The organism is Rhodococcus oxybenzonivorans (assembly GCF_003130705.1).
GTDB lineage: Bacteria > Actinomycetota > Actinomycetes > Mycobacteriales > Mycobacteriaceae > Rhodococcus_F > Rhodococcus_F oxybenzonivorans.
In genome coordinates this window covers 57,672-115,056 of record NZ_CP021357.1, presented here as the reverse complement: position 1 = coordinate 115,056, position 57,385 = coordinate 57,672, and the positions used below count along the sequence as shown (strand labels likewise).

51 protein-coding genes and 4 pseudogenes (1 of these 55 running past the window's edge) are annotated in these 57,385 nt (G+C 64.1%); 16 read left to right on the top strand and 39 right to left on the bottom strand.

The annotated features are described in order from the left end of the window. Positions 1–902: the final stretch of a MobF family relaxase gene (gene mobF / locus CBI38_RS37655; protein WP_109336465.1), read on the top strand. Its footprint begins 3,799 nt before the window's first position; the window shows 902 of its 4,701 coding nt (coding positions 3,800–4,701); its start codon lies beyond the left edge, outside the window; the stop codon is at positions 900–902. A gap of 534 nt (positions 903–1,436) precedes the next feature. Here the strand turns inward: mobF and CBI38_RS37645 are convergent. From CBI38_RS37645 to CBI38_RS37540, 22 genes are all read right to left on the bottom strand, one after another. Next, positions 1,437–2,117, bottom strand: a complete 681-nt coding sequence (locus CBI38_RS37645) for a DUF6338 family protein (RefSeq protein ID WP_162603442.1) — start codon at positions 2,115–2,117, stop codon at positions 1,437–1,439. 290 nt (positions 2,118–2,407) lie between these two features. Continuing rightward, the gene (locus CBI38_RS37640; RefSeq protein ID WP_109336462.1) at positions 2,408–2,776 is read right to left on the bottom strand and encodes a DUF732 domain-containing protein; all 369 of its coding nucleotides are present in this window, start codon (positions 2,774–2,776) and stop codon (positions 2,408–2,410) included. A gap of 232 nt (positions 2,777–3,008) precedes the next feature. Continuing rightward, a complete protein-coding gene (locus CBI38_RS37635) occupies positions 3,009–3,206 on the bottom strand; it encodes a hypothetical protein (protein ID WP_162603441.1) in 198 nt (65 codons plus the stop codon). Between the two features lie 104 nt (positions 3,207–3,310). Beyond that, positions 3,311–3,745 carry a hypothetical protein gene (locus CBI38_RS37630; protein WP_109336460.1) on the bottom strand — a complete coding sequence of 145 codons (435 nt, stop codon included), beginning with the start codon at positions 3,743–3,745 and terminating at the stop codon, positions 3,311–3,313. Beyond that, the gene (locus CBI38_RS37625; RefSeq protein ID WP_109336459.1) at positions 3,738–4,544 is read right to left on the bottom strand and encodes a hypothetical protein; all 807 of its coding nucleotides are present in this window, start codon (positions 4,542–4,544) and stop codon (positions 3,738–3,740) included. The genes CBI38_RS37630 and CBI38_RS37625 overlap by 8 nt, the downstream gene beginning before the upstream one ends. Beyond that, the gene (locus tag CBI38_RS37620; RefSeq protein ID WP_109336458.1) at positions 4,544–5,311 is read right to left on the bottom strand and encodes a hypothetical protein; all 768 of its coding nucleotides are present in this window, start codon (positions 5,309–5,311) and stop codon (positions 4,544–4,546) included. Before CBI38_RS37620 ends, CBI38_RS37625 begins: the two co-directional genes overlap by 1 nt. 52 nt (positions 5,312–5,363) lie before the next feature. After that, on the bottom strand, positions 5,364–7,172 hold the full coding sequence (locus CBI38_RS37615; protein WP_109336457.1) for a type IV secretory system conjugative DNA transfer family protein: 1,809 nt from the start codon (positions 7,170–7,172) through the stop codon (positions 5,364–5,366). 63 nt (positions 7,173–7,235) lie between these two features. Then, complete coding sequence (locus CBI38_RS37610; RefSeq protein ID WP_109336456.1) at positions 7,236–7,817, bottom strand: hypothetical protein; 582 nt, start codon at positions 7,815–7,817, stop codon at positions 7,236–7,238. Between the two features lie 10 nt (positions 7,818–7,827). Next, positions 7,828–9,468: a VldE C-terminal domain-containing protein gene (locus CBI38_RS37605; RefSeq protein ID WP_109336455.1), complete on the bottom strand. Its 1,641-nt coding sequence runs from the start codon at positions 9,466–9,468 to the stop codon at positions 7,828–7,830. Further along, positions 9,465–9,764: a transposase gene (locus CBI38_RS37600; protein ID WP_109336454.1), complete on the bottom strand. Its 300-nt coding sequence runs from the start codon at positions 9,762–9,764 to the stop codon at positions 9,465–9,467. The genes CBI38_RS37605 and CBI38_RS37600 overlap by 4 nt, the downstream gene beginning before the upstream one ends. Then, positions 9,761–11,587, bottom strand: coding sequence for a P-loop NTPase family protein (locus CBI38_RS37595; protein ID WP_109336453.1), 1,827 nt, complete (start codon positions 11,585–11,587; stop codon positions 9,761–9,763). The genes CBI38_RS37600 and CBI38_RS37595 overlap by 4 nt, the downstream gene beginning before the upstream one ends. A gap of 16 nt (positions 11,588–11,603) precedes the next feature. After that, positions 11,604–13,103: an SCO6880 family protein gene (locus CBI38_RS37590; RefSeq protein ID WP_109336452.1), complete on the bottom strand. Its 1,500-nt coding sequence runs from the start codon at positions 13,101–13,103 to the stop codon at positions 11,604–11,606. Beyond that, positions 13,100–13,843, bottom strand: a complete 744-nt coding sequence (locus CBI38_RS37585; protein ID WP_109336451.1) for a hypothetical protein — start codon at positions 13,841–13,843, stop codon at positions 13,100–13,102. Before CBI38_RS37585 ends, CBI38_RS37590 begins: the two co-directional genes overlap by 4 nt. 54 nt (positions 13,844–13,897) lie before the next feature. Beyond that, entirely contained in the window at positions 13,898–15,442 is a 1,545-nt protein-coding gene (locus CBI38_RS37580; protein WP_162603440.1) for a hypothetical protein, read from the bottom strand. After that, a complete protein-coding gene (locus tag CBI38_RS37575; RefSeq protein ID WP_109336449.1) occupies positions 15,439–16,251 on the bottom strand; it encodes a DUF8175 domain-containg protein in 813 nt (270 codons plus the stop codon). Before CBI38_RS37575 ends, CBI38_RS37580 begins: the two co-directional genes overlap by 4 nt. 1 nt (position 16,252) lies before the next feature. Further along, positions 16,253–16,891 (bottom strand): DUF8175 domain-containg protein, encoded by a 639-nt coding sequence (locus tag CBI38_RS37570; protein ID WP_109336448.1) that lies wholly within the window; start codon positions 16,889–16,891, stop codon positions 16,253–16,255. 17 nt (positions 16,892–16,908) lie between these two features. Continuing rightward, a complete protein-coding gene (locus tag CBI38_RS37565; protein WP_162603439.1) occupies positions 16,909–17,178 on the bottom strand; it encodes a hypothetical protein in 270 nt (89 codons plus the stop codon). Positions 17,179–17,183: 5 nt separating this feature from the next. Then, a complete protein-coding gene (locus CBI38_RS37560) occupies positions 17,184–17,489 on the bottom strand; it encodes a hypothetical protein (RefSeq protein ID WP_109336446.1) in 306 nt (101 codons plus the stop codon). A 46-nt stretch (positions 17,490–17,535) separates the two neighbouring features. Further along, complete coding sequence (locus CBI38_RS37555) at positions 17,536–18,195, bottom strand: hypothetical protein (protein WP_109336445.1); 660 nt, start codon at positions 18,193–18,195, stop codon at positions 17,536–17,538. 91 nt (positions 18,196–18,286) lie between these two features. Then, the gene (locus tag CBI38_RS37550; protein ID WP_109336444.1) at positions 18,287–19,987 is read right to left on the bottom strand and encodes a cutinase family protein; all 1,701 of its coding nucleotides are present in this window, start codon (positions 19,985–19,987) and stop codon (positions 18,287–18,289) included. 70 nt (positions 19,988–20,057) lie between these two features. Further along, positions 20,058–21,071, bottom strand: coding sequence for a DUF8176 domain-containing protein (locus CBI38_RS37545; protein WP_109336443.1), 1,014 nt, complete (start codon positions 21,069–21,071; stop codon positions 20,058–20,060). 56 nt (positions 21,072–21,127) lie between these two features. Further along, positions 21,128–22,462 carry a hypothetical protein gene (locus tag CBI38_RS37540; RefSeq protein ID WP_204165072.1) on the bottom strand — a complete coding sequence of 445 codons (1,335 nt, stop codon included), beginning with the start codon at positions 22,460–22,462 and terminating at the stop codon, positions 21,128–21,130. A gap of 327 nt (positions 22,463–22,789) precedes the next feature. Between CBI38_RS37540 and CBI38_RS38300 the strand changes: the two genes are divergently transcribed. The 3 genes from CBI38_RS38300 (at position 22,790) to CBI38_RS37520 (ending at position 25,613) form a co-directional block, all read left to right on the top strand. Beyond that, a complete protein-coding gene (locus CBI38_RS38300) occupies positions 22,790–23,557 on the top strand; it encodes a helix-turn-helix domain-containing protein (RefSeq protein ID WP_204165071.1) in 768 nt (255 codons plus the stop codon). A gap of 6 nt (positions 23,558–23,563) precedes the next feature. Continuing rightward, complete coding sequence (locus CBI38_RS37530) at positions 23,564–23,998, top strand: hypothetical protein (protein ID WP_109336441.1); 435 nt, start codon at positions 23,564–23,566, stop codon at positions 23,996–23,998. A gap of 571 nt (positions 23,999–24,569) precedes the next feature. Next, complete coding sequence (locus CBI38_RS37520; RefSeq protein ID WP_109336439.1) at positions 24,570–25,613, top strand: hypothetical protein; 1,044 nt, start codon at positions 24,570–24,572, stop codon at positions 25,611–25,613. Here the strand turns inward: CBI38_RS37520 and CBI38_RS37515 are convergent. Further along, positions 25,532–26,383: a class I SAM-dependent methyltransferase gene (locus tag CBI38_RS37515; protein WP_109336438.1), complete on the bottom strand. Its 852-nt coding sequence runs from the start codon at positions 26,381–26,383 to the stop codon at positions 25,532–25,534. The two genes, CBI38_RS37520 and CBI38_RS37515, sit on opposite strands and share 82 nt — an antisense overlap. 717 nt (positions 26,384–27,100) lie before the next feature. On the opposite strand from CBI38_RS37515, the gene CBI38_RS37510 reads away from it, so the two are divergent. The 6 genes from CBI38_RS37510 to CBI38_RS37485 all read left to right on the top strand — a co-directional run bounded on the left by CBI38_RS37510 (position 27,101) and on the right by CBI38_RS37485 (position 33,798). Beyond that, the gene (locus CBI38_RS37510) at positions 27,101–28,843 is read left to right on the top strand and encodes a helix-turn-helix domain-containing protein (protein ID WP_109336437.1); all 1,743 of its coding nucleotides are present in this window, start codon (positions 27,101–27,103) and stop codon (positions 28,841–28,843) included. A 175-nt stretch (positions 28,844–29,018) separates the two neighbouring features. Beyond that, on the top strand, positions 29,019–29,699 hold the full coding sequence (locus CBI38_RS37505) for an MBL fold metallo-hydrolase (RefSeq protein WP_109336436.1): 681 nt from the start codon (positions 29,019–29,021) through the stop codon (positions 29,697–29,699). Between the two features lie 481 nt (positions 29,700–30,180). Next, positions 30,181–30,969 carry a ParA family protein gene (locus tag CBI38_RS37500; protein WP_162603436.1) on the top strand — a complete coding sequence of 263 codons (789 nt, stop codon included), beginning with the start codon at positions 30,181–30,183 and terminating at the stop codon, positions 30,967–30,969. Further along, a complete protein-coding gene (locus CBI38_RS38295; RefSeq protein WP_230990489.1) occupies positions 30,969–31,403 on the top strand; it encodes a hypothetical protein in 435 nt (144 codons plus the stop codon). The genes CBI38_RS37500 and CBI38_RS38295 overlap by 1 nt, the downstream gene beginning before the upstream one ends. Positions 31,404–31,610: 207 nt before the next feature. Then, positions 31,611–32,807, top strand: a complete 1,197-nt coding sequence (locus CBI38_RS37490) for a DUF2637 domain-containing protein (RefSeq protein ID WP_109336434.1) — start codon at positions 31,611–31,613, stop codon at positions 32,805–32,807. A 367-nt stretch (positions 32,808–33,174) separates the two neighbouring features. After that, on the top strand, positions 33,175–33,798 hold the full coding sequence (locus CBI38_RS37485) for a hypothetical protein (RefSeq protein WP_109336433.1): 624 nt from the start codon (positions 33,175–33,177) through the stop codon (positions 33,796–33,798). A gap of 13 nt (positions 33,799–33,811) precedes the next feature. On the opposite strand, the gene CBI38_RS37480 is transcribed toward CBI38_RS37485, so the two are convergent. The 8 genes and pseudogenes from CBI38_RS37480 to CBI38_RS37445 form a co-directional block, all read right to left on the bottom strand. Continuing rightward, positions 33,812–34,012, bottom strand: coding sequence for a hypothetical protein (locus CBI38_RS37480; RefSeq protein ID WP_109336432.1), 201 nt, complete (start codon positions 34,010–34,012; stop codon positions 33,812–33,814). Between the two features lie 146 nt (positions 34,013–34,158). Beyond that, positions 34,159–35,475, bottom strand: a complete 1,317-nt coding sequence (locus CBI38_RS37475; RefSeq protein ID WP_230990488.1) for a tyrosine-type recombinase/integrase — start codon at positions 35,473–35,475, stop codon at positions 34,159–34,161. A 781-nt stretch (positions 35,476–36,256) separates the two neighbouring features. Then, on the bottom strand, positions 36,257–36,688 hold the full coding sequence (locus tag CBI38_RS39985) for a tyrosine-type recombinase/integrase (protein ID WP_230990494.1): 432 nt from the start codon (positions 36,686–36,688) through the stop codon (positions 36,257–36,259). Further along, positions 36,592–37,380, bottom strand: a complete 789-nt coding sequence (locus tag CBI38_RS37465; protein WP_109336431.1) for a tyrosine-type recombinase/integrase — start codon at positions 37,378–37,380, stop codon at positions 36,592–36,594. The genes CBI38_RS39985 and CBI38_RS37465 overlap by 97 nt, the downstream gene beginning before the upstream one ends. Before the next feature lie 30 nt (positions 37,381–37,410). After that, positions 37,411–37,875, bottom strand: coding sequence for a recombinase family protein (locus CBI38_RS37460; RefSeq protein ID WP_230990487.1), 465 nt, complete (start codon positions 37,873–37,875; stop codon positions 37,411–37,413). Positions 37,876–39,063: 1,188 nt separating this feature from the next. Next, the gene (locus CBI38_RS37455) at positions 39,064–39,927 is read right to left on the bottom strand and encodes a ParB/RepB/Spo0J family partition protein (RefSeq protein WP_109336430.1); all 864 of its coding nucleotides are present in this window, start codon (positions 39,925–39,927) and stop codon (positions 39,064–39,066) included. Then, on the bottom strand, positions 39,927–40,640 hold the full coding sequence (locus CBI38_RS37450) for a ParA family protein (protein ID WP_109336429.1): 714 nt from the start codon (positions 40,638–40,640) through the stop codon (positions 39,927–39,929). Before CBI38_RS37450 ends, CBI38_RS37455 begins: the two co-directional genes overlap by 1 nt. Positions 40,641–40,839: 199 nt before the next feature. Beyond that, positions 40,840–42,716 (bottom strand): annotated as a pseudogene (locus tag CBI38_RS37445) (RNB domain-containing ribonuclease). A gap of 272 nt (positions 42,717–42,988) precedes the next feature. Here CBI38_RS37445 and CBI38_RS37440 point away from each other — a divergent pair. From CBI38_RS37440 to CBI38_RS38290, 4 genes are all read left to right on the top strand, one after another. After that, positions 42,989–43,261 carry a hypothetical protein gene (locus CBI38_RS37440; protein ID WP_109336472.1) on the top strand — a complete coding sequence of 91 codons (273 nt, stop codon included), beginning with the start codon at positions 42,989–42,991 and terminating at the stop codon, positions 43,259–43,261. Between the two features lie 139 nt (positions 43,262–43,400). Continuing rightward, a complete protein-coding gene (locus tag CBI38_RS37435; protein WP_109336428.1) occupies positions 43,401–44,117 on the top strand; it encodes an HNH endonuclease family protein in 717 nt (238 codons plus the stop codon). A 668-nt stretch (positions 44,118–44,785) separates the two neighbouring features. Next, positions 44,786–47,542, top strand: a complete 2,757-nt coding sequence (locus CBI38_RS37430) for a DEAD/DEAH box helicase (protein ID WP_109336427.1) — start codon at positions 44,786–44,788, stop codon at positions 47,540–47,542. A gap of 969 nt (positions 47,543–48,511) precedes the next feature. Continuing rightward, positions 48,512–48,775, top strand: coding sequence for a hypothetical protein (locus tag CBI38_RS38290; RefSeq protein ID WP_162603432.1), 264 nt, complete (start codon positions 48,512–48,514; stop codon positions 48,773–48,775). Here CBI38_RS38290 and CBI38_RS39980 read toward each other — a convergent pair. After that, positions 48,761–48,958, bottom strand: a pseudogene (locus tag CBI38_RS39980) (peptide transporter); the annotation flags it as partial. The gene CBI38_RS38290 and the pseudogene CBI38_RS39980 overlap by 15 nt on opposite strands. On the opposite strand from CBI38_RS39980, the pseudogene CBI38_RS37410 reads away from it, so the two are divergent. Then, positions 48,947–49,450 (top strand): annotated as a pseudogene (locus CBI38_RS37410) (transposase); the annotation flags it as partial. The pseudogenes CBI38_RS39980 and CBI38_RS37410 overlap by 12 nt on opposite strands. Before the next feature lie 87 nt (positions 49,451–49,537). On the opposite strand, the gene CBI38_RS37405 reads toward CBI38_RS37410, so the two are convergent. The 7 genes and pseudogenes from CBI38_RS37405 to CBI38_RS37370 form a co-directional block, all read right to left on the bottom strand. Next, the gene (locus CBI38_RS37405) at positions 49,538–50,065 is read right to left on the bottom strand and encodes a PaaI family thioesterase (RefSeq protein ID WP_109336426.1); all 528 of its coding nucleotides are present in this window, start codon (positions 50,063–50,065) and stop codon (positions 49,538–49,540) included. A 313-nt stretch (positions 50,066–50,378) separates the two neighbouring features. Continuing rightward, entirely contained in the window at positions 50,379–51,440 is a 1,062-nt protein-coding gene (locus tag CBI38_RS37400) for a BtrH N-terminal domain-containing protein (RefSeq protein ID WP_109336425.1), read from the bottom strand. Between the two features lie 245 nt (positions 51,441–51,685). Next, positions 51,686–52,286 (bottom strand): annotated as a pseudogene (locus tag CBI38_RS40480) (aldehyde dehydrogenase family protein); the annotation flags it as partial. Further along, positions 52,283–53,008, bottom strand: coding sequence for a transglutaminase-like domain-containing protein (locus CBI38_RS37385; protein ID WP_109336471.1), 726 nt, complete (start codon positions 53,006–53,008; stop codon positions 52,283–52,285). The gene CBI38_RS37385 and the pseudogene CBI38_RS40480, both read right to left, overlap by 4 nt. A gap of 233 nt (positions 53,009–53,241) precedes the next feature. Then, the gene (locus CBI38_RS37380) at positions 53,242–54,450 is read right to left on the bottom strand and encodes an NAD(P)/FAD-dependent oxidoreductase (RefSeq protein WP_109336424.1); all 1,209 of its coding nucleotides are present in this window, start codon (positions 54,448–54,450) and stop codon (positions 53,242–53,244) included. Then, complete coding sequence (locus tag CBI38_RS37375; RefSeq protein WP_109336423.1) at positions 54,447–55,835, bottom strand: cytochrome P450; 1,389 nt, start codon at positions 55,833–55,835, stop codon at positions 54,447–54,449. Before CBI38_RS37375 ends, CBI38_RS37380 begins: the two co-directional genes overlap by 4 nt. Positions 55,836–55,857: 22 nt before the next feature. Beyond that, complete coding sequence (locus CBI38_RS37370) at positions 55,858–56,178, bottom strand: 2Fe-2S iron-sulfur cluster-binding protein (RefSeq protein ID WP_109336470.1); 321 nt, start codon at positions 56,176–56,178, stop codon at positions 55,858–55,860. Between the two features lie 151 nt (positions 56,179–56,329). On the opposite strand from CBI38_RS37370, the gene CBI38_RS37365 reads away from it, so the two are divergent. Then, positions 56,330–57,340: a helix-turn-helix domain-containing protein gene (locus CBI38_RS37365; protein WP_109336422.1), complete on the top strand. Its 1,011-nt coding sequence runs from the start codon at positions 56,330–56,332 to the stop codon at positions 57,338–57,340. The last annotated feature ends 45 nt before the right edge of the window (positions 57,341–57,385 follow it).

The window sequence follows — 57,385 nt, the reverse complement described above, 5'->3', positions numbered from 1 at the left end:
CCCAACCCCGCCCCGTCGAGACCGCACCCATCACCCGACGCGGAAAGACGCGCGCCGCACCGGCGCAGCGCGACCACGAGACCGAACCCACCACGACCCGGGAACCGCGCACCGCAGCGCCGCACCAACTCACCGGCCTACGCGCACTCAGCGGAGCCAAACTCGTCGCCGCCCGCCGCCATATCGCCGCGAAACAACGCCACCTCGAACAGCTCCGCACCCTCACCACAGCGACCCGCGCAGCAGCAATCGCGCGCAGCCGCACCGAGAACGTGCGCCGCGAACACAACCGCATCACCGCACCCGCACACGCACTCGACCAAGCCCGCGCGGCGATCGAAACCCGCACCGAAGCAGTGCGCCGCGTCGACACCGCAATCGACCGCGCCCGCACCGAACTCGCCGGCACCGGACGCCTCGCCCGCAGCAAACGAGCCGAACTCGAAGCGAAGATCGGCGCTCTCGCCGCCGAACGTGCAGCCGCAGTCGAGCAGCTCAAAATCGCCCGCACCAACGCCGAAGCGATCGCACCCGCTCACCAATGGGACCAGGTCGCCGCCGCCGCCGCCGAAGCGGACAAGCAGCTGCCCGCGGCGCTCCGCGAAGCCGAAGAACACGACCGCCAGGCCCTCAACACCGCCGACAAAGCCCTCGAACGGATCGACACCCAGCAACAGCAACTCGCCGGGCAGGACACCGCTATCACCGCCGAACAAGAACGCCGACGTGACCTCACTCCCGAGCAGACTGCGGCCGAGATCTCCCAGCGCGAACAGATCGCCGAGAAGGACACGACCCGGCCGCATCAGGCGAAGGAACGCAACAACCGCGCCATGATGCTCGCCCGCCAACGCGAGCAAGCCGAGCAGCAGAAGCAACGCGGCCGCGGACTGGAACGCTGACCTCCAGACGAAGTAAGACCCCGAACGATGTTCTGTTCGGGGTCTTACTTGTGTCTACTTAGGTTTCTGGCTCACGCCACCGCCGCCAGGAGGTGGAGTATGTGGAGGCGGTGGTGGAGGAGGTTGCCGCCGGCGCCTGGGACTGGATCCGCCTCGTTTCTCCGTCCCGTCACCTCGATCGACCATTCGCGTGATGGGCTGCGCACCGAACGTTCCATCAGGCACCCGGATGCTCGAAGTTCTCCTTCATCGCGACCGGTCATCTCGGTTTTTCCGATGGATGTTTCCGACACCGCCACCACCTTTGGGTGGAACTGCGCGCACCGTCGTCTTCGCTGCTCCCGCACGGATCGGGACCGAGCCACTCTTTCGCTCAGGGACGTACCCACCCGTGCGTGGCGGCAGCCAGCCCTCGCTTTTCTTGGTCTCACTCACCGAGATTCCTCCTCGAGGCCGTCGACATCTGGCCTGACGTCGAGTATCCACGGAAAGCCGCAGTTCCGCACCCCGCTACCCGAGCGTTCCAGTGCACGATCACGTTGGCGGGACTGGCCTGAGGAACTGCACGAGCTGCGCATCATCACACCGGACCCACATTCCAGCCGAAGCGGAGATCGGCTCCTTGAACTCGCCGTCGTTGTCGATTACCCATGCTTCTTCGACGAACACTTCCCGACTCTCCGGGTAACTAGTGAAGAACGACTGCTCACCGGCATAGCCCCCGATCCAGAGCCCCTCCTTGGTCAGGACCCTCACGAAACCCGGCTCAAGCCGGGTATTGGCGAAGTCCCACGCGGTGGGCACAGGGTTGTAGACGCGGAAGAACTTGCTCCAGTGGACCCCGGGAGACTGCCTCCTACTGCTCCACAGATGGACGATCAACGCGGCGAGGAACGGAATGGCGAAAACCATGAGGAAGGCCCACAACGCCGACCAATGCGGGTTATCGAGATACTTCACCGGATCGGAGAGCTTCGACGTCAAACTTGAGCCAAGAACGCCCACGTACAGAAGGGCGAAGATCCCCGACAACGCCAAAGCTCGCAGAATGCGAACACCGATCTCGCGTTCATCCGGCGTCGGACCCCGAAAATGTGCACGTGCACCTTGATACACAAATCCCGGAATTACCGTGAGCAACACAGTCAACGCCTGCTGCCAACCACTCAACAACATGAGACCAACACTAAGGTCTACAAGCAGAACTGCGAGCAATTGGAGTTATCCACAGATCACGTTGATTTTGGCCGGAGGTCCAGGCTTCACTGTGGCGCATGATGCCAGGGATAAAGATCATTGTCTGCGTACTCATCGCTGCTGCTGCTCTGATGGCCTCGATGCTCGTCCGGGGTCGCCGGGATAGTCCGGGTGTGCTCGACTGGTGCGTAGGGGTCTTAGCTGCCTTCATCGCCGACCTTGCTATGTGACCTCGGACCTTGATCCAGGGGCCGAAGGCATCACTGCCCTGAAAGGCCATCTGGCCTTGATCGACGGCCGTGGTTAGTTCATTTCTGGAACCCCGCTTTGTATTCCGGGCAGTAGGCCTCGACACTCGCTACGACCAACATGGACGCATCCTCCACACTCAGGTCGGTCTTGATAGCCGCGCTCTGGACGATCCGGTAGACCTCGAACGGGTCCACGTTCTCCGGGTTGTCGGTGCTGTTGGCGAAGTCCTCACAGATGTTATGTGCCGTCTTGACGGCGTCCTTCGCCTTGATGGGCACGTTCTCCCGCTCCAGGACGGACTCGAAGCGCTTGTCGTCTGCCCGTGTCTCGATACGACCGGGGCCTGTCCCGCCGTTGTTGCTGCCGCAGCCGGTGACCACAGCAAGTGCTGCAGCCGCCACCGCCACGGCGATCTTGGTTCTCATCTCAGTTCTCTCAGCTTCAGAATGGCCTCAGGCTTGACTCGCTCGTACCCGTGTACCTGCTTGAATGGAAATAGTTGGCAGATGGCCCAGCCTGCGTCCGACGAGATGAACCGTGCCGTGGCCGCCTCAGCCCCGGTGACGTCCAGTGCGTCAACTCGGTGCGGCATCTCCCCTCAGGGATATCGGGCTTCCGATTGGAACGAACTGTGAAGTTGTCGCAGGCAACGGACGATCAGAGCTCGAGCTCCTGGCGGAACGCCGCCAACTCTTGCTCCGGCGTGCTCACACCCCGCGCGACGCGGCGTGCAGCTGCCTTGTCGGCCTCGGTGACGGTGCCGCTGGCGAGACGAACCCCCGCGGCGGCGAACTGAATCGACTCTTCGACACCGCGTGATGCGGTGCGTGTGGTGACCTTATGCGCAGTGGTCATGGGGCCCCAGCCCTCCCGTGCGATACGTTCGATCGCTTCCATCACTTTACAGGGAAACACCAAGTATATATGCAGCTCAACGGCAGTTTTCGTGACGCAGAAAGTCATCGCCGGGCGGCGATGTCGTCGCTAACCCACTCCCCCAAACCATGGTCATCGACCACCTCCGGCGCGTTGAACGAGCACTTCGAGTCCGAGCACCGCTTGTATCCGGCCCGGACCGGGAGATCGCGCAACGTCGGCCAGAGCCACTGCACATGGAACGCTGCAAGCTCCGATCCCGGCTCGTCGAGGGTGTAGGCGCTCTGGTGCGCGACCATCAGCGCCGTCAACTCCTCGACCGCCACGGGATGGCGGAACCAGCACGGCGGAATCACCGCATCCGAGCCGGTCACGGCATACCGGCGCCGGAACCACCCCACCCACGCGATCAGCTCCGCCCACAGCTCCGCCGCCTGCTCCCCATCGAGATCGACCCACCGGTACACCCGCGCAGGGACATCGTCCTCGAGCTGCTCGTCGTCGAATTCGTCATCCACCGTCTCGACTCACTTTCCGTTGCAGGGTCGCCGGTACACACCCGACCTGGCGTATACGGGCATCATCTTGTGCCGCAACAATATCCGTTCTCTTGCTCATCGGTCCGGTGCAGCGGTGATACTCCCGGGTCTGGTGCTCACACCGACCCTCGGTCGCGGCGATGCTCCGCCGTGGCACCCAGAACGCGGAGTCGACTCTCTCCCAGAACGCGATCCGCAGATCCATGTCGATCTCGTGCGCGTACGACTCGGCGGTCAGCTCGGGGCCGAGATCGGCCGAGATAAGGCCGGCTGCGAGCAGGTTGCCTGCCCGCAATCCGGCCTTCGAACGGGTCGGCACCAGCATCTTGTACGCGTCCGTGTGGACGTCCTGCACCAACTGTGTGAGCTGCGCGGACTCACCAAGAGGCGAAGACGAGGCGGCCAATGGATCGGCCGAGTCGTACGGCCGTCGACGATCGCGAGCGGCAGCTTCCATCACCTCTTTCCCCGATGTCAGCGCGGCGTCGTACTTGCGCAGGAGCGCAGGCCGCTTCAACACATCCTGGGTATGCACTTCGGGAAGATCGCGAAGCACTTGCGCGCAGTCCGTTTGACCGAGCAGGGTGAGGGCAAGCACCGGACCGGTCCGCAGAAACCAGTCCAATAGCTGCCCGATGCTGCGTTCCCAGTCCTCGGCGTCGACGATCGGATCGTGTGTGGCGAGCATTTGCACACGCTCGGTCGTGTGCCCCACGCGGTAGTCGACGAGCCCGCTCGGGTAGAACATCGTGGGCTCGTGACCGGTGGCGGCCTCCATCACTGACCACCTGCCCCGTCTTCGTCGGTGTCGTCGATGGTGTCTGACTCGTCCTGACCGGTGTCTTCCCCTGTGTCGGTGTCGGTGTCGCGGGCGAGGAGGCGTTCGAGTTTCGTTTCCCGCCAGGACTTCGATCCCGGTTCGCGGCACCAGTCCAGCGCGGTGGTGTCGTCGTCGACGTCGATCTCCACCACCACTCCCGCGCCGAGAGCTGCCCGCATGAGGTCCTCACTGCGAACGTGATGGTTGAGAACGTGAATCCGCACGGTCAGTGCGTCGACCTCGAGTTCTTCGCGGACCTTGCCTGCCAGGAACACCGCTTTGCCGGCGGCCGAGAGGTCCGCCGAGTTCTGATCGCCTTCCTTGCGGATCTTGTCGTCCTCGAAGAACTCTCCGTACCAGGCCACGAATCCGTCCGGCCCGCACACCGCATACGAGGAGACTTCGTCGTCACCGGCCGCCCACAGTTCCACCAACCGACCGTCTACGGCGGCTGCTTCGATCTGGGCGAAGCGTTCACGCTGTGCGATCGACCGCAGCTCGTCGTAATCGATGTCGAGCCGCTTGTTCAGCTCGGTCTTGAACTTCGGGAACATCGACGCGGTCGCGAACTTGTGTTCCTTCGCCCACTGGTAGAGCTGTGAGTGGGTGGTCAACGCACGCAATTCGTCCGCGCCGGCCTTGACTGCTTTACCGACTTCGTCCCACTGCTGTGACGACGAGGACGAACTGCGTGACTTCGTGCTGCTGCGACGACCTTGAACCATGAGCACAACTCCTTCTTCGGCTAGGGAATTCGATGGGCAAGCGAGACATTGTTCAGCTGAGCGGGGTGACTTCGATCGGGGCGGAGGTGGACACGAAACCCTGCTCGATGACGACGGCCGCCTGCCTTTCCGACGCGGCGACGACCTCATTGATCTGTGGGTCCTCCCAGAAACCGGGAAGGTCGAGCATGACGGCTTTGTTGTTGCGGCGAATCATCAACGCCGTGCCCTCTTCGAGTTCGCGGATCGCCGATTCCTCCATCACCTGGCGGCGGTGCAGGCTTCCGCCCCGCGCAGCGCCCATTCCCCGTCCACGCGGCGTCGGCGCCGAGAGCACGAACTCTTCGATGGAGCCGAGTAGCGTCGAGACTTCCTTGAGTGTCGCGGTGTCGAGCAGACCGGGCAGGATCAGCCGAATATTGGCGCTACCAGCGAGTTCCTTCGCGCCTTCGCGGCCCCACCGACGTTCGGTCTGCGAGAAGTTGTGGGTGAACGCGACCAACTGGATTCCGCGGCCCCCCGAGTCCGACATCTTGGCGGGCAGTTCCGGAATCGGCGCAACGTTATTGAGTTCGTCCAAGACCAGACGCAGCGACGGGTCCAGCTTGCGGCCGGCTCGGCGTTGCGAGAGCTTGTTCGCCACGAAGAACACCTCCGCAGCCAGCGCGGCCGCGAACGGTGCCACCGACCCGTTACCGCCTTCGGAGAGGACATACATGGTGCCGGTGCCCTTATCGACGAAGTCCCGCACGTCGAACGACTCCGCGGCCGGGCAATCGACCGCCGCCAGCAACGACGGCGAGGCCAACGGCTCCATCACCGAGGTCAGCACCATCAGAATGCTCGACGTCGTCTTCTCCGACTTCGCATCCAGGATCTCGGCGAGGGTGCGTGCCCACTCCGGATGACGCTCGTCGAGGATTGCCCGGGCATCCTCCGCGTCCGTGGACTCGCACCACTGCACCACGTCCGAGAGGCGCATGCCCCCGAGCGCGGCCGCGTGCAAATAGCACCGCAGCAGGGTCGCTGCCTTCTGATCGAAGAAATCCCCGTCCCCGCTCGACTTCGCGGTCTTCGGCTTCGCCGCCACCAAAGCGGCAGCGCGGCGGATCGCCACGTCCGCGTCCTCACACCCGGCGATCACCGACCATGTGATCCGATCCGGCCACCCGGAAATGTCCTCCGGATCGAACACGACGACCTCACCGCGCAAAAACCGCGGCAGCCAAGTCTGATGCAAGACATCGACCTTCGTCGACGTGATCAGGCAACCACCGGGAGCCGAGAGCACCATCGGAACCGCCAAACGGGACGACTTACCCTGCTGTGCTGCACCCTCGACGTAGATCGCGTCCTTCGTCGACACCCACACCGGGTGCTTGGAGTTGTGCAGGAAACCCAGGCGCAACGCCAGCTCCGCGGTCTCGATGTCCTTGTCCGAGATGCCCTCGAGTGAGGGGCGCAGGAACCGGCCCTCCTTACGCGCCGAGGCTTCGTCGAGCTTGGCGACCCGCAGGTCTTTCAACGTCGCCAACCCGGCCGGCGTCTTGCTGCGGCGCTTGGACCTATGGTCCGCCCACCACCACGAGCACACGCCGATGACAACGAACACGACCACCGCCACGGCGGCGGCCATCACGGTTGCCTGCACTGGCCAGATCAGTTTGCCGTTCATCACGGCAAACCCGGCGTCGATCGGATTTCCCGGCACCTGCTGGTCGATACCGGCCCAGGACGATCCCACCCGCACCGAGATTCCGATCACCGAGACCGCGGCGACCGCGACCCCGACGAGCCCGCCGACGAGGTAGATGCCGAGATCCGACTTGTGGGGATCGCGGGTGTGCAATTTCTCAGCCATGAGTCACTTCCTGTGTGCATCGAGGGCAAGTGGGTGAATTAGGTGCAGCTACAGCGGCATTCGTCATCTGGTTTCTTCGATCCGGTAGTTCGCGGCCCGCCAGGTCCCGGAAGCATCCTTCTCGAGGGTCACCTCCGCGGCCGAGGTCTTGTACGGCGTCGATCCGCCGTCCGGGTGAAGCACGACTTGCCGGATACGGACGTCGACCGTGGCGGTCGTGCCGTTGATCGAGGGCGCAGATTCCGCCGTCGCCGCGGCGGTGAGGGTGTCCCCGCTACGTGACCACGCCGCCCACTCGGCCGCCGGCCTCGGAAGCGGGGTCGGTTCGGTGGTAGCGGCTTTCGCGAGCACGCCGGTCAGCAGATCCGCTTGTCCGGCGCGGTTCAGCGCCTCCCAACCGGACCGGTCCCGGGCCGGTTGCCAGGAGAAGATCATCGACATGGCGTTGGTGGCCACGGTCTGCGGATCCGCGTGCTGCGGGGACAGCGGATCCTCGTGGTGGTGGTGGTGGGAGTCGTGGCCTTCCGCGGCTGCGGGGCCGGCATCGTTGCCGACGCTCTGACGGACCGCGAACACCACTCCGACGATCAACACGAGCGCCACCACGACACCGATGACGATCGCGATGCCCTTGTTCTCTCTCATCGCTGTTCTCCTAGTTCTTGCCCGCGAGGGCGGCGTCGTAGCGGGTCATGCGTTCTCTGATGTCGACGACGTACGCCTGGGTTTCGGCGTACGGGGGAATCCCGCCGTACTGCTCGACCGCACCGGGACCGGCGTTGTACCCGGCGAGCATGGTGTCGATCGGATCTCCCGTGACCTGCCCACTTCCGTGCAAGGGCCGTAGGTAGTCGGCGACGTAGCAGTCGTAGGCGCCCTGGGCCATCACCGCATCGGCGATGTCGTTGGGATCCCCCGCGCCGGCTGGCCCGCTCCGGTTGCCGTTCTCGTCGACCGGATACCCGAAGGCATTCCAGGTCTCGGGCATGAACTGGGTGTAACCGGCGGCACCGGCCGGGCTGATCTGACCTGGTTTCCAGTTCGATTCCTGCTCGAGCTGACCAGCCAGCAGCGGTGGGGTGATCTCCCGGCACTGCTGCGCGCTGATGACCAGCCATTTCTCGAACTCAGGCGGCACCGTGCCCCCCGCGAGATCTGCGTCGCCCAGATCTGCGCCGCCGATCGTGCAGTCTCCCGCAGCCTTCGGGGCTGTGGAGCCATCCACGTCGGGGGCAGGCCCGTAGCTTTGACCGGCGGTGGGCATGCCGTGTCCGACCGTGGTCACGTGAACGTGATCGAAGTGATTCTGTGTGGGGCTGCCCCGGTCCTCCATGAGGTTCGGGGGGCCGTCGGATGGAATGTATTCCTGACGCCAGATCATGTACTCGATCTGGAAGTACTCGCGATGGGCCCAGAGGTAGTCCTTGACCGCGTCGCCGAGCTTGTGGCCCTCGCCGCTGGAGTAGTTGTCGATCATGATGTCGGCTGCACGACCGGACGGATGGTCGGGGAAGGAGTCGACCGGGCGCCAACCGCCGATCGCCGTCAGCTGCGGGAACTTCGCGTGCACGGCCCGGGCGACACGAACGGTGTCGATCTGCCAATGCTCTTCGGATCCGACAGTGGTCGGCAGCGCCGCCATTTCTGCACCCGGAGGCGTGGATGGAGTCGACGGTCCCGGGGTCGTCGGTGCGGTGGGGGCGGGGCCGGCGGTGCCGGGTTCGGCGGCGGCTTGGTAGTACGGCATCGGGTCCACGTCGTGGCCGCCGGTGAGCCTGCCGCCTTCCCACACCTCGAAATGCAGGTGAGCCCCGCCGGGGCCGGGAGGCGACACTTCCCCGTTGTAGCCTTCGTTGGCGATGTGCTGACCAGCCTTGACCTGGTCCCCCGCCCCGACGAGGACGCCGTCGTCGTTCATATGCCCGTAGACGGTCGAGAACATCTTCCCGTCCATCTGGTGATCGATCACGATCCATTGACCGAATCCCGTCGCGGCACCTGCGGCGGCGACCACCCCGTCGGCGAGCGAGAAGATCGGTGCACCGACCGCGCCCGCCAGGTCGATGCCGTGGTGATCAGGCCGGTCCGGTGTGCGCCACCCGGAGGTCAGGTGAGCGTCCACCGAACGCATCGGCTTTGACATCGACCCCGCAGGGACTCCCTGCGCCACCGACGATCCCGGTGCACCGCCTGTGGGGACGCAGTCCGTCGACGTCGGTTCCTCCGAGGTCACGACGAAGATCACCACGAGGAGCGGCAGGATCAATACCAGCGCCGCAGCGAGTCCCTTTTTCACGCCAGCCCGAGGGTTCTGCCGGCGATGCCACGGCTGGAGGCGAGATCGTGGTTCTGTCGGCGTAGCCGCTGCACTTCTTCTTCCAGGGCCCGCATTTTCGCGGTCACTTCCTCTGGCGGTGCCTGACGTGCGGGCCCGTAGCTCTCACCGATCCACCGCGACACCGTGTTGACGTGTGCGCCGAGAACTTTCGCGATCGCTTGGCAGCATTCGAGGCGGGAGTTGTACTGATGGCGGGTTTCGGCGAACGTCTTCTCCGCCCAGGCGCGGGTCTCGTCCCCGTACCGGCTGCTCACGCCACTCCCTCGAGTTCGAACAGTTCGGTGAAGCGGGAGTTGGTGTCGTGCAACTTCAACTCGATTTCGGTCTGCGTGAACACCGTCTGCACGGGTATGCCCGGCACGTTGTCCTTGGAGATCTTGATCATGAATTTGCCCAGGCCAGGAGGGTTGCGGCGCGGACCACGCCTGGTTCGGCGCATCGGAGCGCCGCGAGACCAGGAGGTGATCATCGAACGCTCGGCCGTGGTGAATTCGAGGACGTCGGAGAGTCGATCGAGCTCACCGGACGGCAACCCACCACAGATGACCATTCCGGAACGCTCGATGAAGCCCTTAGCGATCTTGACGTCGACCTCGGTGGGCAGCGTTTCGAGGTCACGGCCGGTATGCGTGATCTGCAGCAGGCCCGTTCCGTCGCTGCGGTTGAGTCGGGTGAGTTCGTCGATGCGGTTGACCATGCCCGCGCCAGCTCCCAGCACCTGCCAGAGCTCGTCCAAAATAGCGAGAAAATATTTCTGTGATTCCAGGCCGGCGTCGGCGAGCAGATGTGCTGCCTCCATCGACCCGTAGGCATCGGACCAGCAGCTGAGCATGACCGCTGCCTTCAGCTTCTTGTCACCGCGACTGATAGCGGAGACATCGATGCAGATCGCCGTCGAATCCAAGTCGAGAGGAACACTGGTGTGATCGGCGAAGATGTCGCCGAGCGGCCCGTCGAGCAGCGCCTCGAGGGACTGCACCAACCGGGTGATGATCTCGATGTAGTGCTGCTCGGACTGGGCGAAGACGACCTTACGAAGACGCGGCGACCCCGCGATGATCGCCTTCGACAAGTCCTTGACCAGAGGCGGATCGACGAACGAGAACTCGCCGCCCTCCCGCAACTCCCGCAATGCCCGCGAGAGCAGTGAGCTTTCGAAGTCCTTGATCGACTCCTGACGAATCAGTTCGATCAACGCGGTGATCATCTGCAACTGGCGCGAATGCACGACCAGCTTGGTTTCCTCGATCAGCGACTCGATGTGCTCGGCGCTCACCCGCTCCCGGCCCGTGAACGGGTCGATTGCCGACAGCGGCTGCCCGGTGGCAGCGGCGGTCTGCTCGGCTCTGCGCAGTCGCGTGAGGTGCTGCTCGAGCCGTGGGAGAACGGCGCCCATTGCCCCGGCCGAGAGCGGATTGAGATGGCCCTTGCCGTGCCCGAGCGTGATGACCTGACCACCCATCGCCTGGGTAGCGCCGACGTACTCGCCCTTCATGTCGCCGGCGACGATCGGGCACTGATTACGGGCCACGGCACCGTGAAACATCTTGCGGATGAACGAGGACTTACCCAGACCTGGCAGGGAGAGCACGAACGCAGACGGGTTCGTGATCAACCCCTCGGCGAACCAGGTCAGCACATCGCACGAGGCGGAATCGCCGGTGATCTGATGCATCCCGATCGGAGTGCCGAGCGTAGGGGCCGTGGCACCGATCATCCACGGATTGAGACCACAGGCGTGCATCGTCGACACCTGGTACTCGACCGGGGCGAGCACGGTCTCCATCGCGCCGCCGCCGTCACTGCGAATGTAGCTGTCCCGGAACCCGCGCCGAGGCAGAGCCCTGAACGCACGCCGCCAGGACGGGTCGGGAATCTGCTCGTCGGCATCGTCTCTCTCCTCGTTGACCTTGCGCCACTTCTTGAGAGCACGAGCCTTGGGTGAGAGCGGGAACGGCGCGGAGGCCGCACCGTTGTCGATCGCTTCGGCCAGGGCCTCGAGCTCGGCGAACTCCCACTTGCCGATGATGTTTTCGAGATCGTCGCCGGTGACGGCGTCCACGGTCTTCCACAGCATGTCGAATCCTCTTCCTTCAGCCGTTGCGGGCGATCTTCGAGGTGGTCGTGTGCTCACCCAGCAACACCCCGACACCGAGTCCTGCCGCGAACGCGGCATCTTGCATTCCGTAGGCGCGAACCAGCTTCAACATCGCGCGGGCGGACAAGGATTCGAGGATCGACGACGCATTCGGTACCTCCGACCCGGTGGCGCAGGTGATCGTCATCAGCGCTGAATAACGCACCAGACCGGCACCGCGGACCTGTTCCTGGCGGGCCTGCTCGGTGGTCTCCACCCGCATTTCCGCCGCCGCCGACACCAGACCCGACTTCTGATTCACCGCGGCGCGGGCATCCTTGTGATCGCGGTTGACCTGCTTGGTTGCATCCCCAGCCGAGAAGGGGCGGTACACGAGCGCCAAACGCTTACGATCCAAGTCGTCGTGCGGCCGCAACAGCGGCTTGAGGACCTCGTCGGTGAACACCGACTCCGGCGGCGCCTTCATCTCGTACACGACCGAAACGACACCGTTGTGCCGGTAGTAATCCCACTTCGTCACGGCCGCAGCCGGACCGGCATCCTCCCAATCGATACCGTGAGACTCGTCCAGGATCTCGAGTTCCTCGAGCTCGCGCTCCGCGGACGGGTTGTAGCTGCGGTGCACGAACGCGACGATCTGCTCAGCAGACATCGGCGAGGCTTCGACACCGGCATTGAGCAGGTCCTCGTACGCGGCGGGCAAGCGCCGCGCCAGCTCGGCCGCCATTTCCTCCGGCTCGGTGCGGCGTTCGCGCGTCGTCGCCTTGAACGTGATCGCCAAACGGCACAACGTCTGAGACCTACCCGAGGGGAACTCCACGGCGGCTTCGCGCTGAATCCGAGATGCGATCTCGGAGCGGGACTGCTTGATGGACTGCTCGACCTCGAGGCCCAACCGGTATCCCGTGGCCGGAATCGATTCGACGATCGCCACCGCCGCGATGATGTCACCCGGCAGGCCCAGACCGGCGAGATAGGCGCCCCAGTCGGCGGTCATCAAGTCCTTTTCCGGCGTCGTCAACGCTTCGTCGCCGCCGGGCCAGCATTCGAGGACCACCGTGTACTCGGCGCCGCGGCGCCGGTAGATCATCCCGAACGGGTTTCCCAACCGGTCGACGCCGACGTGCAGCGTCGTCGATGCGAGCAGGCCGGGAAGGCGGAAGCGGCCCCCCGGAATCCGCGAATGCGGGCCGGACCGGTACACGGTCGACCCCGTTGCCGCACGCTTCCACCACTGAATCTTCAACTGCATCACCTCGTACATCGAGCGGTGACCCCACCGGATCACCAAGGGGGCGATCACTACCGCGAACACCGCGGCCAGGATGAAACCTTTGAGAACGTCTGAGCTCACGCCCACAATCAGGGAGGTCAGGAAGCCGACGGCGGCGAACGAACTCGCCCAAATCGACAAACCGAAAATGCCAGTGCGACGGGGAACCGAACCCGACCCGTACAGCGGACGTTCATTCGTCCGCTCGGCCACGGCGCTCATCGGGTCGTATCCGTGGTGCCAGTTGCTGCACCGACCACCCGATCGGCAAGCGGGTCGAGTGCGCGAGCGTCCCGACCGATCGTGATCGGTGTCCCAACCGGCAGCTCCGTCAAGCGCGTGTATCGCTTCGGAGGAACCATCCAGCGGTGCTCGGCGTACACCGTTGTCCACATCAGAAACGCGATGACCACTGCCGATTCCCACACGGGCACGGCAACCAGATGACTGGGTTCGCCGGCAAGCTGCGCCAAAATCGCGCACGCCAGCACTACCGCGAACACCTCCCGAACCAGGCGGCGTGGGGGTCGGGCCAACGAGCTGGTGACGGTCATATCCTGCCGCTGCGAGAGGCGGATCGACACCGCCGAGGAGACGGCCGCCAGTAGTGCGGCGATCCATGCGGTCCACAATGCGGAGGTTGCCGCCACGCTGCTCGACCCGATCGCTTCCGCCGCCCGCATCACGGCGTCGCAGGCATCGACGATGCTCAGCAGCGTCGGATGCGACGTACCGGCCTCGGAGATGTCGCCGCGGACCGTGCCGAGGGCAGCCCACCGCGAAAACCCGAGCACGAACGTCAGGAGGGTCACGTGAGCGGCGAACAAGACGACGGGGCGAAGGGTCCACCACATCTCCCGGATGAACCCGCCCACCGAGGAATATTTTGCGCTCGTCAAGGCTGCGGACAGGGAATCGATTCGGGTTGCCAGCGATGATCGGGCAGAGGCCTCGGTACTCATCGGAACTCGCTTTCTGAGAAGGAGAAGAAGTGGCGAAACAGGGTGAAAGAACCCTTATCTCGGAATGTGACCGTGGTAGTTGCCGACAGCGCCGCCAGCGATGTTCGCCGCTGCTGCCGCGCCTTGGCTCGCCGCTTGGCCGGCGACCGCAGCGCCGCGGCCGAGCGCTCCCGCCGCGGACGCGGCCGTTCGTGTGCCGGCGCCGACAGCTCCGGCGACACCGGAACCCACGCGGCCGAGGGAACGACCTGCCGCTGCTGCGGAGCTGCGGGCACCCGGTGCACCACCACCGGACGACTTCCCGCTGCTGAATCGGCCGCCGTACGACGACGCCGCACCGGAGGCGGGAGAACCCTTACCGCCGCCGCCACCGCCGGTCGATCCGCCGCCGGCTCCGCCAGCGCGAACACCACCGGATCCGCCCCGGGTCCCCAGGGCGGCCGCACTGCCGAGCACCGCTCCGGTAGCACCGGCCATCGCCGCGGCCTGCTGCGCTCCGCCGCCACCACCGCCGCCGACAGGTCCAACAGCCGCCATGAGCGAGGGCAGCGACAAACCTGCCACTGCCAGCAGAACCGAACCGATCACCGCAGCGGAGGCGACGTTCGATGACGAAGACCAGAAGGCGAACACGTAGAACAGTGACGCGACCGGCTTGAACAGCAACGCCGCGACGACGAAGCCCATCATCGTTGCCCAACTCTGACGGCCCGTTCCGGTCGCCGACTGCGCCGCCGCTACCGGAGCCAAACCGACAACAATCGCCAGCACAGCCTCACGGACGAGCAATGCGATCAATTGCGAGACGGACCCGAGTAACCCGAGACCAGTGAGCACCAGGGCCAGGACTGGTCCCAGGCCCGTCTTCTCGTCGATCCACGCAATGGCCGTGACCTTGGCACCCAGGTCTCCGCCCGATGCCTGCTGGAGGACCCAGGTGGAGAACACGTCACCGGTGAGATGGAAGATGATGACGAGCGTGGGGAGCAGACCGGCCGCGAAGATGGTCCGAGTCAGCATTTTCGCGGTTTCGTCCGCACCCTCCGCGACGGCTTGCTGCCGGGCGATCGCCAACTTCGCGGCCGCGACGATCATGCCGACGACGAACGCCACCAGTTGGATCTCCCAGGTGATGTTCCGGATACCGGTCATCGCATCACCACCGGTCAGCCCGGGAATCGGGACGGACATCCAAAAGGTCATGACCGTGGAGAATGCGGCGATGTTGCCTTCCATGACCGCTTTGGCGAACTTGCCCACCGGGTCGTCCCAGAAGGTCGATGCGACCGAGGACAATGCGGTGGAGAACGCGGCACCCGGATGATCCGTCGATGCCTTGTCCAAGCAGAACGCCTCGCTCAAGAGGCCGCCGGTAGCGTCGTCGAGCCATCCTGAGGGTCCACCCATGTGGTCCTTTTCCAGGCATTCCCGCCGTGCTTGTTGGAACTCGTTGCCCTGCGCTCCGGTGTCGTCCGGCAAGTTCAGTGTCGGACCTTCCGACGGAGGGGGAACGCTCGGCCGGTCCTGGGCCGCAGCGACACCGACGCTGCTCAACGAGAAGAACAGCAACGCAGCAAGTACCGCGACGATCCGCTTCACAGTGACCACCGTGTCCAGGTGCCGTCCAACGCGGAATACGTCTGACCGGCGGAGATCGACTCGCGGTTGAACTGTGCTCGCCAGTCCCCATCGCGCCAGAGCAGGTTCGTTCGAATGCCCTTCCAGATCGGGGAAGGCAAGGCACCGTTCTCGTCGACGGTGCGCTTCATGCCCCACTCGACCGAGACGAAGTCCGGGTCACAGCTCAGTACCCGGAACGCATCCGGGGCCTGCAACGATTGGAGGTTCTTCGGGTCGGCGCCCTCGCGATCGGGATTGTCGAGCAGCGCGTCGAGTTCCGGACTCGGGACAGTCATCTGACGAATCGAATCGACCGTCACCTGTCCGCCGACGTACGAGCGTGCGATCACGTTCCACCCCGCCAGCGCCGCACCCTGCGGGGTTCTCGAGTATCCGGAGATCACGTTTCCGTCCGATGTCGTCGGGCCATCGGTTTCGGAGAACAAGGTCGCGACATTGAAGGTGCGTTGAATCATCACTCCACCAGGTGAAGTGGTGGGCTGATCTGTCGAGCACTCAGTGCGCGGCCCGGGGTCGCGCTGCGGAAGGATCATTCCCGCAGGATTGTTCGGAATCATCACTTTCCGACCGGCCAGATCGGTGGTGGGGTCCCCGAATCCGGTTGCCCCGTTGTTGCCCTGCGCTGAAGGCTCGGGGCTCCGCGGAGCGGCTACCGGTGGTGTGGGTTCGGTGGCGTCACTGCCGGCGAACCAGGCGAACGCGGCCGCGACGAGTACGACGACCAGAGCGAACGCCCCGCCGATCATCCATTTCTGTTTGGCGTTCATGTCAGCTCTTCTCCTCAATGAGGGTGTAGCCGTCGAGGCTGTGGGCCTCGCGGGCATCGACGTTCTCTGCGGCCGTGGGAAGGACCAGCCGCCAGTCCCCGATCCACTGCAAGGCGACCGGGTACACAAAGCGGGCTGGCGGGGAACCGATTTCCTGCACGACGTCGACAGCGGCGGTGGCGGAATCGCCGGGCGTGTACTCGGTGACCTTGAAGGCGATGAACTTCGGTGCCTGCTCGGCTGGGACCGGGCCGGTGACCGAGACCAACGCCCGGTTCGCCGCGAATTCATCGCGGCCAGGGCCAGGGGCGGTGACAACCGAGACCATCTGTCCCCAGCTCGTATCCGGGGTGAGCGCCAGGTACGCCTGTCCGCGGATCGCGGCCAGGACAGCGCCTTGCGGGGTGTTGGAGTAGCCGGAGGGAATCGTGGAGGTGGTCTTCGGACCGTCCTCGGGTGAGCGAGGCAGCCGAACACCGTTGTAGCTTTCCCAGCTCAGATGGGCTGGCGCGGTGGTGGTGTCCACCGGCGGCACGACGGGGTCGGAGGTATCCGGTTCCGATCCACATCCCGCAGAGGCGGCGAGCACGGTCGCCGCCAGGACGAGCGCGGTAACCGAGCGGCGACCGATAGTGCGCATGGTTTTCTCTTCTCTTCTCAGACGATCAGGCGATTGGCGATGGCGGCGGCAGAGCCGACGAGGACCGCGCAGCCGCAGATCCGGAACAGGGTTTTGTCCTCGAGGATGTGGCTGGTGGTCACACGCTGGTAGGCGAGCATCGCACCGAAGGTGACGAGGGCCGCGATGCACGCGACGATGCCGATCCAGCTCACGTACCGCACCACCAGCATCAACGGCTCCCACGCTTCGGTGGGGAGCCGTTGCCGATCGGCAGGAGGCTGGCCGATCAGCACCGCTGTGCTCATCACGGTCAGCTGGCGAGTTGATTGATGACGGCAGGGGCGAGACCGATGACGACCGCGCCGATCATCGCGCCGACGATCTTGCTTTTGCCGTCGCCGTCGCGGGCGCCGCTGCGCTCCATAGCGAGCATCACCCCGCCGATGACCAGGCCGGCGATCGCGAGGACGACGCCACCCCATTTGACCCAGGAGAGCAGCAGCAGGAACTTGTCGACGCCGGGCGGCGGCTGCGGGGGCTCGGTGCCGATCTGTGCCAGAACATCAACGCTGGCAGCGTGATACGCGACCTGTACGGAACTGAGGACTGCAACCATGAGAGTGCCTTTCTTTCGGAGAGGGGGAACTTCGAGGGGAAAAAATTCAGGGGGCTTGACGGGTCGCAGCGAGGCGGGCGGCGTCGAATATCTCCGCCCCGACCTCGACGAGTTTGGGGTCCGGGTATTCGGTCGGGTCTGCGCGCCGCAGCTTCGAACCTGGCGGCGGCGTGGGATCGTTCGGTGACCACACCGGCATCTGCTTGTAGGTCAAGGTGCGGTAGTGCGGTAGGTACGGCAGGCGCCAGACCCGCGGGGCAGCCGATTCGACGACGCCCCGCTGCCGGCGCAGCGTGGCGGGCAGCTTTCCGGGGGCATCGGGCACGCTGACCAGTCCCAGCAGTGAGCAGCCGCCGGTCAATCCGGCGATTGACTGCAAGAGCAGGTCGTGAGCACTCTGCAATCCCTCACGGTGCGTGCGGGCGACGATGACCACGCTGCGGTAGCGATCCGCGGCCGGCCATCCCATCCGGGAGTCACCGGCAGGTGCCCAGGTACGCGTCAACGTCGCCACACCGGCGGCGGTGTCGTGCGCGCCGAGAAGCCAGAACGCCGGCCTGGGAGTTGTCGTCGCGATCGCCGTATCCCACACCGGAGCTTGTGATTCGGTTGGTGGAATCCGCAGTCCAGCGGGAACGACGACCCGACCGGTCACGGTGCCGGGGTCGTTGCCGGGATCACCCTCGCGGGAGAGAAGTGAAGCCATCTTCGTGTCCTTCCATCAACGGGGGTGCCACCACCACCGCGAACAACTGGCCGGGGGTGAGGGACACCCGGGGGTGCCCCTCACCTGCGGCTCAGTTGATTCCGGCTGGGGTCGGTGTTGCGGTGACGGTCGCGGAACTCGGCGAACTGGTTGCGGGGCTGCTCGGCGAGGTGGAGGTCGTTGACGGCCTCGTCGACGATGTCGAACCCGCAGTGGCGCTGGTTCCGAGGATTTCCGATGCCGAACGGCTCTGCTGTCCGATCGCTGCCAGCAGTGGCCCGGACTGATCGGGTGTCGTCGACCCGGTACGGCGGACCTGGTCACCGGTCAGATCGTGGGCGAGCGCGACGATCCATTCCGTCACCAACTCCACCGGGGTCTGGCCACCGGTTCCCACGGGGACCGTGGTGTAGCTTCCGTGCTTGGCGATGGTGTCCCAGTAGGCGGTATCGGTCGCCATCTTCGCCAGACCCTTGTTGTCCGCGATACCGGACTTGACCTCGTTGAATGCGAGGGTGACGGCCTTGTCGACCGTGGCCGGCGGGACGAGCTTGACGGTCGCAGTGAGGATCTTGGCACCCAGCACACCGATCGCCGCCTGCGGCCCAGCCACCCCGGCCGCCGCGATCTGTGCGATGGACTGCGGCGTGAGGACATCCTTGGCCACGGTGACGGCCGCGGCGATGCCCATACCGGCGATCTTCGTCACCGCCGACACCGCTTCGCTGATGCCGTCCGCCCGCTTGGACGGATCACTGTAGGCGACCATTCGATTGAGGACCGTGGTGCCCGAGTCCTTGACAGTGAAAACGCCTGCCTTGGAATCGAAGTTGATGTTGTCGTTGACGACAGAGGCCCCGGTGTAGATCACCGACTGTCCTAACGCGGCACCCACACTGGTCAAGATCGCCACCGGGTCCTGCGTGTTCATGTTGGACTGACCGGCGATATTGGCCACCATGCGCGCCAACGGGGCGTCGGCAGGGGTATCGCAGGCAAGATCACCCGGCGTGCAGAACGAGGCAACCCGATCCGCGACCTGGCCAAAGGACCTCTCCCCCGTCGTCTCCGGAGCGATACCTCCACCGGCCGGGGTTTGTATCGCAGAAACCTCGACCGATTCGACCGAATCACCCTTAGCTCCGGGTGCGGCCGCAGGGGCTGTCTGCGACGACGACGCGAAGACCGGCGCACCTGCAGGGCGAGTCGGGTCCGAGAACAATGCTGCGCCGGCGAACCTGTCCGCCGAGATAGGCCCCTCACCGGCACCGATCTCACGGACGAGCGCCGAGGCTACTTGTCCGCCCTGGCTGTACCCGCCGATGAAGACCTGGGTGTCCGGGCACTTGCTCGCCAAATCAGTGAGCATCACCGCAGCATTGGTGATTCCCATCTGCACGGACTGCTCGTAGGTGTCCGTGGACTGATCACCAGGTTTGCCACCGAAACTCGCCGAGTAGTTCACGTACGAGCGATCGATCACATTCTTGCTGCCGTTGTCGCCGTTCGCCGCCAGCAGGGCCGGGATCGCGACTTGAGAGAAGAAACCACCGTCCTGATCGGTCGGCGCAGTCGGTGAGGAATCGGTGGTCCCGTTGACCAACAGCAGATGCAACGGTGTGCATCCCGAATCTGTTGCTGACGCAGAAACCGGGGTCGTGGTCGTCGGTGAGGATGGAGTCGACGTCGCAGGCTGCGCTCCTGCGGCACCGGTCCCTGCCATAGCGACCAGCATCAGCGCCGTAGATGCGGCCGCGGCCGCGCGCAGAAGAGTCGGTGAATGAATGTGCATATCTTTACTGCCCCTCTCGAGGATTGATGGCAACAATTCGGGCACCGGAACCGTCCGGATTCGTCACGGGCTACTCCCCTGTCCTGACCGTGATCGCTGTGATCAGCGCCCCGCCGTTCGGTCCCGGCGTAGTCGCCACGTTCTGCGGGTAATGGGCTGAGGCACCGCCGGGTGGGCGCACGAACAGATCGACCACGTACGCACCGCCACCGCGCGCCGACGCGAGCAGGCAATGCTCGGTGCCCGGTGCGAGGGTGGCGAGCGCTTCGGTCATCTGCTCGACCGTTCCCACGACCGCGCCCTCCGCCACGAACGAGCGGGCCTTGGCGGCATCGCGGTCGACGTAGTACGCGGCCTGGAACCTCGCGATCGCCGCTTCGCCGGCATCCGGGGACGACCCATCGATCGGCTCTCCCCCGGTGAAGCCGAAACACCACGGGCGAACTCCGTCGGCCGCTGCCTGCGCCGGGGATGGTGTCACCGCTACCGTCGAACTCGCGGTGATCACCGCACTGATCGGCAGAGGGTTATCGGGTGCTGAGAATGCGGCCACCGCGGTCGCAGCGACACCGGCGAGGACAGCGACGGCCGCCGTAATCGATCCGCCGACCGCCACCGCGGTGCGGTGACGAGACAACCATGACCGGCCTGTTTCATCCGCGGCCCTCGCTGCGGTATCCCCCCGGTGCTGGTCCACCACCCATGAATCCGGTCCCACGCCGTCAGCAGCAGGGTCCGATGGCCACGGCTTCCCCATGGTCGAATCGGTGTCGCTCCACTCCGAGCCGCCCTGCTGGTGCGGCATGGGTTCGGTCTCGGGTCGGGCGCCGAGAATCGGGCTGGTCACATCGAACCAGTCGTCTTCCTCGGCGTTCGCATCCTCGAGCCCGTTGCCGCCTTCTACGACGGAGAATGCCGTCCTGCCGACCCCGTCCGCGGGGTCGGCAGGAGCATCATCGGTGTTCCCGGAATCCGGCGACGGCGGCGCAGTGAACCAGTCTTCGATGGCACTCTCGTCCACACGGTTGTCTCCATCGAATCGCGAATCCACCATCGGTCCCATCTCCTGTTCGGTGCTCGTCATCGGATTCCGGTCACCCGGGCACGCCCGTAACGGGGTGCCGGTTCCTACTGCTGTGATCAGGCGTTCAGGCCGGCGACCACGGCGCCGGCGAACGCTGATGCTTGCTCGATCACTGGTGCGGCCGCGGCCGCCGCGTTCGCACCGGCCTGGTCCGCCGCGGCGACGACCTGGCCGCCGCCCTGCTGTGCCAGCGCCGCGCCACGCACCTGCGTGAGCGTCGCGTTCACCTGCGGTGCTGCCTGCTCGACGTACGCCGGTGCCGTTTCCGTGAAATCGCGTGCCTGCTCGACAACCTCTGCGCCAGCGGGGAACTGTTCAACCTGCTCGACCACCGCCACCGTCTGTGCGGTGACAGCGCTGGTATCGATCACCGGTGGTGTCCACAGCGGAGCAGGTGCGGCCGGAACTGCCTCGACGGCAGGGGCCGACGGTGCCGGTGCCGGTTCCTCGATCGTGAGGTCCTGGCCACCGAAGACCGTGGCACCGACCAAAGCGCCGGCGGCACCACCCACCCCGGCGCCGACCGCGGCCGCGGGCAGCCCTATCACGGCCGCGCCGACTCCAGCGCCGATCGCCGCACCCGGACCCACACCCCAACCGCCGGTCGGGGCGGTCACAGCGGCACCGATACCGGCACCGATCAGCGCACCGCCGCCCGCTCCGACAACCGCGGCGGGCCCGCCCAAAGCGGTGAGTCCGATACCCGCGCCGAGTAACCCGCCGCCGATCGCACCGCCGGTGACCCGATCGGCCTGGGGTGCGTCGACACCAGCGTTGATAAGGGCGTTACCCGCGTCGGCCTGCACGGCGGCGATCGTGTTCGTGATCCGATCCCGGTCCGCGTCCAGCATCCACGGCGGCTGCTGGATCAACCCGGCACCGGTGAAGAGGTACCCCTCGGGTGCATCGACTGGTGCGATGACCTTCCGCTTCACCATCGGAACCGGTGGCGCAGCCGGGGCCGCTTCGGGCGCGGGCGGTGGTTCAGTCCACTGCGCACCCGGATTCCCGTAGTACTGCTCCTGATTGGGGGCGGGCTCGTAGTAGGCCTGCGGATACATCGGCTCCGTGTAGATCGGTGCCTCGACATACTGATTCCCGTTCTGGAAATCCTCGTAAGATCGGCCCAGAGAGGCGGCAACCTCCGGAGAGGGCTGATACCCGGCCAGATACTCGCGCTGCGGTGCCGGTGCGGGTGTCGACACACCTGGCTGGGACTGCTCACCACTCACACCGGGCTGAGCCTGCTCCACCGATACACCCGGCTGGGCGTCCGGTTCTGCTTGAGCAACGCCGCCCAACGTCAAAGCGATGACCACTGGAATAGTTCCCGCCACCGTCACCCGCTCCATGCGGTGACGGTGGCGGCCGCTAGATCTGTTATGCGTCATCTTGATTTCCTTCTCTTTCGGTGGTGCAACCACCATTGGGCTGCTAGGGAGGACGGGCCCTACGGCCCTGCTCATCTCGAGGGGACGAGCTGCTACAGGCCCCAGACCGACAAGCTTTGGAGCCACATCGTGATCCGCCATCAGTCGATCTCCTTCCATTAACGTGCCGCCGTTCGTACGTGGAAACGACACGGGTCGAGCTGGTCTCACAGTGGGAAATAGGGCCGCACGGCTCTGTCGAAGGGACAGCCCCTGCGTCAAGCTACCTCACAGAAGCAACGTTTGGTATATTCACAAGCATCATAAAGGCATCGTACGAGTAGTCGAATGGTTTCGTCGGCGGGTGGTTCCTTCTGTGGCCGGGTCCGCATTTACTGTGAATGCATGCCCAACCACCGTGAGCTCGAGAAATTCGGCGCTGTCGTCGCTGCACGGAGAAGGTGGTTGGGTCTGACTCGGGACCAGGTACACGCAGCTGGCGGTCCCGCCGACACGACCCTGGCGCGAATCGAGAATCCGACCTCGACAACGGCCCCGCCAAGGGCGCGGACCCTGCGGCGGTTAGACGAGGGGCTGAGGTGGGCCCCCGGTAGCGCGGCCCGAACACTGGCGGGTGGCGAACCTGATCCACTCGATACGGAGTCAGCAGAGAACTCAGAACTCTCTGCGCCGGCAAATCCGCTCAATTTCAGCAAGCTTGAGATTTCCGTCGAACTCGTACGAGGACTGCTGACCACGCCCGATGTCGTCTACGACGTCCTTACCCGCGAGGATTTGCCAGCATCCTGTTTGCCGACCGCCGAGAAGGCCGCCGACGAACTGGCTAGCATCATCCGAAAACTCAGTGCCGCCTACGCGACAGAAGTTCTCGAACGCGCTGGAGGGCCAGGTCGCGTGCTTACTCCAGCTGTCGAAATGGCCTACCGTGAGCACCTTTCCAGCTCAGTGCAGAGCGCTGACCCCGAGGTAGCAGAGGAACAGCTCTACCGCCGTTGGCTCGCAGGCAAGGAACAAGACCTCAACGAGGTCACCCGCGACGCGTTCCATCAGCGCTGGCATGCCAAGCAGCGAGTACTACAAGCAAGAAAGAGCTGAAAAACCATGAGCAAATATCGTGAAATCCCGTTGTTTCAACGCCTTGATCTGTTGTTCGTCCTGTGGTGCAAGAGCGCGGACTCCCCGGCGCCGTACGAAGATATTGCCGCAGAAGTGTCGCGACGTACCGGCATGGCGTTGACCGCTGATGAGGTCGAAGACATTCGCATCGGGCACCGCTTACCCGACCCCGCAGTGGCAATAGCTATCGCGGAAGCGCTCGGCTGGGATGAACCCGTCTACCTTTCCGATGAACCGGCGCAGTACGTCGAGTACTTCAACAATCTCGAGACCTTGCTAGTGCAGCGTGACACGAAGACTGTCCTAGTCGGGGGTTTCCGTTCGTCTACCGAGGATCTCAGTCAGGAAGCGCGAGACGAACTCCACGAGCTACTTAGCGAGATCGAGGCCGCCGAAGATGGCCGCCGAACAACCAAGTAGACGACGAGGGAATCGTGAACGAACTTGCTGGCGAGGACGAAGATAAAGAGATCGCCGAACGTGCGGTCGCCAGGATGCCTATGCAGCGGCCGTGGTCACTCGACCGGCTCATCGCGGAACTGAGCCTGCAACGTGGTCGGCCTATCGTCATTGCTCCACTCCAGCGCAAGCCGAAGCTGAGCGGGGAAGTGTCGGGACTGTGGGTTCCACGCGAAGACCGTGACCTCGTCTTTTACCGTTCTGGGGCAACCGGAATGCAACGCAACGCAATCATCTGTCATGAGCTGGGCCACATCGTACTCAGCCATGGTCGTCTCAGCCGTGAGGCCGTCGCGCGATACAATTCGCGTCTCAACAGTCGTCTGCCGCGAGAGATGATCACGCGATTCTCGACTCCTCTGTGCCTGATGAGATCCCAATACCAAGAGCCGGTCGAGCGGCAAGCCGAATGGTTCAGTCGGATTCTCCTGGAGAAGGGGTCGGAGTTGACGGCGCCTTTGGTACCAGAGGATGCATCACCTCGGCATCGTCGGATGCTCGAACGTGCTGCGCGTGCCTTCGGATGGGACCAATGACGATCCTTATCACTGCCGTGATCTCGCTAGCAGTGCTCGCCGTCGCTTCCTACCGGATTGTCGTCGATGGTGCCGCAACTCGAACTCGTGGCCCTCTGGCGGGACTGTCCAATCCTGTGACTCAGCTCCTCCTATGCCTCGGGTTCGCCAAACTCTGTCGGGTACCCGTGATCACGGACGACATCATCAATCCACGACTCCGCGACTTCACAGGCGTCGCCAACATCATGTCCCTGGTTGGTATGACGTGGGCGGCGTTGATTGCCATTCCCTTAATGGGTATCGCTGCCTACATCACAGGCGGCGTGCAATTCTCGGCACGGCTACAGATGCTCCAGGCCGGCCTCATCGTCGGCGTGATGACCATCGCCTTTCTGTATTCGCCGATGGCCGACCAGCCCACCTCCTACATGACCAGCGATTTTCCCGTCACCGGCTCGGTGCTGTTGTACTGGTTGGCGTTCCTTCTACCGATTCTCACATCGTGTGGTGTGACCGCCTACCACTGTGCGGTATCCCTGTTCCTCGTACGCAGAGGCCTACTGGCCCGCGCCCTGGGCGCATTGTTCTGCGCAGCAGCGGTCGGGATCCTCTACTGCACTCACAAGGGGATCGACCTGTTCTTGCAGTATTCGGGGATCGACAACGCATACTCGCATAACGCCAAGGCCATATCGCTGGTACTTGTGCTTGCGGCGCTGGCATTCGCAGCATTGGCCGCCGGCATCTACGCCGGCGCCCCACTGCCCCAGCGACTCCAGCGCTACCGCCTCTTGCGCAAATACGGCCGCGACTGGCTCACGGCACGGGCAAACACCCCAGTAGTTGTCTTGGACCGCTCACACGAGCTGAAATACACCCGCTGGGCTTGCTGGGCGGCCGCGAGAACACCGACCGCCGCATTCCATCTCCAGGTAGAGCTCGCAGATGCCTCGGATCTAGCTCCCAAGCAACCCTGTCACGGCAATCGCGACGCAATGAGCCAGGCCACCTCATGCCCTGGCTGTTCGAGGTACGGGACCTCCCTGCCAAGGGTCTGAGCGAAGCCTTTTATCGATACGGATTCGGTTACCCAACTCCATTCGGCCAGCCAATCACCGGGATCGGCAACGACGGATTTGAAGCCGTAGCCCCCTTGTTCAGTGCGCGCCGCCATTTCCTTGGACTGCGCCTCTTCAAGCGAACCGACTCCGAAATGGACGGCCAGTAGACGACTTCCGGGAGCGGAGAGCTGCGTGAGCTGTTTCATGATCTGGGCGTTCTGCTCAGTCGTGAAGTAGATGAAGACTCCCTCTACGACCCATGCAGTCGGCAGTTTTGCATCAAATCCCGCAGCGACCAGATGTGTCCCCCAATCATCGGCGAGGAGATCAGCTGCGACGTCAATGACCGGAAAGGCAGCGCCGATCGGCGTCGTGGGCGCTGAATCGAGCGCGCGCCGCTTGAAACTGAAGAGGTGCGGGAGATCCAGCTCGTAAGCCGATTCCACCCCCGGCAGGACGAGCCTTCGGGCGCGGGTGTCCAGGCCCGCGCCAAGCACGACTAACTGCTTGACCGCACCCGAGGCAGCGGCCTCGCGCAGCGCGTCGTCCAGGAACTTCGTGCGCGTGACGACCGACTCATAGACCCGCGACGCTGTCACGTCACTGAGACCGATTGACCCGATCGGCAACCCCGAAGCATCGACGAAATGCGCTGCTAAGGGGTCCGAAAAAAGGCGGTCATCACGTCCGGTCTCCAGAGCACGGAAGTGCGCGACGGCCACTGCCGTTGCGCTGATGTCGCCTTCGCTTTGGATCTCTTCGCTCATGCCCCGGTTCTACCGCATGCCGGCCCGAAGACAGGAGCGGGGATGGCGGAACCGTTATGATGCTCATATGTTGCATGTATGTTGCCTGTGATGATCGTATGAATTTCGTTGCTTACGGCGTGTCGTCCATCTTGAAGAGATTTTAGGCACCACAATGTCTGGCATGGCACAACCATCGACACGCCGCATAGGACGGCCAAGCAAGGGAGAACGCACTCGGCTCGTTACTCGCGTGCCGGTGGAGCTCAAAGCGGCAGTGCACAGGGCCGCTCGTGAGCACGATATGACCGAAAACGACTATGTCTCCGCCATCTTGGCTGCGGAAATTGGTCTCACGGACTTAGTCGCACCGATCCAACAGGAGGTCTTGCCACAGACAGCGTGAACCGCTAGGTGGACGCGGGGCTGACCCGCGACTCAAAACTCCAACCGCAAGTGACAATCGAAAAACCCCCGGCGGGCAAGCCGAGGGTATTCGAGGTCTGAGAAACGAGTGGCCGCTCGGTTCTCTGCGGTTTTCAAATGTTCCCCGAAGGGACTGTCGTGGTAGACAGCACCCAGGGTATCACTGCATGCCCTGATGAGGTTTCCATTCATGCGCGTGTCTCAACTAACGAGCACACGCATGCTGATCTATATCAAACATTTGCGCATCAATGGTCGCCTCGCCGGACCGTCCGGGTCGACCCATCGCGCACACACGAGTACCGCGCAAGCATGGTGGTGCCGCAGCAGGCGCCTGACTATCCATGGGCGATCTATCTCGCAAGCTCGGTGGACCACCGCTTTCGGCTTCTCGCGTTCGACTTCGACTCTGCCCGTCTTGGCGCCGATCAGGCTCGTAGCGATTCGGACCGCTTCGCCGCACACCTCGACAGCCTCGGTGTCCATTACCTGCGAGCGCATTCCGGCCCGGCGGGCGGCCAACATATCTGGCTCCGCCTGAGCGAGGGCGGCGCCGATTCGGCTGATGTCCGCGAACTGGCCCGCGTACTCAAACAGCACTACGCCACCTTCGACAGATCACCCCTGGAAAACCCTGGTTCGGGGGTTGTGCGGCCTCCAGGCGCACCCCATCGGAACGGAGGACGGTCCGTTCCCCACCTGGCAGGTGTCGAGCTGAACCAGGCTCTCAACCGCGTCAGCCGCGGAACGACGCCGGAAGTCGTCACCTGGCTTCTAGCGCGCCACCCCCACACCCCACCCATACCGAGGCCGACAGCCGCGACCTCGGCGACGGTACGCGCCACGCCGATCCGCATCGGTGATCCGGAGACAAACCCTCACCTCGACCGCCCACGCCGTCTGCTGTCCGCTGCCACCCAGGAGCTCCTCTCCACCGCACCCGGTAAGCGTGCCGATCGAAGCGCCATCACGCACAGCATCTTTCTGGGGATGGCATGTGCGGGCCATACCCTCAGCGATGCCCGCACCGCGGCCGCATCCGCGCCCGGACTTGTCCGCCTTCGGGAAGACCGCGACAACGGCCGCGACGAAGTCGCCCGTCAATGGGGCCGAGCCCTACAGCGCGCCGCCTCCTTCTCCTACCTCCCCGATCGCACTCTCCAGGAACCGCTCGACGAAGATCTCGACACGATCGAACGGGCCCTCACTGTCCACGCAGCGCGATTCGCTCAACCCGGTGGCGAAAGCGACGAGCGGATCCTCTACGCCCTGATCTCCTTCGCCCGTACAGCCCGTACTCGCACCCTGGACATCGACTGTCGCCGTCTTGCGCAGAGGGCGGGCCTTGCGGCGTCGACGATCTCGCGGCGCCTACGTGTGCTTGCTCAAACCGGGTGGGTCACGCGGACTTCTGCTGCGGCCGGCACCAGAGCAGCCAGCTGGACTCTCAATCTTCCCCCGACAGGTTGGGAAGATCCAGCTGCAACACAAGGGAACCCGCCCCCGCTTACGGAACCCGGTCTTACAGTCCTGGCTCACCACACACACGACCTCTGGTCCCCCCGACCCGGTCTCGGTGCTGCCGCTGCTCGTATCCACTGGGCGCTCCTCGGTGGAGCACGGACTACTCAGCAGGTCACGAGTGCGACGGGCTACTCCCCTGTGACCGTGGAAAAGACCCTACGGCGATTCAGTCGTCTCCAGCTGATTGGATCGCGGTTGCGGGGTGGGGACAGAGTGCTGAGGCGGCTTCATGGGGCCGCGCAGGAGCTAGGCGTGGCCGACGTGTCAGCTAGCAGACGGGAGCGGCACATCATCGATCGGGAGCTGTTCGAATGGTGGAACGACGAACTAGCGTGGCGACGGCGGAAGGGCAAGAAGCGCGGACTCAAACGTCACTCTGAAGTCGCAACAACCCTCGCGCTGCCGATCGACGGACCAGCCAGGATCAAGTACGGAAGATTTCCCACAAAATCCAGCGGGCGGGCTGACTACCGGACCGCACGTGACATCGTCCGTAGCTGTCTTGCACCGGCGGAAGGTGCTGTGGCGTGACTGCAATCAAGATAATCGCAGGCAATTCGTCACTGTGACGAACTATCCACCGGTGCGGGCTGCCTTATCGCCCCGCGGTACCCTCCCCGACGCAGTACGCCGACACGAGCAGAATGATGTACCACTGGCGGCGACCACCGTCGCAAATCCGCGATAAAGAAAGGTCCCACTGAACGTGGTTATTACCCTCGACCAGCCCTACACCGGTCACGTCTCACCTGGATCGAACCCCCAAGTGCGCCTGATCCCCGGCGGCCGCATCATCAAGATGTCCGTCGCGGCCGGGGACAACAACGTCTACCTCATCGAGTGCACCGCGACCGGGCAAGCGCTACTCATCGACGCCGCGAACGAACCTGAACGCGTCACAGCGCTCGTAAAGCAGGAAGCATCCGATCTTCGCCTGGTCGTAACCACTCACCAGCACATCGACCACTGGTGGGCGCTCAAGGATGTCGTCGCGGCTACCGGCACCCTCACTGCAGCGCACCCACTCGATGCGGACGCCCTGCCCGTCACTCCAGACCGTCTTCTCGTGGACGGTGACACGATCACGATTGGTGCTCTCACCTTCGAAGTCATTCATCTCCGCGGGCACACTCCCGGGTCCCTCGCTCTCGCCCTTACCGAACCCGACGGTGGGCGAACCCATCTCTTCACCGGCGATTCTCTCTTCCCCGGCGGTATCGGGAAGACTGCGGAGCCCGAGAACTTTGCCACCCTCATCGCCGACGTGGAAACAAAGATCTTCGACCGATACCCAGACAGCACTGTCGTCTACCCTGGCCACGGCGACGACACCACCCTCGGCGTAGATCGGCCACACCTCGCCGAATGGCGCGAGCGAGGCTGGTAGTCGAGTTCCAAAGTGAGAACCACAATCCGGAATCGTGCGATGCCATCGCGATAGACTCCCCACGGTTCTACGAAACCTGAAGCTCGATGGGCTTCCCTCGGGTGTCCATCCCTCCATCCCTCCCTCCGGGCGAGCCGGAAATGACCGCCCTATCCGAGAACTGGTGCCCTCATCGTTTCGACGGTGAGGGCACCAGCCGTTGGCTGAGCGCAGTTTGCGTCAGCCCTGATGTTGCTGACCTGCCATTTATGAGATCAACAGATGGTTTGATAACTGCTCTTATCGAGCGTCATCTTCCTTGCGATGCGCTTTAGGTAGCGAATATGAGCGAAAATTCCTCTATATAACCGCGTGTCATTACCGGTTAAGTGATATTGGGCTGCATACGATTCCACTATCTAACGACACGACACCAAAGCTACGATGCTATAAGCTAATAATAGCTTATATAAGCTCCCATATGGGAATGGAAGGGAGGGGCATGACGATCACTGCGATCGCGAACCTCAAGGGCGGCGTGGGAAAGACAACGGTGGCCAATGGGCTCTCGCACGCCGCCGCCGCGATAGGCCGCACAGTTCTGCTAGTCGACGCGGACATGCAGGGCAACTCAACCAAGCACCTCACCGGTTACACGACATCCGAGCCCGCACCACACTCGCTAGCTGACGTACTCGACCGTCAGACGGATCTACCGGCCCGCGATGCGATCGTCGTGGCGCGGCGTGAAGCGATTCATGTCCTGCCATCCGGGTTCGCCGAATTGCAGGCTGTCTCAGATCAGCTCGGCACGAAGCCTGGGGGAGAGATGTCGTTCGCTCGCGCTCTCAAGCCAGTCTCGGGCGAGTACGAGCACATTCTGATCGACTGCCGTCCCGCGATCGACCTTGTCTCTCGGAGCGCCCTGTACGCCGCGGATAACGTCCTGATCGTCGTTCAGCCGGAATCGGATGCCGTCGACGGGCTTGATTCGATTCGCGAGGCCCTCGAAGACCTGGCCGAGTACATGGACAAAGTCCTCCCGATAGCCGGGATCGTCATCAACAAGATCGACGGACGTCGTAACGATCACGCCGAGATCGTCAGCTATCTAAAGAACTACGCGGCTGAGGACAAGATTGCGCTCCTCGGCGACCCGATCCCGCAGAAGGCAGACATATCGAAATTGACCAACGTAGGAATGGGGTTCGACGAGCACCCCAGCCAGCCCGCGTGGTCCCGCAACCTGCATAAGAACTTCATCGAAATCCTGGAGAAGGTGGCCGTCTGATGAGCGCAATTCCCAAACCTGCCCCGCCCGCACCTCGCAGCGCACGCAATACTTTCAAGCAAGCCGCCGCGAAGACGACCGCAATGCCAGAGCCTGTTGCGCCCGAGCCGGCCGCAACGTCGCCGGTTGCGCCCGCAACGACCGCCCCGTCTGCAACGCCGACCGCAACGCCGCAACAGCGCAAGGCGTCGGCACCCGCGAGACAGCCAGCGGAGAAGAAGCGGAAGGCTCAGACCACCGACATTCTGCTGTCGCTGGAGGAAGAGTTGAAGGACCGCATGGTTGCAGCCCTCGAGCACACTCGCCCCCGTACCGGGATCAAGAGTCAGCAGGTATTCATCCGCACCGCGATCGACCAGCTTTGCGCCAGACTCGAAAATCAGTACAACAACGGCGAACCCTTCCCCGCGCCCGCAGACGAAATTGCCATATAGCCCCTACGTCCCATATGGGTTGAAATAGCCCATATGAGCAAAGGGTGCATTGCGCATCCGAGAAGATATGGGTCCTACCAGCAGCAAGAATTGCTTAGCAGCGCCACGCGAGCGCGGTCAGCGAATGGCCGCAACGAAGAGAGACCCCTGCCGAGTGGGTCGGCAGGGGCCTCGTCGACCGGGACACCGTGGAAGGAAAACCCGATCATGATTGACCTTAATCTCCGAGCAGCACGAATCCAGCTCCGCTCCCTGATCGCAGCCCTCGCCGTTGCGATCGCCATTGCGGTGGGTATCACCTCTGGTGCATTCGTGTTGTCCTTTGCGGTGCAACGCGACCTCGCATTGCAGGCCGGTGTCCCGCACTACCTCACCTGGATCTTTCCCTCGATCGTCGACGGCGCAATCCTCGGCGCAACGATCGCGACCGTTGCGCTGAGCAAGATCAACGGAAGTGCAGCGGGGAAGAAGTTTTTTCTGGCGCTGGCTGTCAGCGTGGTCCTCATCAGCGTTTACGGCAATGCCTACCACGCGCACCGGGCCGGTGAAGACGCTGCACGGAAACTCGCCGCCGGTATCGACCTGGGCTACACCCCCCTCACACCGACCGGCGCCGCCCTCCTGGCGATCATTCCGCCGCTGCTGGTTCTGGCCTTTACGCACGGCGTGGGCATTCTCATCAAGTCCATCGGGACCGCCTACACCGAGTACAACGCCCTCATGCAGGCTGCAAACGTCAAGGCTGAGGTGGCGCGCAACGAACTCGGCAACGAGCTCGAGGAGCAAGGTATCGAGATGAACCGCCAAACATGGGAAGCGTTCCGTCGCTCTCAGGCCAACCCTGTTGCACCCGACGTTGCGTCGGCATCCGACGTTGCCACAGGGCCGGTTGCCGAGGCCGGCGATCCGGCACCGCAAGGTACCGCAGCTGTCGACGCGTCGGTGCCGATCGAGGACCAGGTGGACGCCACGCCAGCCACTGTTGCGGTGGTTGCCGAACCGCTCGTTGCGGATGCACCCAGCGTTGCAGCCGTTGCAGACCTGGGGGAGCCGTCGGTTGCCCGCAATGCGCCCCCCGAGGCGTCACCGGAGGTCAACGTGTTGCCCGACGGGGAACAGACCATCGAGAACCTCCTGGACTTCATCGACGCCTGCGACGACTTCGACCCCACAGTCAAGGAAACCGCTCGCCTCCGGATCACCGAGAATCTCAGCTACGCGGAAATCGCAACGATCACCCACGCCAAGGCGGCCTCCACCGCAATGCGCCGATACGACAAGGTTGCGCAACGAGCCGTACAGGCGGGGTTCCGCACCCCGCCGCTGCCCGAGGTCGACGACGCAACCGACAGTCGCAATGCAGCAACGACAGGCCAGCAGTACGCACTGGTCGGTGCCCGGTGATGTCCGACCCCAGGCTGGGGGAGTGACGACCAGTTCGCGCTTTTCGACCTGACCGCCTACAACCGGTCCGAGGACAACCCCTCGACAATCCCGTTGCGGCAACAACGTCCACCGAGTCCGACGTTGCGGTGCAACATCCACACGTTGCGGCCGCACGGAAGTCGCCGTTGCGCTCCCCGTGCAGCGCAACGAACCCAGCACGGAGGCGTGCCTGATCGGATCGTGGGGCCGGCGGGTCAACGGGAAGCAACATGGGACCGTGAACCTTCTGTCTGCGCCCCGATAAGCTGTCCCGAGAAATGGGGAGGGGACAGTGCCGATGCGCGAGCGATCGTCAGTCTTCCGGGGGGCATGGACCCGGGATGAAGTGGTTAATGTCGCCGTAGCTGCTGCTGAAATCGCGGTGGTGATGGGTGCGTTCTCTGCCGGAATCCTCGTCGTGGCAATCGCTGTCGACGAGACTGCTGGTCTGACTGCGGCCGTGGCAGCGTTGAGCGTGTCGGTTGTCGCGTCCACGGTGATGCTCGCCGACCACCGCAGCGGTCATCGGCTTCCGCGCTCTGCCGCATGGGCGCTGGGCGTGGTCGGAATGGCTTCGATATCTGCCCTCTACGTCGTCGCCCAGGCTCTCGTCTCGACCACTGGTTCGGATCTGCTGCTGCTGTCCTCACTGCTAGTCGGCATCCCTGGACTGCCCACCATTCTGTACGTGTGCGAGCTTCACGCAATCGCCCAGCACGATCGCCTCAAGCGCCCGGTCGCGATCCTTCAGGACGGATCAGAGTCGCATGAGGTCGAGGTCCGTACCAGTGACGGAGATCTACTCGATAGCTGGGCGATAGGCGCTGTGTCCGCTGATCTGCCGACGGTCATCGCCGCTCGAACAGCCCTCAGGGAGCGGCGGTGGGTTCCTGTTGGGGCATGGGTTCCGCACGCAGATGGCTCGCTCCGCCAACGGGTCGAGCTCACCGCCCGTAGCCGCCGGGCCTAAGGATTCGAAAATATCAGGCCGATAGTTCTTCCTCTACGGAGTTCAGTTCCGCGGCTGCTCGTTCCGTTCGCGCCAATTCGAGGTTGGCGTAGAGGCTCGTGCGTTTGAGGGAGTAGTTCTGGCTCAAGTCGGCGATCGTGAACTTGCCCGTCTCGTAGTCACGGAGCAGCAGACTACGTCGAAGCGGAGATAACCGGTGCTGCTTGCCGCGCATCTTGCCCTTCGCCTTCGCGACCTCGACGCCGGCCCGCGTGCGCTGACGGTTCAGGTCTGACTCGATTATGTGGACAACTTCCGGAAGTCAAGCGCCTCGAAGGAATGCCAGTACCCCTTCAGTGGAGGATCCTCACCGATGCGTTTTCAGTGCTGCCGTTCCTCGCCGAGGTCGGACAGGAGTGCCTTGATGCGGTCGGCGGTGCGTTGGTGCCGTTCGACCTCGTGGTCCCATCCCCGTTCGACGGCGTCGCCGATTAGGGTTTGTTCGGTGGTCAGCCGCTGGCGAAGCCGGGGCGCGTAGTCGCTGGTTGTCAGGAATTTTGAGCAAGTCAACACGAGATCGCATTCGCACGGTCCTTCCTGCGGCAGGCGCAGGCAGTGGCCGAGTTCGAGTTCGGTCTTGAGGAAGTTCGTCTGCAGCCAGGACACCGCCTGCGGGTCGAGGCGGTGCTCGCGCAGCGCCTGTGCGGCCGGCCCGGCGAGCGTGACACCGTCAAGGTGCCGATCCAGGGCCGCCTGATACTGCTGTTTGACGGTCGGGTCCGACAGGGACGCGTAGATCAGTGACATGTGCGGCGTGCGGTGGCCGAGGACCGCCATGATCGTTTGGAGCCGTGCGCCGCCCTCGGCGAGTTGGGTGCCGATGGTGTGCCGGAATCGGTGCGCGCTGATCGTGGGGCGCCCCTGGGAGTCGAGCAGTCCTGCGGTGGTGCAGGCTGTCTTGAGGGCGAGGTCGAACAGGAAACCCTTGGACAGCAGCTTGCCGCGCACGGTGAACACGTGCTCGACGGACCGGCCGACGCTAGGGTCGAACCGGCCGCGGGCTCTCCTGGTTCGGGCCAGTTCGATCAGCGGCCGCAACGCGGCCGCGGCGTCTGGGTGCAGCGGAATCATGCGTTCGGTGTAGCCCTTGCCAACCGGGATCCGCAGCCGCGGATGCCCGTCCGGGTAGGCGTCGAGGCAGTCGATCGCCAGGCGGCGTATCTCGTCGCGGCGGGCCCCGGACCAACGGGCGATGATCAACGCGGCCCGTTGATACTGGTCGGGCAACTGGTCGATTGCGGACATCAACGCGGTGAGCTCGTGATCGGGGATGAACCGCGGCACCGTCCGAGCAATCTTGGGGATGTCGCCGCGGGTGAACAAGACCCGTCCTGGCACGTCGTCCCAGCCCCAGGCGGCGGTCTCGTTGACGAATCGGGCGAGCAGGGTGACGATCGAGCGCCGGGTCGTAAGCGCCAGCGGCATCCCGGTGTGTTCACTCGTCTGCTCGCCGAGCCAGCGCAGGAACTCCTCGGCGTGCTTGCGGTCCAGTTGGTCGAAGCTGGTGATCTCTGGATGCGCTTCACGCAGCCACAGCACCAGGCGCCGCAACGCATCCCGGAAGTGCCGGACCGACTGCTCCCGGCCGAGGTTGGCGTCCAAATGCAGCCGTAGGTAACGCTCGATGACCGCCGTCATCTTCGGGGGTGTGCCGGCCGGAGCGAGGCGTGAGGTCCACGACCCGGCGTCGACCCTGCCCGGGGCGCGGCATCGACCTGCCCGATCGTGAACAGCAGTAGATGCGCCCCGTTGATCCGGGCCGTTGCCGATCGTCGGAATGTCTCGGCTGGATCTGTAGAAGGCCGCTTTCCTCGGAACGACTATAGAACTCTCGCACCGGTTCGACCCAGAGACGATCCGCGAACGAGTCGGCTGCGCAGCGCAACTCACAGACATCGGCCATCGTAAGCGCAGTCATGTCGGGGTTACCGCGATGCAGCAGCATCCTGCCGAACGACCATTTCAGGGCCGTCAGCGCGCCCTGCGTCGAGTACCCGAGCTGAACGAGCCGGCTCACGTACCGCTCGAAAGTGTCCGGGTCGATTCCCAATCCGGCGGTGCGTGCGGAGGCGGTGAACGGGCTCGCGAACGTTCGGGCGAATAGTAGGTCGTAGTCGAGCCGGATGCCGTGCACGAGCGACAGGTACGACAGGTAGGGCATGATCACGCTCGCCCCTCCGTGTGGATTCCGCCCTGGCACCGGATTCTCGGTGTCGAACATGCGCTTCGACAGAGGGCGGCGAACCAATCGGCCAGCGAGGGCCACAGCTCGACGAAATCGTCATAGGCATACAGTCGCGAATACTTCTGGTTGGTGGCACGTGTCGCCACAACCACTCGCGGTAGGTGGCGCGGCCGACGTGTTCGCTCGGTACCGGGCTCTCGACCGATCCGTCACCTGTGAGCCTCAGCGGTAATGTCACCATCGCCGTCCGAGCGCCGCGTCATATTCGCGGACCACCTGATCGTCGGACACCCGGGTGTAAATCCGGATCGATTCCGGCGACGCATGACCCAAACGGCGTTGCAAGGCAAGCTCTCTCATTCCCGACTCCCACATCGCCGTCGCGTGTGTGTGCCGCAACGCGTGGGTGTCTTGTCCGGGCTCCGGATCCCAACCGGTCCAGGCGACGGCGAATCCTCGCGCCATCGCCTGATAACTGAGCGGTTCCCCGCGGTTCGTGCCGGTGCCGCCGATCAGGAACACGAACGGGCTGGTGGCGTCAAGGGGCCGCTCGTGCAGCACATACCGACTCACCGCCTCCAACGTGCGCGACTCGTGCAGGTCGACCACCCGCTCCCGTCGCGCCTTTGCGCGAGCACCGCGCGGATGGTCGTCGCGCTTGCGGATCGCGACCCTCCGCCGACCGTAAGCGATGTCGTCGAGCTGCAGGCACAGCACCTCACCCGGCGTAGGCCGCCGTCGAGCATCAACAGGAAGATCGCCAGATCCCGCAACGAGGACATGCTCGCCAACAACGCCTCGATGTCATCACCGCTCAGCGGTCGCGGCAGCCGGATCGGCAGCCGAACCCGGACCGCCCGGCGCACCGGTCGTTGCCGACTCGCCGCACCCACGAACGGCTGGTGCCGATCCGGGACCCGTGCGAGAGCGGCGTCCTCGCGCTTCTGCATCGGATTATCTGAGGTCGTGTACAACTCGGCGGCGATCGCCCACTCGAAGAAACTCGACGTCGCGGCCAGAATCCGGGACACCGTTGCCGGAGACAGCAGCCGTCCCTCGGCGGTCGCGACCGCCAACCCGAGCCGCTGAGCCGGGCCGCGGCTGGGAATCCTGCGAAGGTACCCCAGGAACTCCAGCGCCGTCGACGGGCGGAACTCGGTCCAGCCCATGCTGTGCTGGTCGAGGAACATGAACAGCCGTCGCAGGTCGTAGCCATACGAAGACAGGGTGTTCGGGCTGTAACCGGAATCCTGCAGATGCGCCAGAAACCGGGTCACCGGGACAATCTCGCGCCCGGAGTCGTCCAGCAGGATCACCCGTCGGACAATGCCGCCATCCACATCCTTGACCACCCGCATACCGGCCTCCCTGTGCCGGTACTCAGTGCATCAGGCTGCAACTCCCAGATCAGGGAGGTGAGCGTCCCGGCGTGTCCAGATAACAGAGAACTCGGCCATGATCGCCAGGAAGCCGATGAACATTTTTCCCATCGGATCGGTCGGGTCGTAAACCCGGCCGTCGATGTTGAGGGCGACACCGTGACTGACGAGGCCGTCGACGATCTCGTGTAGATCCCGAGCCGAGCGGCCGAGCCGGTCGAGTTTGGTGACCACGAATTCGTCACCGGCCCGGGCGACCTCGAGGGCGCGGGCGAGTGAGGGACGTTTCCTGTTGCGTCCGGTGTATCCGTGGTCGGTGTAGATGCGGGACTGCTCGACTCCGAGCTTGCCGAGCCAGGCGACCTGGCCGGCGAGGTCCTGGGCCTTGGTGCTGCAGCGTGCATAGCCGATTTTCACGTCCATCAGTATCACCGGAGGGGGCGACATCCACATCGTCCGGTATCGGCGCGTCATACCGGATTCTTCAACCGAACACTGAAAACGAACGACGGGGAGGGTGTCGACCGGGCACAGTTTCGCCGTAGAGCGACGTTCTCGGGTGTACCGGTATGACGAAGGCCAAAACGGACCCTGGTGGCCGCAGAACGGCGCTCAGCCCGTTTTCGTCTTTGTCGGCGGTGCAAGTTGCGGCTTCGGTTGCAGTATTAGGGCCTTCAGCTGCGTCAAATCGGAGAGAAGCATTCAAACGATCGATACCCCATCCTCTAATCTCCTGATTCGATAGTCGGGGACGACGTCACGAGACGAGGATCTGAAGCCGAACGCGCCTGCCCGGGTGGCCATGACCCAGGGCTCAAGACCCCAGGACGGCGCCGAGCCGTCTGGACTGGCGGCGCCCACCGGCGAAGTTGCCGCAACGACTTATACCGGGTATCGAATAGCGAAATCGACTAGAGGACAAAGCATTGCTGCGAACTGCACACCACCCGCGCATTCTGCGACGGCTCGTGACCGCCGTCTTCGGCGGAGTGGCGATACTCGCCATATCCGCTGTGCCAGCGGCTGCCTCACCTATTCCTTGGATTGATAGCCTGTCCGCTGCACCGGTGGCTCCGGGTCCGGAAGACGGTCGGAACGTGCCTCCTGGTCCTGAAGTCAAACTGAACGCCTACTGCGATGATCACCATGCAGCAGGACATCTGGCAGACGGAAGGACCGTCTACTGCACCCGAGTAGCTCGCACCGACGCCTACGTGTGGTCCTACACACCGGACCTGATGCCGATCGATCCGAACGGCCGCAAGTACAGCTGCGACAGCGGCGTGTGTCGTTACCCAGACGGTTCTATTGCGCCGAACTATCTCCGCTGTGGAACTCTCTGTGGGGAGCCTCCCACCTCCGGCGACATTCAGTCGGGCTTCTACGACTGTTTCAGTTCCGGCCTGAGTTACGAAGAGTGCCGCAAACGCCCACCGAACTGACGCGCACTGGTGGCCACAGAACGGCGCTCGGTAACAGCTGACGAAGCGAATGACCGCAGCCGTTAGCTAGCTACTGCTTCCTACGAACGCGTGAGGTGTCGTCGGAAGCGTTAGGTGGCATGCCTAACGCTTCCGAGCTCGATACCTGGGCACACCAGGGGTTTTCGTTATTGGGGCTGTTCACCGCGTACGGTGAACAGCCCCAATAACGGTTTCTGGATCAGTGTCGATCGGTGAGTGCCTGGATCAGAGTTTGCAGTCCGTCGGCGTCGAGGTAATCGACCAGGGCCTCGGCGAGCGTGGTCGGGTCGGCCTCCAAGCGGCGGAAGGTGCGTGTGACCTTCGCTGCGGTGACGGGGGTGCGTGCCGGCAAACGGGTTTCGGAGTCAGGTGTGGGTTCCGAATCGGGCTTCGTGTGTTCCCGCTGTTGTTCGGCGGCCCAGGCCTGGACTTGGGCCTCGGGCGGGACCTGTGCGAGTGAGCGGGCGGTGCGGACGGCGAGTTCGCCTTTGCGGAGTGCGGTTTGCAGCTCGGGGGCGAGCTTGAGCAGGGATCGGCGGTACGAGATCCAGGCTTTGGACTTATTGAGCTTGAGTGCCGCCTTGTCGACGGTTCCGCACTCGTTGATCAGGAGTTCGACGGCCTTGGCCTCTTCGATGACGTCGAAGTCGCGGCGGCCGACGTTCTCGATGACCGCCGCGGCGAGTAGGGTCTCCCGGTCCTTGGCGACTTCGTCCTTGACGATGATGTCGAGGTTGGGGCGGCCGAAGTTTGCGGCGGCGGCCAGGCGCCGGCATCCGTTGATCACCACCCATCGGGCCAGCCCGATCTTAGTGTCGTCTTCCGGATACAACCGCAGATACGCGTCCCGAGTGACCACCAGCGCGGGTTGGAGTTGAGTGCCGGTAATCGAGACTAGATCGCTGAGATCTCCGAGGTCGTCACGCGGATTACGCGGATTCGGGGCCAGCTCACTCAGTGGCACGTTGGTCGGTGTCCCGCCGGCGACGGGACGGTCGACGGGGGAGTTCTCGCCAACGACGCCGGCGAGGGTCGCCAGGTTGGTGCGGGTACCGCGTGCCATCACCGACCACCGTCGATCCGCAACTCCAAAGCCAACCGGTAGAAGTCCTCCCGGGCCTGCAACGCCACCCGGTTCGCGGGGTATTCGGTGACCACCAGGCCGTCGGCGCTCGCCCGGGCATGCAATTTGTAGTGCCGGATCACGGTTTTCGCGAGCGGCCACTTGTTCGCACGAACGAAATCCTTGGTTTCCTCGAGATCGAGCTTGCCGTCGCGGGGATCCCAGTTGTTGATCACGACCGTGTACGGAATGCCGCGGGGTTCCAGGATTTTTCGGATGGTGCGGGCGGTCGGGTCGAACGAGAGCGGTTCGGTTTCCATCGGCACGATAACGTGATCGGCAACCTCGAGAACCGTCCGCAATGCATCGGCGGCCGGTCCGCGACCGAGCGGGTCGCTTGTGTCATCGGCGGCATTGAGGTCGATCCAACCGGGGGTGTCGACGTACACGTGGCGAATGCCAGGCAGCTGACCCAACTGACGGAGCCCGTTGAGGTCGTCGTGAGCCTGCACGACGTGAAAGGGCAGGTTATCGAGGCGGTCGGCCCACCAGATCGCCGAGCCCTGCGGGTCCACGGAGACCGCGGCAACCGGGGAGGTGGCGTCGGGATCGTCGTCCTGGTTCAGAACGTCCGCGGTGACGGCGGCGAGATTGACGGCGACGGTACTCTTTCCGACGCCGCCCTTCTGATTGAGAAGGACATGAATGGTCATGGGACCCTTTCCGTTTGCTTCACCCACTCGTGTGGGCTACTTCGGACGGAATGCACGGTACGTCACCAGGTGATCGCATCAGGTCCGACACGCGGCCGGGCGGCGAAACGATGCGCGGATCATTCGCCGCAACTTCGGTATGTCCGTTTTGTCCGTTGTTCACCGCGGTGAACAACGGACAAAACGGACACCGAAGAACTTAGTGCTGGGTAAAGAGCGCCTCGACGAGGGCGGCGGCCGACGCGGTCTTCGCTGAAGTCTTCGTGGTTGCATCGGCGGTGGCGGTGTGGCCGGCGAGGTACACGGTGGCGGTGAACCGGGGTGCGTGCGCAGGCCCGTCGGTGCGGAACTCCCATTCGGGCGGGGCCTGATTGTTGTTCTGGGCCAGGCTCATCAGCCAGGCGGTGGGGTTCGAGAGTGCCTTGGGCTTCTTCGCCCCACCCAGATTCAGCGCGGCCGGGGCGGTCATCCGGCGCGGTTCCGTCGTGGTTGTGGGACCGGAATCTTTCGACGCCGGCGGGGGAGTCGTGGGATGCGGGGATGGCTCGGTGGTGGGCCAGTCCGGTTCCGCGTCGGCGTGGTCGGTGCCGGTCAGCTGTGCACGCATTGCCGCCCAGAGGGCGGCCTGTTCGGCGGGCTTCTTCGCTGTAGCGGTGGTCCAAGGTCCGCGGATGCCGAGGTGGGTGGCGCGGGCGGCGAACAACGGGTTGTGGACGGCGCCGCTGCCCCGGATCTCGAGGTCGGTGGGCGGTTGGTCGGGGTGCGTTTGCCGCCACACCGACGCAACGCTGGGCCCCATCTCGGGGTGAGTGTCAGCGAGAGTGTCCAGGATGCGGAGTTGGATGGGCAGCCAGGAGGGGTCGGCGGCGTCGATCAGGACCGCGACGTCCGGGGCGGTCAGCAGGTCGGCATCGACGCGGCGGGCGAGCTCGGAGGCGAGTTCGGCCCGTAGTGGCCCAGAGGCTTCGGCTTTGAGGACCTTGTGGAACCGGCGACTGTCGAGGGCGGCGAGATCGAAGGTGGCCTGTTCGGCGATGATGCGTTGGTCGGCGTGTTTGAAGTGATTCTTCTTCGCTTCCCGGGCGGCGCGGGTGCGCCGGTTCAGGTCGGCGCCGAGGGCGGCGAGCTGTTCGCCGGTGTAGGGGCGGGGGAGTGGTCGAGGTGGGCGAAGACAATCCGCTGGTTGATCAGATCGGCTACCCGGCGTAGCGGGGAAGTGACGTGAGTGTAGGCGCTCAGGCGTAGACCGTAGTGGCCATGCACGGTGGGGTCGTAAGTTGCAGCCCGCAGCGTGGACAACAGTCGTCCGCGCAGTTTCGCGAACAGGTCCGGGTCCCCGGCCGCGGCGGCGATCTCGGTCATCAGCTCGTCGGTGCTGCCGGCGACCGGGTTGGGCCGGTGGTTGCGGAACAGGATCGGCAACCCTCGCTCCGCACACCAGAGGGCGACTGCCTCGTTGGTGGCGATCATCAGCTCCTGCACGATGACGTAGGCGACGGTCCGCCGTTCGGCGGCGATCGACACGATTGCCCCGTCCTCGTTGCTCGCCCAGCCGCGGGTGAGGTCGTAGAACGCGAGGGCGCCACCGTCGCGGCGGGCGGTCAGCAGGACCTGTGCGGCAGCATCCGCGGCGGCCAGCTGGGAATGCAGCGGATGTCCCGGGTCGGACAGGATGCCGGGCACGTCGGCATGATCGACTGCCGCGCATCGGCCCGCCGGGATCTCTCCACGACGGACGACTACATCAACGAGATGGCCGTCGGAGGTGATGGTGCCGGTGACCCGCAGGCTCGTCCGCCGCGCTTGCGTGGTCAGGGTGGCTGCCTGTTCGGCCGTTTCGCCGAGCATCGGAATGGTGCGGCTGCGCAGGTACCGGGTCGCAGCCCGCAGGAACGCCTGCTCGTCGGCGACCGACCCGAGACCGACGACATCGGCCACACCGGCGATATGGACCTCGACCGTCCATCCGCCGCCGTCGTCGGGAGGGATGACGGAGAACGCGTCGTCCCGGTCCCGCGCAGATGCCGAATCGATCATCAGCAGCGTCGACACGTCGGTGACTGTCGAAGATTTCATGGCCACCGTTCCCTTTGGGTCTACAGGCCTCCGACGATATCCAAATCTCCCACAGGGGCGTCAGCGACGCGCCCCCTGGAACATCACCTGCAGCCTTAAAACCGGCTTCGGGTACGGTTTGTTCACCGCGGTGAACAACAGACAAAACGGACATCTCTCGTTGTTTCGAGCCCTCATTGGCGGTGGAGACCGGCGCTGCCGGAGCGATGACGGCGCCGTGCGGGCGTTCGGACGTCGGTAACAGCACAGCCGGCGTTTACGAAGTTGATCTCATGCGGACACTGATACTGATCGGCACGGCCCTCGGGCTCGGTGCGGGCCTGGTATGTACCGGTCTGTTCGCCTGGTGGCTGTCGTACCCGGTGCGGTTCTCCGTGGGCTATGTGGGTGATCAGTTCGCCTCCGAGGGAGTAACGGGGGACATGGATTCCGTCAATCCCATGCCGTTCCTGTCGGCGGGCCTGATTTTCAGTGCGGTCCTTGGGGCGGTCTGCGGTCTCATTGCCGCACGCCGCGGCTGGCGGCTGATCCGCCACACAACCTGATCCGAGCTTTCGTAGGTGCAGGGATGCTCGATGTTCGGCTAGGTCACTGCATTCAGCCGGGCCGGCTACCGCGGTTGTCGGAGGTACCGGCGATACTCGTGTGCACATCAGTCACACAGGTAACAGGAGAACAGAACGTATGCGCCATCGACCCCGGACCGCTCTTCTCGCTCTCGGGGCGGTCACCGTGCTCGGTATGACTGGGTGCTCGGCCCTTGCTGATGCGAACCCGGGGACCGGCTCGCTTGGGGACGCGCCGGCCGCTCCGGCACCGGCCGGGTTTGATGCGGCGCCGGCGTTGGCGAAGCTCGACACCCTGGCGGTCAAGGGCCGCGCCCCGAAGACCGGGTACACCCGTGAGCAGTTCGGTCCGTCGTGGTCCGACGACAACGGTGTCGAGGGCGGCCACAACGGGTGCGATACGCGCAATGACATCTTGCGCCGCGATTTGGTGGACCTGACCTATAAGTCGAGTACGCGGGACTGTGTGGTCGCGACCGGCACTCTGCTTGACCCCTACACCGGTACCACGATCGCCTTCGTCCGCGGGCAGGACACTTCGACCGCGGTGCAGATCGATCACGTCGTCGCGTTGTCGGATGCGTGGCAGAAGGGTGCCCAGCAGTTGAGCCCGGAGCAGCGCCGCGACCTGGCGAATGATCCGCGGAACCTGCAGGCCGTGGACGGGCCCACCAACTCGAAGAAGTCCGATTCCGACGCTGCATCGTGGTTGCCGCCGAACAAGAGTTACCGGTGCACCTACGTCTCACGGCAGATCGACGTGAAAGCCTTGTACCGGTTGTGGGTGACCCAGGCAGAGAAGGACGCGATGAGCCAGGTCCTGCACTCCTGCTGAGCGGGGAACCCGACCTAGCTGGGTTCGACTCACGACGGGCCGCGGTGACCATGCTGAAGTGCCGGACGCACAGCCGCGGTCTTATCGAGCCTGGGAAACTGCCGTACAGCCAGGGAATTGCGCTCAGTTTCGCGCTTATGGTCGTCGGCCGGGGTGACGGACTGCCGCCCGGTGTGCTGCGCCGAGGTGCGCGGGCCTGGCGGTACTGAGAAGATCGCCCTGCTAGAACTGGTTGAACCAGACTACGAACATGTTCCATGCCGGTACGAAGGGGAAGTAAATTCCCGGTATTTCCGCGAGGTCGAACACGTTGCCGATCATGATCCCAGTCCAATCAACTGCTTGATGGGCACGATGCCCGCTTGCCCGCGGACTATGAGCGAGTCTGGCCACGGCCCCCATGGTGTTGTTCCCACGATTGCTCCTAGGTTCTCCCCAACCCGATTGGTGTATCGGGCCGGTCAGTCACTCGTTACCTGATGCTGAACAACACCACTGTGCATTTGCCTGCTGGCTGGGGAGGATGCACAACTGAACCATCGTCGCCGAGTGGCAGGCGCACCATGAATGACCTGCAGTCATGCCCACGGATTCGATCGGTATGGAAACGGCGGGGTGGCTGAAAGCGATGTAATCTGAACCACACTTGCCGCCCTGTCAGGATCACTATGCCTCTGCAGATTGCCCCGAAATTGAGGCGGAGAACTGCGCAGAAGTGGTTGGTCGCGCTCGAACGGCACATGTATCCGGGCGAGTTCGTGTGGGCCCTGGCGAGGACGACGGCGAAGTATCCCCCATGCGACGGTTTAGCGATCACCAATGCCAGGGTGCTTGCGTTCCTCGGGAGTGACGTGGCGACCAGCGGACCCAGGGTGGTCGTTGTCGCCGGAAACATCCAGCGATTCGACATCATGGGGTTGGGATTCAACACTTTAGTGATCACGACTCGCGACAACCAACAAGTCTCGTTCGGCGTCCTCCACCGCAAAGACGTTGCCTTCGTAAGCCATTTCGTTCACTACCTGGGTATGTCCGGCTTTCCTCCGGAGGTGTGGGCAGCGATCGAGGCGCAGAGGAGGTTCGCCGAGGACTCCGCGGCTGCAGCGCAGCGCGAGGCGGCGAATCGCGCCGCTGCCATGCGACCGGACGTCGAAGAACGTGCAGCAACGGAACGATCCGCCACCGACCCGGTAACTCGACCGAGCTCGGGTCGAGCCATCACTCAGCCCGGACAGCCACCGACAGGGCAGGACATACCGGAACCCGCGCTCAAACCGGGTGCCGCAACGAGGGCGGCGGTCAATCACGCACTGAAGTTGGTGGACTCGCTACTCGACCGGGGCCGGGCCGCGCAGAATCTTCCACAGAAGCTGAGAGATGAGCTCGCTACCAACGTGCGTGCGGCAATCGAGGACCGGACTCACGCCGCCCTGCGGGACCTTCCGGCCAGTTCCTTGAAGGACGCGCTGCCGAGGGGGACACGGTTGGGCAGCCTCGGTGCGTCCCGATTCCGCACGGTGGCAGACATTGCGGCGTCGTCGCCCGCAGCGCTCGACGCGGTTCCTGGCATCGGTCCGCAATCGGCTTACGCGATCTACACGGAGGCGATGGCGCAGAGGACCCGAGCACGCGAGCGGATTCGGCTCCGTCTCGACCCGGACCGTCGATCGAGGATCGACACCTCGCTGCTGCGGTTACTGCTGGTGCTCCGGCGGGTGGATCCGCTGGTCGGTGAGATCGGCGCACCTTTGACCGAACTTCGGACCCAGGTCGATCCGCTGCGCGGTCCGGCGCAGCGGGCGGGTAAACGAGTGGCGATGTTCTTCGCCGGCGAGGCCGAGCGCACGCGCGCGGAGGCCGCGCGGGAGCAACTGCAGGCGATTGCCGCGGATCCGGCGCTCGCCGAACTCGACACCAAGATCACCGATGTCCTGGCGGCGGCTGAGTGGCGGGGTGACCCGTGGTCGGCATACGAAAGCGACGCTGCCGCTGTCAATGCCCTGCTGAGTCAATTCGTTCCCGCGCGTGATGGAGACGAGCGGGCCGCTCATGGATTTGTCGGTGAACGGTTCGTTCGAGAAGTCGAGCGGACCCCGCTCGATCGCACCTACATGCGGTCTCTTCTGCGTGGATACCAGTCGTTCGGGGCGGGGTACATCCTGAGCCGCCGCAAGATGATCCTGGGCGACGAAATGGGCTTGGGGAAGACCGTGCAGGCGCTCGCGGCGGCCGCCCACCTCGCGGCCCAGGGCGAAAAGTATTTCCTGGTGATCTGTCCGGCCAGTGTGCTGGTGAATTGGTCGAACGAGACGGGAAAGCAAACCAGCCTCGTCCCCCACGAGGTACGCGGACAAGACCGGGACATGCAGTTGCAGGTATGGGCGCGAGAGGGCGGCGTTGCGATCACGACCTTCGACACCCTGAAGCGGATCCGGGTTCCCGTTCGCCCGGCCCTGGTGATTGTTGACGAGGCGCACTACATCAAGAACCCAACCACTCAACGTGCCGTCGCCGCGCGCGGCGTCGTCGAATCCAGTGGCAGAGCCGTCCTGCTCAGCGGTACGCCGATGGAGAACCGGGTGGAGGAGTTCCAGAATCTGGTCCGATACGTGCAACCGGGTGTCGCCCGGCAGATACATGCGCGGGACGGAGTCGCCGGTGCCACCGCGTTTCGCAAGAGCGTCGCACCGGCATACCTGCGACGCAACCAGGTTGACGTGCTCACCGAGTTGCCGGACCTGATCGAGGTCGAGGACTGGGTTCAGCTCTGCGGTGACGACGAGAGGCGGTACCGGGAGGCGGTGGCCCAGGGCAATTTCATGGCGATGCGCCAGGCGGCGTACCTTCCGGGCACCCGGACCGGCTCGGCGAAACTCGACCGTCTCGTCGAGATCGTCGAGGAGGCGGAAGACAACCAGACCAAGGTGCTGGTGTTCTCGTACTTCCGGGCCGTCCTCGAGACACTTCGCGCTGCGGTCCCCGGGACCGTTTTCGGTCCACTCACCGGCGCCACCAGCTCCGTCGAGCGTCAACGCATGGTCGATGATTTCACCGCGCACCACGGCCGCGCGGTGCTTCTGTCCCAGATCGAGGCGGGAGGTGTGGGGCTGAACATTCAGGCGGCCTCGGTCGTCGTCCTCACCGAACCGCAGTGGAAACCGAGCACCGAGGTGCAGGCGATCGCGCGTGCGCATCGAATGGGACAGGTGCGGACGGTGCAGGTGCACCGGTTACTGGCGAAGGACAGTATCGACGAACTGATGCGCAGGACGCTTGCGCACAAGAGCGAATTATTCGATGCATACGCGCGCCGCAGCCACGCGAAGGAATCAGATGCCGCCGCGGTAGTGACGGAGTGGGCTGACGGGGTGGAACCCACCCCGGCGGACTTCGTGCGTGTCGAGCAGCAACGTCTCGGAATGTGACACGTCCATGGACCCGGAAAGTATGTCGTTGGAGGGGCTCGAGAACATCTGGCCTGGGCAGTATCGTCGAGGTGCGCCAGTGTTAGAAGGGCACGCAATCGCAACACGTGCGGCGGCCAGGCACAGATGTGTGCCGGGCGAGGCGGTGTTTCCACGGTTCGTCGGATCGCCATTGCGGATACTGATGTGGCGCGGATGGATCCGATCAGCGGGGGCCAATAACGTCCTCGGCGAGCACGGCGAGGCGGCTCCGGACGGCCGTTCCCGCTCTCGGGCCTTCGACGCGGCAGGGGAGGGCAGAGTCGGCGCTGACCTCTCCGAAGTACATGGCCATACTCCCGGCGGGAATCGACCAGCTCGCCGCCCCGATCGTGCGGAGTTGATGCGTCTGGCGGCGCAGCGTGTGCTTGAGGCCCCGGGAATGATTGAACAGGCAGTGAACCAGGAGATCTTTCGCAGCGAGAAAAACAGAGCGCATCTCATGGCACGCCACGTCCGCCGCCAGGCGCGTCGCCGCACACAGCCCGACTGATCAACCGCACATCCTCCGCGCCATCTGCAACGTTTCCGGTATTGCCTAGGTCAAACCGGACCCTGGTGACCGCAGAATGGCGTTCACCCCGTTTTGCCTTGTCGGTTGGGCTCGGTAACAGCTAACGAAGTGGATGTTCGCGACCGTCAGCTACTGCTCGCCTAGATATTGGTAGACGCAGGCATAGTCGACGAAACGTGCGGACGTTCGTCGGAAAACGTTAGGTTCGTCGGATGTCGTGCGCAGTTGCGCAGTTGCGCAACAAGGATTTCGATGCTGGGGCTCTTCACCGCGGTGAAGAGCCCCAATAGGCGGTCCCGAGTCAGTATCGATCGGTGAGCGCCTGGATGAGTGTTCGCAATCCGTCGGCGTCGAGGTGGTCGACCAGGGCGTCGGCGAACGTGGTCGGGTCGGCCTCCAGGCGGCGGAAGGTGCGCGTGACCTTCCGTGCAGTGCCGGAGGTCTTGTCGGCAAACGGTTTTCGATTTCTGGTGTGGGATCCGGATCGGGCTTCGTGTGTTCCCGCTGCTGTTCGGCGGCCCAGGCCTCGACTCGACCTCCAGTCTGCGCGCGAATCGGTGATCGGAGCGTTCCGCCCGCTCGACCCCGCCGAAGTAGTCCTCGGCCAGTACGAGGGATACCGCGACGTCGACGGTGTCGCCGACGATTCGTGGGCATCGGGGCTGGACCTGTGCGAGTGAGCGGGCGGTGCGGACGGCGAGTTCGCCTTTGCGGAGTGCGGTTTGCAGCTCGGGGGCGAGTTTGAGCAGGGATCGGCGGTACGAAATCCAGGCTTTGGACTTGTTGAGCTTGAGTGCCGCCTTGTCGACGGTTCCGCACTCGTTGATCAGGAGTTCGACGGCCTTGGCCTCTTCGATGACATCTACGGCGCCTCGGTGTCGAGGGAGACGATCAGTGGCCGAATTGGGGCCTACTCAGGACCACACCCACGAGCAGCAAGATCACTGACAAAGTCCTCGCGGAGATGGCCGAATGGTCCGTCCGGCCCCTGGACCCGGTGAATCCGGTGTACCCGGTGATTTTCATCGACGCCATCCTCCTCCCGCAAGCGGGGGCATCCCCAGTCAAGGTCCGGGACGGTCAGGTCACCAACCGGCCGATCTATGTCGCGATCGGCGTCACCGTGAACGGGGAACGCGCCATCCTGGGGCTATGGGCCGGTGACGGCGGTGAGGGAAGTTCTGGCTCGCCGTCCTCAAGCATCGGGCAGTCGCCGATGTGTGCATTGTGGTGTGTGACGGACTGAAGGGCCTGCCGGACGCGATCACCGCGGTGTGGGATCGAACGATTGTCCAGACATGTGTCATCCACTGCTCAACAACACGTTTCGGTACGCGTCCCGCAGATACTGGAACGAGAGTTACAGTCCCGTCACAAGGGGTGTGTCCATCTGCGGCGTTGTGTGTCTTCGTGTGCGTGGGCATTGCCGCAATCTGGGGGTGTTACCGGTGGTGGGGTTGGTGTGTTGTGGTCAGGAAGTGGTCGATGTCGACGATGAGGAACAGGGCGGTGGCGGTGGTGACCACGTGGGCGTGGTCGTTTTCGATGGTGGCTCGCAGGTGTAGTTTGCGGCCGTCGCGGGCGTGGATGTGGGCGCGGAGGGTGTAGGGGGTGTCGAGCAGGACCGGGGCGAGGTAGTCGATGGCGAGGTGGCGGGTGACGGCGAGTTCTCCCACGGTGTAGAGCAGGAATCCGAACAGGTCGTCGAGGACGGTGGCGACCGCACCGCCGTGGGCGATCGTTGGGGCGCCGACGTGGCGGGAGTCGAAACGGTGATGGGCGTGGACGCCGTCTCCGCAACGCCGTACCGACAGGCGATGCCCGTGCGGGTTCGCCGGCCCACAACCAAGACAATTGGGATGGTGAGGCGGCAACTCAGGCGAGCCAGATTCCGGGAACCGGAACGAGCGCACCCAGTCCTCCACGTCGGGGTCGGACGACCCACTGACCGCATCCGAAGCCTTGCCCATGGTTCAGAGCTCCCTGTCGACGAAATGCGCCCAACGCCGATCGCGAGTGTGACCGCTAGGCAAATACACCCGGCACACTCCGGGGAAGAGCGCCGGCAGCCTTTGACGCAACTCCACTTTGCCCTCGCCGGCGAGGTGTGCCGCCCACGAGGAGATCAGTCTCCCATCGTCCTGGGCACCTCCACCGGTGCCGTAGTGCGCGCGATAGTCGCCGGGGTCATGAACTCCAACTATGCGTATCAATTCTCTGCTCCGTCCTACCCAGATGTCTGACTGGAAAGAAATTCTAGATTTCGCTGACTGCCTTTCGTCTTCAGCGTGCTGTCAGCGAGCTTGAAGCAGACTCCAGGGACTCGACCAAGTCCAACTCAAGTTCCGGCAGCTGGCTAGCCGACAAGGCCACCCCGTCAAGGCGAGCTCGCACATCAACGTCGCGCTGGATCCCGGCACGTGCAGTCGCCGTCCATGCCTGCGCACAACGGCTGGCGGCGACGACGAGGTCTGCGGTGGCGAGGTCGCCGGTCAGGCGTGCGATATCCGCGCTGCCATCGGCGAGCAACCGGCGGAACAGCCCGCCGCCGGTGCCGGCCTTATCGATGAAAGCGCTCAGGCTGAACAGGAGGATCTCGAGGTCGTCTTCCGGAAGATCTCCCCAGGTCTGAATGTCGGCCGCCAGCTGCACGACCGCATCTAAGCCCTCGGCCCCGCCCGCCGCTGTCGTGAGATCGACGATCCCAGGCTGCGACGGGCGGCGCATGCTGGCGGCGGACTGGCGAAATGCCTCTGCCGCCACGCCCGCCACGTCGGGCAGCGCGCCCGGCCAGGTGATGCGGTAGGTGCAGTGGCGCGTCGGTTGCGGGAACGACGTCGAGGACCGCGCCCGAGCCAGGGCCTCGAGCGGGACCTCCTGCACCTCGGCGCGGTCATTGTCCACGACAAAGGCAATCCGCTTGGCCTCGTCGTAGCCGATCACCACGATGTCGTGGCGACTCATCTGTAACTGGACCCGCAGGTAGGGGAGCTCGGCGATGTCGCCCCACACCAGGCTGGGTCTGCCTGCGTCGATCTCGTCGCGAACCCACGACCATCCCTCCCTGGGATCGTCGGTCGTAAGAACTTGGACCTTTGCGCCGAGCCGGCAAGGTAGGTCGATTTCGAAGTCGGCGCCTCGTCCCACCAGGTACAGCGGTGGAACCAGATCGCTCGATCGGAGGTAGGACAGCCCCAGCGCGCCGCCGAGCGCGAACACCAGACCTTCATCGGGCGGTCCGTCCCACCCCAAGCCATGCCAGTGCAGAAGATCTCGCATCGCGCCCGAACCACAGTGCCCCCCTATCTGATGTGGATAGTCCTTGATCAGGGTCCTGCAGGGCATGTGACTTCCCCTTCGAGTGGATGGGTGGATGATGGATTTCGAAGACTGGTTCAGTTGTTTCGGATTCTGTCCAGGTAGCTTGGCGGGCCGCGACGTCGACCTCATCGAGGAACACCGTGTCCGTGCCCAGAGCCGAGCCTGCCGGCAAGCTGTCCGGGGACGAACTTCATCGCCGCGACCATGCCCCGGCGAGGCGGGTGACGCGCACGAAGGACGCGGGTTTTCGATCAGAACGGCTGTCGCTCGGTGAACTGCACGAAGTCAACGGCGTCCACCACCGACGCACCCGCTTCGCCAGAACCAAAGGGCTCCGATCTCGTGCCAGCCCTCGATGACCCGCACACATCAGTGGCGTCCCCGAGGACTTCACCAGGACCGCGCTTCCGGCAGCCAACCCGGGCGCTGCGTCCATGAGGAACAGGGTGACCGGAGTTCCACGGCGTGATGAGCGACGACCGGGTACGGGTGGTAGGTGGTGGACAGTCGCTTCGACAGTCTCAGCAGACCCGAGGACCTGACCTGCTCGCCAGTGAGAAACTCCTCGGCATGGGTTGGCGTAGTAGGTAATGAACTCACACGACGCTGTCGTCTCCACCGGGGCGTCAGGGCGCACCTTGCCCGTTTCGGCTTGCAACAGGTCGGTGAGGCGTCCAGGATCCAGTCCCGCCAGCGATGCAACCACCTGGCGCGTTGCCTCGGGCCAGCTTCGGCCCCGACCTGGGCGCGGCGGAGATCAGCCGCGATGCCATTCACGTTCTCACGGTCATCCACAGGGACAGTTGCGACGTGCCGGTTGTCGGCTGGGTTACGCACATCCAAGGTGTCCGCTGTGGTCGCCGTGCTCATCGGGTCTCCAGGGATGAGCGGGGCCCGCGGGAGATCCTGTCGGGCTGGGTGTGGTTGGTGGGTGTGTCGGTGAAAGCGTCAGCGGTCCCGTGAGTGCCCTTAAGCGTCAGCGGTCCATAGGTATGCCGAAGCTCGGTCAGGATCGCGTTCAAAGGCAGGTCGTCGAAGACGCCGCGCTGGCGGACGTACTCCATATGCTGGGCTCCGTCGGCGGTGAAGGCGTGCAGGAGGGCGTCGCGATCGCCGTCGAAATCCACCGGCGGTACACCGAAACGCGCACACAATTCGGTGTTGAACGCAGGCGTCGCCTTCAACCACCGGCCGTCGATGTAGAGATGGCTGTAGCCGTGATAGACGAACAGGTCCGTGCCGCCCATGAGCACTCGCAACGTTTCGGTCTGCAGGTGATTGCGGACGTCAGCGAAGCCCAGCAGCGCCGGAATCCGTGCCGCGCGGCACACCGCGGTCAAGAGCACCGCCTTCGGGACGCAATAGGCTCGCCCGGCCTCGAGGACAAAACTCGCTCGATAGTGGGCGGGATCCTCTGAGACTGTGTAGGGGTCGTACCAGATCTGGTCGCGGACGGCGGCGAAGAGGCGCTTCGCCTTGTCCCGGTCGGTGCTCGCATCGCCAATCGCGGCGGCGGTGAACGCCCGGACGGACTCGTGATCGATGTCGAGGAATTCGGTCGCCCCCAAGTACACCACCGGTGTCTGCTTCATCTGCGCCCCGACGCGATTGGCAACCCGCCGCCCGGGATGGGGAGCGATGTGTCGCCCCATTTCCCCTCATGTCGATCGGGGATCGGCCAGGTGTAGGTGCGTAGCATGTGGTGCCGAATCGCTTCACCCTCCGGGCCCCACCCCGCTCGACGAGGGTGGCGGATCACGGTCGTCAATTGATGTTCCTTTCCGAAACACGGTCGCTGCTCGTCGTATCCAACACCCACGATCGATCAACTGCGGGCAAGTCCGCCGAGCATCAGCTCGGCCCTATCGACGGGAAGTTGCTGCATGATGGCTCGCTTGCTGAACATGAAGTCGCGGGGGCGGTTGATGCAGTCGGCGGCGATGAGCTTGCCACCGCGTAGGTAGAAGCAACTGAAGTCGCGGTCCCGGGTGGGGTCACCGCTGAAGACGACTTCGTCGTAACCGGTGTTGAGACCGGCGATCTGCAGCTTGAGATCGTATTGGTCTGACCAGAACCAGGGAAGTGCCGCGATCTTCCTAGATTTTCCACAGACGGTCGAGGCGGCGACCTTGGCCTGCTCCCCCGCACTCGACACGGACTCCATGCGTATACGGCGGCCGTAACGGGCCATGTCGTGGCTTGTGCAATCTCCGGCGGCCACGATGTCGGGATCCTCGGTCCGGGCATGGTCGTCGATCACGACGCCGTTGTCGACCACGAGACCCGCAGCGTCGGCGAGGTCGGTGTTCGGTTCGACGCCGATGCCGACGATGATGAGGTCGGCAGGAATTGATTCACCACTGTCCAGAGTCACTTCACGGACTGTACGGTCACCGGTCAGGGCATCGACCCTCGCGTTCGTTCGGATGTCGACGCCCTCCTCTCGGTGGATCCGTTCGAAGAACGTCGATACGTCGGGAGCAGTGACCCGCTCGAGGACGCGAGTGGTTGCTTCGAGCACGGTGACTTCCAGGTCCAGTGCCCGCAGCGAGGCGGCCGTCTCAAGTCCGATGTAGCCGCCCCCGACGATCACCACCCGCCGCCCGGGGGTGGCGGACGTGCGGATCATCTCGACGTCTGCGGCGGTCCGAAGGTAATGGACCCCGGCGAGCTCGGCCCCAGGAACTCGGAGCTGACGAGGGCGGGCTCCCGTGCACAGCGCGAGCTTGTCGTATGTCAGTGTTTCGCCGGTGCTCAGAACGATGTGCCCAGCCGAGCGGTCGATCGCCTCCACGTGCGCGTCCAGAAGCTGGATTCGCTGCTTGGAGTAGAAGTCCGCACTGCGGATGGTGATCTCGTCGAGTACACGTTTGCCGGCCAGGTAGGCCTTCGACAACGGGGGGCGTTGATACGGAGCCGCCGACTCGTCGCCGATAAGGACGATCTCACCGCTCCACCCTTCCTGGCGCAGACTCGCCGCGAGTTGGGCTCCGGCATGGCTGGCACCGATGATGAGGGCTCGCTGCGATGTCATGTGCCGGATTTCGGGGTGAGGCGCACCATCATCTTGCTGATACCCCTCACGAAGTTGGACTGCACGTACTCGGGTTCGCCGACGACCTCGATGTTCTCGAAGCGGGGGAGCAACTCCTCCCAGAGAATTCGCAGCTGCATCTCGGCCAGTCGGTTGCCCATGCACCGGTGTACGCCGAACCCGAAGGCGATGTGGTTGCGGGCGTTGGCCCGGTCGATGATGAAGTCATCGGGTCGCTCGAACACACGCTCGTCGCGGTTGCCCGAGGCGTACCACATCACTACCTTGTCACCCTTGCGGATGAACTGCCCGTTCAAGACGGTGTCGGCCTTTGCAATTCGGCGCATGTAAGCCAACGGTGTCTGCCACCTGATGATCTCCGAGTTCATGTTGGGGATCAGGCCGGGATTGGCCTTCAGCTTCTCGAACTGGTCTGGGAACCGGTTCAGCGCAAGGACACCGCCGCTCATCGAGTTCCGGGTCGTGTCGTTCCCTCCGACGATCAGCAACACAAGGTTGCCCAAGAACTCCATCGGGCGGTCGATCAGGTCCTTAGTGCTCTCGTTGCTCTGCAACATGGTGATCAGATCGAAGCCGGGTTCCTCCCCGGCAGCTGTCCGGGCCGCCTTGTCGTGCCATAGCGCGCTGAGACCGCGCGCCATGTCGCGCATGCCTTCGAACACCTCGTCGTTGTCCGAGGGACCGCCGTTGGCTTGCTCCATCGAGGTCGCGAGATCGGACCAGTAGACGAGCTTGCGACGCTGCTCGTACGGGAAGTCCAGGAGAGTCGCGAGCATCCGAGCGGTCAGCTCGATCGAGACATTCTGAACCCAGTCGAATGGCTGATCCACGGGCAGGTTGTCCAGCACCTCCTGAACGCGCGATCGAATGAGCCCCTCCATCTCACGCAGGTTTTTCGGTGCGACCACACCCTGAACCGCGGCCCGCTGCCTGTCGTGGCGAGGCGGATCCATCGCGATGAACATCTCGATATCGAGAAAGCGAGGCGGGACACCGATGACGATGAACGGTTCGGCGGAAAACACCGCATGATTCTTGTCGACGGCCACGATGTCGGCATGGCGAGTGACGGACCAGAACGGACCGAACGCACTGTTGGGCTGGTAGTGCACTGGCGCCTCGTTACGCACGCGCTCGAAGTACGACTGCCAACGCCCCTGCCGATAGAGGAAAGGGTTGCTGAGGTCGATGTCGGCGAGTTCGACATCCTCGACCGGCGGGATGGGGCTCTCGACGAACATCTTCGTCCCATTCGTTCCGGTCACCCAGCGTCGGGTCTTGTCATAGAGGTGTGCGCCCCGGATCTGCAGATCCATCGGGATGGCCGACTGAACCTTGTCGCCGATCGTCTCGGAAACCTTCACGCGTCTTACCTGCCTTTCGTCGTCACAGTTGGAACTCGGGTGTTCGGACGACCAAGCCGTCCCATTCCTCTGAGCCCACCATCTGGCAGGACAGCCGAGAGGTAGGTTGCCGCTCAGGGTTCATCGCGAGCATCTCTTCTTCATCGGCACCCGAGAGGCCCACCACGTCGGACCATTGCGGATCGACGATCACATGGCAGGTCCCGCACGCCGTTTCTCCACCACAGTCCCCATCGATCCCGGGCACCGCATTATCGGTAGCAACCTGCATCAGCGACTGACCTTCCACCAAAGCCGCCTCATGCGTCTCGCCGTCGTGGGAGACAAAAGTGACAACTGCCATAGTCAACTCCTGATATGTAGTCCTCAATGTGAATACTTGGTAGAAGTCTTGTCGAAGATGAGCACCTACGACTATGTTCGACAGAGTCAGAAACTTGTGAATTTGGCTCAGCGAGACGATGGTGAACATCAGTGACGAGGGGCGTGCCCCAATGACGCGGGCGTGCCCCAATGACGCGGGTGTGCCCCCGCTCGTGTTCGTGCAGCTGCTCGAGAGCCAAGCGCTCGACCCAGACGCCGTCGCACGGCTTCGTAACATCATGGCACGCGAAGGAACCGACGAGGCGACGCTGATCCAGCGTGACACCCAGGTCCCGTTACGGTGGTTTCGGGAGGTCTACCCCGAACTCGATGTCGACCAGGCAACCCTGCTCGGTTTCGCGTTCGCTGAACAGGCCCAATTGACGTCCTTCGGCCCGTTGAGTTTTCCGTTGGTCAGCGCAGGCTCAGTGGCCGAGATCGTGGAGCTGCTCACCTATCTGCCGTTGATTTCGACAGCGGTCAGCCCCCAGTTTCACCCAAGTGAGCACGGCCTCACCGTCGGGCTCACCGGACACACACGTGATTCGGCCCTGGACTGCCTGGTCGTCACCTACAGTGGGTCGGCGCTACTGCGACTGCTTGACATGCTCGCCGGCGAGGTGCAGACCGTTACACTCCACTTGAGTTGGCCAGCGCCCGCCTTCCCGACCAATTACGAGGACATGCTAGCCGGGCGCCTGTTCTTCGACGCTCCGATGTCGTTCCTCCACATCCCCGCTGACACTCTCAACGAGGTCTGCCGGTTCTCTGATCCCGTCGCGTATCGACACGCCATCGCCGATCTGCAACGAACTCTCGACCAGCGCAGCGGAACCACGTCGTTCTCGGAGAAGGTGAGACGGCTGTTGGAGAAGGACCCCGGACAGAGAAGTAGCCAGTGGGTCGCGCACGAGCTGTCGATATCCACCAGCACACTCAAGCGGCGCCTTGCCGAGGAGGGGACCACCTTTCGCGGGTTGCACCAGTCATTCCTGCGCGAACGCGCGATGCTGCGGCTACTCGACCGATCAATGTCGGTGAGTGAGATCGCCACGGATCTCGGATACAGCGACCTCACCAACTTCTCACACACCTTCAAGCGATGGACCGGCCGCTCCCCGAGCGAGTTCCGGCGCACATAACGCTGAGCTGCCCGGGGAGTCCGGAGACTTTGGCTTCGCCTCGGC

What these genes read in the sequence shown, in the direction of transcription:
- CBI38_RS37640 (WP_109336462.1), bottom strand. Translation starts at nt 2,776, where the DNA reads ATGAGAACCAAGATCGCCGTGGCGGTGGCGGCTGCAGCACTTGCTGTG.
- CBI38_RS37635 (WP_162603441.1), bottom strand. Translation starts at nt 3,206, where the DNA reads ATGACCACTGCGCATAAGGTCACCACACGCACCGCATCACGCGGTGTC.
- CBI38_RS37625 (WP_109336459.1), bottom strand. Translation starts at nt 4,544, where the DNA reads ATGGAGGCCGCCACCGGTCACGAGCCCACGATGTTCTACCCGAGCGGG.
- CBI38_RS37620 (WP_109336458.1), bottom strand. Translation starts at nt 5,311, where the DNA reads ATGGTTCAAGGTCGTCGCAGCAGCACGAAGTCACGCAGTTCGTCCTCG.
- CBI38_RS37615 (WP_109336457.1), bottom strand. Translation starts at nt 7,172, where the DNA reads ATGGCTGAGAAATTGCACACCCGCGATCCCCACAAGTCGGATCTCGGC.
- CBI38_RS37610 (WP_109336456.1), bottom strand. Translation starts at nt 7,817, where the DNA reads ATGAGAGAGAACAAGGGCATCGCGATCGTCATCGGTGTCGTGGTGGCG.
- CBI38_RS37595 (WP_109336453.1), bottom strand. Translation starts at nt 11,587, where the DNA reads ATGCTGTGGAAGACCGTGGACGCCGTCACCGGCGACGATCTCGAAAAC.
- CBI38_RS37590 (WP_109336452.1), bottom strand. Translation starts at nt 13,103, where the DNA reads ATGAGCGCCGTGGCCGAGCGGACGAATGAACGTCCGCTGTACGGGTCG.
- CBI38_RS37585 (WP_109336451.1), bottom strand. Translation starts at nt 13,843, where the DNA reads ATGAGTACCGAGGCCTCTGCCCGATCATCGCTGGCAACCCGAATCGAT.
- CBI38_RS37575 (WP_109336449.1), bottom strand. Translation starts at nt 16,251, where the DNA reads ATGAACGCCAAACAGAAATGGATGATCGGCGGGGCGTTCGCTCTGGTC.
- CBI38_RS37570 (WP_109336448.1), bottom strand. Translation starts at nt 16,891, where the DNA reads ATGCGCACTATCGGTCGCCGCTCGGTTACCGCGCTCGTCCTGGCGGCG.
- CBI38_RS37565 (WP_162603439.1), bottom strand. Translation starts at nt 17,178, where the DNA reads ATGAGCACAGCGGTGCTGATCGGCCAGCCTCCTGCCGATCGGCAACGG.
- CBI38_RS37560 (WP_109336446.1), bottom strand. Translation starts at nt 17,489, where the DNA reads ATGGTTGCAGTCCTCAGTTCCGTACAGGTCGCGTATCACGCTGCCAGC.
- CBI38_RS37555 (WP_109336445.1), bottom strand. Translation starts at nt 18,195, where the DNA reads ATGGCTTCACTTCTCTCCCGCGAGGGTGATCCCGGCAACGACCCCGGC.
- CBI38_RS37550 (WP_109336444.1), bottom strand. Translation starts at nt 19,987, where the DNA reads ATGCACATTCATTCACCGACTCTTCTGCGCGCGGCCGCGGCCGCATCT.
- CBI38_RS37545 (WP_109336443.1), bottom strand. Translation starts at nt 21,071, where the DNA reads ATGACGAGCACCGAACAGGAGATGGGACCGATGGTGGATTCGCGATTC.
- CBI38_RS37540 (WP_204165072.1), bottom strand. Translation starts at nt 22,462, where the DNA reads ATGACGCATAACAGATCTAGCGGCCGCCACCGTCACCGCATGGAGCGG.
- CBI38_RS38300 (WP_204165071.1), top strand. Translation starts at nt 22,790, where the DNA reads ATGGTTTCGTCGGCGGGTGGTTCCTTCTGTGGCCGGGTCCGCATTTAC.
- CBI38_RS37530 (WP_109336441.1), top strand. Translation starts at nt 23,564, where the DNA reads ATGAGCAAATATCGTGAAATCCCGTTGTTTCAACGCCTTGATCTGTTG.
- CBI38_RS37520 (WP_109336439.1), top strand. Translation starts at nt 24,570, where the DNA reads ATGACGATCCTTATCACTGCCGTGATCTCGCTAGCAGTGCTCGCCGTC.
- CBI38_RS37515 (WP_109336438.1), bottom strand. Translation starts at nt 26,383, where the DNA reads ATGAGCGAAGAGATCCAAAGCGAAGGCGACATCAGCGCAACGGCAGTG.
- CBI38_RS37510 (WP_109336437.1), top strand. Translation starts at nt 27,101, where the DNA reads ATGGTGGTGCCGCAGCAGGCGCCTGACTATCCATGGGCGATCTATCTC.
- CBI38_RS37500 (WP_162603436.1), top strand. Translation starts at nt 30,181, where the DNA reads ATGACGATCACTGCGATCGCGAACCTCAAGGGCGGCGTGGGAAAGACA.
- CBI38_RS38295 (WP_230990489.1), top strand. Translation starts at nt 30,969, where the DNA reads ATGAGCGCAATTCCCAAACCTGCCCCGCCCGCACCTCGCAGCGCACGC.
- CBI38_RS37490 (WP_109336434.1), top strand. Translation starts at nt 31,611, where the DNA reads ATGATTGACCTTAATCTCCGAGCAGCACGAATCCAGCTCCGCTCCCTG.
- CBI38_RS37480 (WP_109336432.1), bottom strand. Translation starts at nt 34,012, where the DNA reads ATGCGCGGCAAGCAGCACCGGTTATCTCCGCTTCGACGTAGTCTGCTG.
- CBI38_RS37475 (WP_230990488.1), bottom strand. Translation starts at nt 35,475, where the DNA reads ATGACGGCGGTCATCGAGCGTTACCTACGGCTGCATTTGGACGCCAAC.
- CBI38_RS37465 (WP_109336431.1), bottom strand. Translation starts at nt 37,380, where the DNA reads ATGCGGGTGGTCAAGGATGTGGATGGCGGCATTGTCCGACGGGTGATC.
- CBI38_RS37460 (WP_230990487.1), bottom strand. Translation starts at nt 37,875, where the DNA reads ATGACGCGCCGATACCGGACGATGTGGATGTCGCCCCCTCCGGTGATA.
- CBI38_RS37455 (WP_109336430.1), bottom strand. Translation starts at nt 39,927, where the DNA reads ATGGCACGCGGTACCCGCACCAACCTGGCGACCCTCGCCGGCGTCGTT.
- CBI38_RS37450 (WP_109336429.1), bottom strand. Translation starts at nt 40,640, where the DNA reads ATGACCATTCATGTCCTTCTCAATCAGAAGGGCGGCGTCGGAAAGAGT.
- CBI38_RS37440 (WP_109336472.1), top strand. Translation starts at nt 42,989, where the DNA reads ATGCGGACACTGATACTGATCGGCACGGCCCTCGGGCTCGGTGCGGGC.
- CBI38_RS37435 (WP_109336428.1), top strand. Translation starts at nt 43,401, where the DNA reads ATGCGCCATCGACCCCGGACCGCTCTTCTCGCTCTCGGGGCGGTCACC.
- CBI38_RS37430 (WP_109336427.1), top strand. Translation starts at nt 44,786, where the DNA reads ATGCCTCTGCAGATTGCCCCGAAATTGAGGCGGAGAACTGCGCAGAAG.
- CBI38_RS37405 (WP_109336426.1), bottom strand. Translation starts at nt 50,065, where the DNA reads ATGGGCAAGGCTTCGGATGCGGTCAGTGGGTCGTCCGACCCCGACGTG.
- CBI38_RS37400 (WP_109336425.1), bottom strand. Translation starts at nt 51,440, where the DNA reads ATGCCCTGCAGGACCCTGATCAAGGACTATCCACATCAGATAGGGGGG.
- CBI38_RS37385 (WP_109336471.1), bottom strand. Translation starts at nt 53,008, where the DNA reads ATGAAGCAGACACCGGTGGTGTACTTGGGGGCGACCGAATTCCTCGAC.
- CBI38_RS37380 (WP_109336424.1), bottom strand. Translation starts at nt 54,450, where the DNA reads ATGACATCGCAGCGAGCCCTCATCATCGGTGCCAGCCATGCCGGAGCC.
- CBI38_RS37370 (WP_109336470.1), bottom strand. Translation starts at nt 56,178, where the DNA reads ATGGCAGTTGTCACTTTTGTCTCCCACGACGGCGAGACGCATGAGGCG.
- CBI38_RS37365 (WP_109336422.1), top strand. Translation starts at nt 56,330, where the DNA reads ATGACGCGGGCGTGCCCCAATGACGCGGGTGTGCCCCCGCTCGTGTTC.